This window comes from Actinomycetospora lemnae, from assembly GCF_028737315.1.
GTDB classification, from domain to species: Bacteria; Actinomycetota; Actinomycetes; order Mycobacteriales; family Pseudonocardiaceae; genus Actinomycetospora; species Actinomycetospora lemnae.
This window is the reverse complement of sequence record NZ_JAQZAO010000003.1, coordinates 114,285-171,366: the sequence shown is the minus strand read 5'-3', so window position 1 is coordinate 171,366 and position 57,082 is coordinate 114,285. Positions and strand designations below refer to the sequence as shown.

Sequence of the window (57,082 nt, the reverse complement as noted above, 5' to 3'; positions counted from 1 at the left end):
TCGCTCACCTCCGATCGTGGCGAGACGGTGTCGCTGGCGGACTTCCGGGGACGCCGCGTCCTCGTGTACTTCTACCCGGCCGCCATGACCCCGGGGTGCACCAAGGAGGCCTGCGACTTCCGGGACAACCTGGCGACGTTCGACGACGCCGACGTGGCGGTGCTGGGCATCTCGCCGGACAAGCCCGAGAAGCTCGCGAGGTTCCGCGACAAGGAGGGCCTGACCTTCCCGCTGCTCTCCGACCCCGACAAGGGCGTCATGCAGGCCTGGGGCGCCTGGGGCGAGAAGACCATGTACGGGAAGACCACCACCGGCGTCATCCGCTCGACCTTCCTCGTCGACGCCGACGGGAAGATCGAGGAGGCCCAGTACGCGGTCAAGGCCACCGGCCACGTGGGCCGGCTGCTGCGGGACCTGAAGCTCTAAGGGGGTGCCGGCGGCGGGAGTCGAACCCGCACTGCCACCCTCCTAAGGGGTGTGCCTCTGCCTTTGGGCTACGCCGGCTCTGCCAGTTGGTCTACCTCTTCCGACCGCGGGCGCACCACGTCTCGGTCTGCGAGTGACAGTTGGCGCAGAGGATACGGAGGTTCTCGAGGCGGTTGTCGGTGTGGTCGCCGTTGGTGTGGTCGAGTTGCAGCGAGAGGGGTCGGCCCAACCACTCCGAGAGCCCGCAGACCTCGCACCGCTCCTCCTTGAGCCCGGCCTTCACGAGCCGCACCCGCAGCTTCGCCGAGGAGATCACCGAACCCGACACGAGCAATTCCTCCAGCGGTCGCGCGCCGCGACCCGGGAACGTCCTGCCGCGCGTCGACGCCCGGCCGGTGAAGTGCGACGTGTCGAGGCCGAGGTGGGCGATCCGGGCGCTGATGTAGCGGTGCATTCCGCCACTCGGGCGATAGCCGAGCTCACGGAGGACGTCGGACGTCGTGGCGACGCGTCGGACCACGTCGGCGAGGTCGCCGTCGGTCCAGTCACCGCGGCGTCGCGTCCGTGGCGTCAGGTCGAGGTGCGAGGTGTCGAGACCGAGCCGGCGGATGTGAGCGAGGAGCACGCGATAGCCACCCGGCGCGACGCCGAGGGCGACGTGCACCTGACGGAGATTGGTGCTCGCGGCGACGGCGTCGCGGAGCTGCTCGTCGGTCCAGGATCGTGCGGGGGGCATGACCCCATCTTCGTCGAACACGCGTTCGAACGAGGCCGGTTCCGCTGAACTCCTACAGGAACGCCCGCACCGCCGCGGCCACCTCGTTCGCCGCCTCCAGCGGCACGAAGTGCCCGACGTCCTCGAGGTGCCAGACGCCGCGCAGGTCGCTGAACGCCTGCTCCAGCCCCTCGGCCAGGCGCGGCGGGAAGAGCGGGTCCTGGTCGCCCCAGAGCACCGCCGTCGGCACGGTCACCGGCGCCGGCGGGTCCTGGCCGCGCAACGCGAGCGCCGTGCGCAGCGTCGCCGAGCCCGAGCGGTACCAGTTCACCGACACCGTGAACGCGCCCGGGCGGGCGTAGGCCTCGACGAGGTCGTCGGTCGCCGCCGCGATCCCCCGGTGGCCCCAGTGCGACCAGAAGTGCTCCAGGTACGCCCGCACGGTCGCCGCGGACCCGTCGACCAGGCTCTCCACGAGCCCGAGCTGGTGGAAGTCCTGGTACCAGAACTCGGCGCGGTGGTCGTCGTCGAGCGCCGCCCGCGCCGCACCGGGATGGATGGCGTTGCCGAGCACGAGCGCGCGCACGCGGTCGGGCCGGGTCCGCGCGAGGTGGGTCGCCGTCGTCCCGCCGACGTCATAGCCGACGAGGACGGCGTCGTCGAACCCGAGGTGGTCCATCACCTCGAGCACCGCGGCGGCCTGCGCGTCGCGGCCGAAGTCCGACGCCGGCCGCTGCTCGTCGCCCGGCGTGAACGACGCCCCGAAGCCCAGCAGGTCCGGCACCACGACCTGCGCGTCGCGCTCGAGCAGCGGCAGCAGGGCGCGGTAGTCGGTCGCGGCCCCGGGCCAGCCGTGCAGGCAGACCACCGGGACGCCGTTGCCCTCGTGCGCATAGGCGATCACGACGCGGTCTCCGATCTCTCCACGGCAAGGACCCGGAACCCCGCATGGGACGACAACCGCGACGTCGGGTGCCCCTGCTCGCCCAGCCACCGCGCCAGGGAGTCCGAGCCCAGGTTCTTGCTGACGACCAGGTACGACGACCCGTCGACGCGCGGCAGCCACCGCAGCAGCAGCTCGTGCAGCGCGGCCTTGCCCGACCGGATCGGCGGGTTGGACCACATCTCCGCGAACCGCACCTCGTCGGGCACCTCCTCGGGACGGCGGGCGCGGACGTTGGTCAGGCGGGCCGTCGCGGCGTTGGACCGGACGAGGTCCAGCGCGCGGTCGTTGACGTCGACCGCCCACACCGTCGACCCCGGGCGCTGCGCGGCGAGCCAGAGCGCGATGGGGCCGTAGCCGCACCCGAGGTCGAGCAGGTCGCCGGTCTCCGCCGGGTCGGGGGCGTTCTCGAGCAGGATGCGCGTGCCCTTGTCGAGGCGGCCGCGCGCGAACACCCCGGCGTCGGTGGTGAGGTCGAGCGCGACCCCGCCGATCTCCAGCCGGTAGGAGACCGGGTCGGAGGCCGACGTGGGCTGCTCGGAGAAGTACTGGTCGGTCACGGCATGACCGGACACGGAGCGAAGCGGAGCTGGACCACGGGATCAGGCCAGCTCGGGGAGCCGAGGGATCAGCGCCCGCAGCGCCCGCGCCCGGTGCGACACCGCGTCCTTCTCCTCCGGGGCCATCTCCGCCGAGGTCCGCGACTCGCCCTCCGGCACGAACGCCGGGTCGTACCCGAAGCCGTTGGTGCCGCGCGGCAGGCGGATGAGGGTCCCCGGCCAGCGCTCGACGACGACGACCTCGCGCCCGTCGGGATGCGCGGCCGCCGCGGCGCAGACGAACGCGGCGCCGCGCCGTTCCTCCGGGACGTCGGCCATCTGGTCGAGGAGGAGGGCGAGGTTGCGGGCGTCGCGCTCGAGACGGTCGCCCGTGCGGCCCGACCAGCGCGCGGAGAGGATGCCGGGCATCCCGTTCAGCGCGTCGACGGCGAGGCCGGAGTCGTCGGCGACGGCCACGAGCCCCGTGGCCCGCGCCGCGTCCCGGGCCTTGGCCAGCGCGTTCTCCTCGAACGTGGCGCCGACCTCGGGCGCCTCGGGGAACTCCGGGACGTCGCCGAGCCCGACGACCTCGACGCCCTCCGCCGTGACCATCCGCCGCAGCTCCGCGAGCTTGGCGTCGTTCCTCGTCGCGAGCAGGATCCGGGACACGGAGCGGTGCGGAGCTCGACCCATCGGCTCTGTCACGGCAGCTCCCCGGGGTAGGGCTCGGCGAGCGCGGCGGCCTGGAGCTCGGTGAGGCGCGCGCAGCCGGCCAGCGCCGAGTCCAGCATGGCGTCGAGGGTCGCGCGCGTGTAGGTGGCGCCCTCGCCGGTGCCCTGGACCTCGACGAGCGTGCCGGTGTCGGTGGCGACGACGTTCATGTCGACCTCGGCCCGCGAGTCCTCCTCGTAGGGCAGGTCGAGGCGCACCCGCCCGTCGACGACCCCCACCGACACGGCGGCGATCGAGCACGACAGGGGCTGCGGGTCGGCGAGGCGCTTGTGGGCGCGCAGCCAGGTCACGGCGTCGGCGAGGGCCACGTAGGCGCCGGTGATCGCCGCGGTGCGCGTCCCGCCGTCGGCCTGCAGGACGTCGCAGTCGATCTGGATCGTGTTCTCGCCGAGCGCGCGCAGGTCGATCGCCGCGCGCAGCGCCCGCCCGACGAGCCGGCTGATCTCGTGGGTGCGCCCGCCGACGCGCCCCTTGACCGACTCACGGTCGCCGCGCGTGTGCGTCGCCGAGGGCAGCATCGCGTACTCCGCGGTGAGCCACCCCAGCCCGCTGCCCTGCCGCCACCGCGGGACGCCCTCGGTGACGCTGGCCGCGCACAGCACCGTGGTCTGCCCGAACGAGACGAGCACCGATCCCGCCGGGTGCTGCTGGAACCCCCGACTGATGCTGATCTCGCGGAGCTCGTCGTCCGCCCTGCCGTCGCTGCGTGCCACGGGCGACCACCCTAGGTCTCACCCGGCACCGCACCGGCCGTCGGGCCTAGCGTGGACCCTCGTGCGTACCGACGGCCGGACCGGCCTCGTGCTGTTCGCGAGCTGTCTCGCGCAGTTCATGGTCGTGCTCGACGTGTCGATCGTGAACGTCGCGCTGCCGGCGATGCGGGAGGCGCTGGGGTTCGACGCCGAGGGCCTGGCCTGGGTGGTCAACGCGTACACGCTCGCCTTCGCGGGCTTCCTGTTGCTCGGCGGCCGGGCGGCGGACCTCTTCGGACGCCGGCGCGTCTTCCTCGTCGGGCTCGCCCTCTTCGGCCTGGCGAGCCTCATCGGCGGCCTGGCGAACGACCCGGCCCTGCTGCTCGCCGCGCGGGCCGTGCAGGGCCTGGGCGGCGCGGTCCTCTCCCCCGCGTCGCTCGTGATCCTCCAGACCACCTACCCCGAGGGCGCGGACCGGTCGCGGGCGTTCGGGTGGTGGTCGGCGATGGGCGGGGTCGGCGGCGCCGCGGGCGGGCTGGCCGGCGGGGTGCTCGTCGCCCTGCTGAGCTGGCGCTGGATCTTCCTGGTCAACGTGCCGGTCGTGGTCCTCACCGCGCTGCTCGCCCTCGCCGTCGTCCACGAGACGCGCGCCGAGGAGCGGCCGGGCCTCGACGTGACGGGCGCGGTCCTCGTCACCGGCGGGCTCGTGGCGCTGGTCTACGGGGTGGTGTCGCTGGAGTCGGCACCGTGGACCTCGCCCCGCGTGCTGGGTGGGGTGGCCGCCGCGGTGGTGCTGCTGACCGCGTTCGTGTTCTCGCAGCGGCGCAGCCGCCACCCCCTCGTGCCGCTGTGGGTGTTCCGCATCCGCTCGGTGACCACGGCGAACGTCGTCATCCTGCTCATCACGTCGTCGATGTTCTCGATGTGGTTCTTCGTCTCGCTGCACATGCAGGGCGTGCTCGGGTTCGACGCACTGACCGCGGGGCTGGCGTTCCTGCCGCAATCGTTCTCGATCGTCATCGGCTCGCAGATCTCGTCGTGGCTGCTGCCGCGCATCGGGGCACGGGCGCTGATCGTGGGCGGGGGCACGCTGACCGCGGCGGGCTTCGCGTGGTTCGCGCTGCTCACCCCGACCACGAGCTGGGTGGCCGGTGTCCTCGGGCCCGGCATCGCCGTGTCGCTCGGCATGGGCATCGTCTTCCCCGCGGTGACGACGGCCGCGACGAGCGGGGTCGAGGCCGGGCTCGCGGGGCTGGTCAGCGGGCTCGTGACCACGTCGCGCCAGATCGGCGGCGCGGTCGGGCTGTCGGTGCTCTCGACGCTGGCGGCGGCGCACACGGCGTCGGTGACGGCGACGGGCGCGGCCGCCCCGGTGGCCGCGACCGCGGGCACGACGCGGGCGTTCGCCGTCGCGGCGGTGATCGTGCTGGGGTCGGTCGTCGCGGCCCTGTTCCTGCCGGCCCCGCGGAAGGCGGCCGCGCCGGAGCCGGCCCGGACCTGAGCTCAGATCGTGTAGTGCCCGTCCGGCACGACGAGCTCGGCCGGGCCCGAGAACTCCTCGCGCGCCTCGGCCAGCAGCGCCGGGCCGTCCGCCCAGGCCGGCACGTGCGTGAGCAGGAGCCGCTGCACGCCGGCCTCGCGGGCGATGCGGCCGGCCTGCCGGCCCGAGAGGTGGACGCCGGGCGGGCGCTCGGGACCGTCGGACCACGTCGCCTCGCACAGCAGCACGTCGGCGCCACGGGCGAGGTCGACGAGCTCGCGGCACGGCCCGGTGTCGCCGGAGTACACGAGGCTGCGGCCCTCGTGCTCGAGGCGGACGCCGTAGGCCTCGCACGGGTGGTCGACCGGCGCGCTGGTCAGCGCGACGGGACCGACCGCGGTGGGGCCGTGGACGAACGGCCGGTGGGAGAACACGTCGGTGAGGTCGGTGGCGACGCGCTCGTCCGACGACGGCGCGTAGGCCACGGCGAGGCGCACCTCGGACTCGGTGGGCCCGTGCAGCGGGATGACCTTGCCGGGGCCGTCGGGGTGGTAGCGCCGGTGGACGATCAGGCCGGAGACGTCGGCGCAGTGGTCGGGGTGGAGGTGGGAGAGCACCAGCGCGTCGAGCTCGAAGGGGTCCATGTGCCGCTGGAGCACACCGAACGACCCGTTGCCGAGGTCGAGCACCAGGGACGTGTCGTCCGCGCGCACGAGGTAGCCCGAGGCCGGGGAGTGCGGTCCGGCGCCGCTGCCGGAACACCCCAGGACGATCAGTTCCACGGGCGCACCCTACGGGCCCGACCTACCCGAACGCACAGGGCAGGGGACCGCTCCGGTCACGGAACGGGCACGATCTCGCCCGGCGCGCTCACGGCACCGCGGGCGTGCCGGGCGGGGTGCGCCGGCGGTCGGCCGTGACGGCGATGCGCGCGGCGAGGATGCCCCCGATCGCCCCGCACAGGTGGGCCTGCCACGAGATGCCCGGGTTGCTCGGCAGCACGCCCAGCAGGAGGCCGCCGTAGATCAGGAAGAGGACGACGGCGAGCACGATCTGCCCGGCCGACCGGGCGAAGAAGCCGCGGACCAGCAGGAACGCGAACCAGCCGAAGATGATCCCGGAGGCGCCGATCGTCGAGCCGGGGCTGCCGATGAGCCAGGTGCCGACGCCGCTGACGATCCAGATCACCGCCGTCACCGCGATGAACTGGCCCAGCCCGCCCGCGAGCACGAGGAACCCGAACACGAGCAGCGGCACGGTGTTGCTCGCGAGGTGGTCGAAGCCGCCGTGCAGCAGCGGCGCCCACAGGATGCCGCCGAGCCCGTCGAGCGTGCGCGGCACGATGCCGTCGTCGTCGAGGCCCTGCGGCGGGTCGAGGGAGACGAAGACCGTGCGGTCCGCCAGCTCGAGGAGCCAGAGGACGGCCACGATCCCGACCATGAGGACGGCCGCCCGCAGCGGGTGCGCGGGCAGGAGGCGGGGTGACGGACGCGCCGGGCTGGTCACGCCCTCGAGGTTACGGCCGCGCGCGCCGGATCCCTGTGGGTTCGACCCGGGGGTTTCCAGGGGAGACGACCCCTGGACGCTACGCCCAGAGCTGGCCCTCGAGGGCCTCGGCGGCCTCCTCGAGCGTGCCGGAGTAGGCACCGGTGGACAGGTACTTCCACCCGCCGTCGCACACGACCATGACGATGTCCGCCTCGTCGTCCGCGCCCGCCGCCTTCTCGGCCTGGGCCAGCGCGGCGTGGAGGATCCCGCCGGTCGAGATGCCGGCGAAGATCCCCTCCTGCTCGACCAGCTGGCGGGTGCGCCGCAGTGCGTCGTAGGCCCCGACCGAGTACCGGCCGGTGAGCACGTCGGGGTCGTAGAGCTCCGGGACGAAGCCCTCGGCGATGTTGCGCAGCCCGTAGACCAGCTCGCCGTAGCGGGGCTCGGCGGCGATGATCTGGCAGTCGGGCTTGTGCTCGCGCAGGTAGCGCCCGGTGCCGACGAGCGTGCCGGTGGTGCCCAGCCCCGCGACGAAGTGGGTGATCGTCGGCATGTCCCGCAGGATCTCCGGCCCGGTGCCCTCGTAGTGCGCGAAGGCGTTGGCCGGGTTGCCGTACTGGTAGAGCATCACCCAGTCCGCGTGCTGCGCGGCGATCTCCTTGGCCGTGGCCACGGCCTGGTTCGACCCCCCGGCGGCCGGCGAGAAGATGATCCGGGCGCCGTACATCTCGAGCAGCTGGCGCCGCTCGGCCGAGGTGTTCTCGGGCATGACGCAGACCAGCTCGTAGCCCTTGAGCTTGGCGGCCATGGCCAACGAGATGCCGGTGTTGCCCGAGGTCGGCTCGAGGATGGTGCAGCCGGGCGTGAGCCGGCCGTCGGCCTCGGCCGCCTCGATCATCCGCAGCGCCGGCCGGTCCTTGATCGACCCCGTCGGGTTGCGGTCCTCGAGCTTCGCCCACAGCCGCACGTGCGGCGCGGGCGAGAAGGACGGCAGGCCGACCATGGGCGTCTCGCCCAGGGCGTGGATCAGGGAGTCGTACCGGGCCATGGGCCTCTCCTGGAGCGCAGCGGTGCGCTGGTCAGCGGGCCCCGCCCGCGACCGCGGGCAGGATGGTGACGGTGCCGCCGTCGGGCACCTGCGCGTCGAGGCCGCCGCTGAAGCGGACGTCCTCGTCGTTCACGTAGACGTTGACGAACCGGTGCAGCGCGCCGTCGGTGACCAGCCGGTCCTTGATGCCGGGGTGGTTGGCCTCGAGGTCGGTGATGACCTCCTGCAGCGTCGAGCCCTCGGCCTTGACCTGCTTCTCGCCGCCGGTGTGCGTGCGCAGGATGGTCGGGATCGAGACGGTGGCGGACACGGATTCCCTCCGGTTCGTGGTGGTGCTCATCGATCGCGGCGTACCGCGGGGTCCTGGCACGGACAGCGTCCCACGGTCACGCGACATTCCGTGACCCGTCGAGACGGCGCCGACGGGACGGGCGCGGGCGGCGTGGGGCCGTCAGGGTGCGGCGGGGTCCGGGACGTCGGCCTTGTCGGGGACGTCGGGGGTGCCGGTGTGGGCGAACATGTAGTTCTCCACGACCTGCACCTCCTCCTCGGTGACCTCGCCGTCGACGATGCGGTACGAGCGCAGCTCGTGGTGCTCGGGATCGCGGGTGCCCACCAGCACGTAGTGCGCGAACGGCTCGCTCGCCAGCGAGATGTCGGTGCGCGACGGGTAGGGCTCGGTGGCGGTGTGGGAGTGGTAGACGACGACGGGGACCTCGTCGTTCGCGTCCATCTCCTGGTAGACCCGCAGCTGCTCCATCGAGTCGAAGCGGTAGAACGTCGGCGAGCGCTCGGCGTTCTCCATCGGCACGAACCGCTGCGGCCGGTCGGAGCCGTCGTCGGGGCCCGCGAGGATGCCGCAGGCCTCGTCCGGGTGGTCCCGGCGGGCGTGCGCGACCATCTGCTCGACGAGGTCGGCCCGGATCACCAGCACGCCTCCACGATACGGAACGCGGGGCCGGTCAGCTCGCCGCTACGCCGTCAGGGTCGTCACCAGCGAGTCCTGCAGCCAGGTCAGCCAGTGGTAGACGGGCAGGTGGTCGGCGCGGGGGTCGTCGGCCGGGAGCTGCTCGGGCATGTCCTCGGTCACCTCGAGCGCGACGCCGAGGGCGAGGCGCACGTCGTTGACCGCGGCGAGCCACTCCTCGGCCTGGGACGGGGCGAGCTCGACGCGCCCGCCACCGGGCGGGCAGGTGGCGAGCACCGTGGCGATGGCGGCCTGCTTGGCCTCGATGAGCTCGGGCTCGCGCACCGAGCGCAGGGCCGCCGACAGCTCGCCCGCGTCCTCCTCGGCCGACGAGGCGAAATCGGGCAGCAGGCGCGCGAGCACCGGGTCGTCCGGCGGGGTGGACGGACCGGTGCGGATGCCCGTCAGCGCCGCGAGCTCGTCGTCGGGCGACTCGGCCCCGCGGCCGGTGAGCATCTGCTCGACCTGGCCCATCAGGCCCCGCAGCACCGACGCCTCGGGCCGCTCGAGGACCGCGACGTAGCGCACGCGGTCACCCCGGCCCTGCCGTTTCCAGGCCTTCACCCTCGCTAGCTCGCCCGCTGCATGGTCGCCCAGAGGCCCGCGGCGTGCAGGCGGGCGACGTCGCCCTCGACCTTCTCGCGGCTGCCCGACGACACCGTCGCCCGGCCCTTGTGGTGCACGTCGAGCATCAGCGCGGTGGCCTTGGCCTTGTCGTAGCCGAAGAGCTTCTGGAACACGTACGTGACGTACGACATGAGGTTGACGGGGTCGTTCCACACGATCGTCTGCCACGGCGTGTCGGCGAGGGTGGCCTCGTCGACCTCCGCCTCGGTCCGTTCGTCGACCTCGGGTTCGGCCGGAGCGGACAGGACGACGGGAGGCGGCACGGAGCGCAGCCGAGCTGCCGCGCCGGAGGCCGAGTACATGCCTCCATCGTGACACCTCGGCGGCGCGACCCGCACGGGGGCGGGCGGACCCGCGCGACCCCTACTGTGGTCCGTGTGACCTCACCGGGGCCGAGCACCGCGCTCCTCACCGACCAGTACGAGCTCACGATGCTCGACGCCGCCCTCGCCGACGGCACGGCGCAGCGCCGGTGCACCTTCGAGGTGTTCGCGCGCAGCCTGCCGCACGGGCGGCGCTACGGCGTCGTGGCGGGCATCCCACGTCTGCTGGAGGCGCTGTCGCGGTTCACGTTCGACCAGGCCGAGATCGACGTCCTGTGCGACGCGGGCGTGCGCGACCGGGTGGCCGAGTACCTGTCGGGCCACCGCTTCTCCGGCGACATCATCGGCTACCCCGAGGGCGAGCTCTACTTCCCCGGCTCCCCCGTGCTCTCCGTGACCGGGACCTTCGCCGAGTGCGTGCTGCTCGAGACCCTCGTGCTCTCGGTGCTCAACCACGACTGCGCGGTCGCCTCGGCCGCCGCGCGCATGACCACCGCCGCCAACGGCCGCCCGCTGATCGAGATGGGCTCGCGGCGCACCCACGAGGAGGCCGCGGTCGCCTCGGCGCGCGCCGCGTACCTCGCCGGGTTCGCCGCGACCTCGAACCTCGAGGCCCACCGCCGCTTCGGCGTCCCGACCACCGGCACCAGCGCGCACGCGTTCACGCTGCTCCACGACAGCGAGGCGGAGGCGTTCCGGGCCCAGGTCGACGCGCTGGGCGTCGGCACCACGCTGCTCGTCGACACCTACGACATCACCCAGGGCATCGCGACCGCCGTCGAGGTCGCGGGCACCGGGCTCGGCGCGGTGCGCATCGACTCCGGCGACGTCGGCGTCCTCGCCCAGCGCGCCCGCGCCCAGCTCGACGCGCTCGGCGCGACGGGCACCCGCGTGGTCATCTCCGGCGACCTCGACGAGTACGCCATCGCCGCGCTGCGCGCCGAGCCGGTCGACGCGTACGGGGTCGGCACCTCGGTGGTCACGGGGTCGGGCGCCCCGGCCGCGGGCATGGTCTACAAGCTCGTCGAGGTCGACGGGCGGCCCGTCGCCAAGCGCAGCTCGTCGAAGGAGTCGCGCGGCGGGGCGAAGTCCGCGGTGCGCCGGCACAAGCCGACCGGCACCGCCGTCGAGGAGGTCGTGCACCGGCTCGACGCCGAGGTCGAGATCGGCGAGCACGACCGCGTCGTCCCCGTCCCGCTGCTGGTCAAGGGCGAGCCGGCGGGCGAGCTGCCGACCCTCGACGAGTCCCGCGAGCACCTGCGCCGCGGCCTCGTCGCCGTGCCCTGGGAGGGCCTCAAGCTCTCCCGCGGCGAGCCGGCGATCCCGACGACCCAGGTGCCCTGAGCCGTGTCAGCGAAGTGCCGTCGCAGACGTTGAGTGTCCGTATCGGTACTTCGATCACTGGGCACGGCGCTCGTAGGCTCGGGGCATGACGACCGCACTCATCGTCGTGGACGTGCAGCTCGACTTCTGCGAGGGCGGCTCGATGGGTGTCGACGGCGGCGCAGCGGTGGCCGCCGCCATCTCCCACCACCTCGGGCGCGAGCGGGCGCGCTACGCCCACGTCGTCGCGAGCCGTGACTACCACGAGGACCCGGGCGACCACTTCTCGTCGACGCCGGACTACGTCGACACCTGGCCCCCGCACTGCCGCGTCGGGCACCCCGGCGCCGCGTTCCACCCCGACCTCGACGTCCACCGCCTCGAGGAGGTGTTCTCGAAGGGCCGGTTCGAGGCGTCCTACTCGGCGTTCGAGGGCCGCGACACCGACGGGCAGCTCCTGGCCGACTGGCTGCGCGAGCGCGACGTCGACGCCGTCGAGATCGTCGGCATCGCCACCGACCACTGCGTGCGCGCCACCGCCCTCGACGCCGTGCGCGCCGGCTTCGCCACGCACGTGCGCCTCGACCTCACGGCCGGTGTCCTCCCCCGGACCACCGCACGCGCGCAGGAGGAGATGGCCGGTGCCGGGGTCACGCTCACGGGGTCGCCGCACTGACCGGCGCGCCCGAGGGAACCGATCGGGCCTCCTCGTAGTCTGAACCGTCGTGGGAGACGCGAGCACGGACACGATCGCCGGGCCGCGGCACGAAGCGCAGCGGAGCTCCAGCGCCGGCGGCGGCACACCGCCCCCGGTGGCCGAGCTGCTCGCGGCGGCGGTCTCGGCGCTGGGCGGCACGGAGCGCGAGGGCCAGCAGCAGATGGCCGCGGCGGTGGAGCGCGCGCTGCGCACGGGCGAGCACCTGGCGGTGCAGGCGGGCACGGGCACGGGCAAGTCCCTGGCCTACCTCGTGCCCGCGGTGCGCCACGCGCTGGAGGGCGAGCAGGCCGTCATCGTCGCGACGGCGACCATCGCGCTGCAGACCCAGCTCGTCGACCGCGACCTCCCCCGCCTCGCCAAGGCTCTCGAGCCCGAGCTCGGCCGGGCCCCGACGTTCGCGATCCTCAAGGGCCGCGCCAACTATCTGTGCCTCCACAAGATCCAGAGCAGCGCGCAGGCCGAGGACCCGGTCGACGAGCAGCTGTTCGACCCGTTCCAGGTCTCGGCGCTCGGGCGGCAGGTCACGCGCCTGCACGAGTGGGCCGAGAAGACCACGACCGGCGACCGCGACGAGCTCGTCCCCGGCGTCACCGACCGCGCCTGGCGCCAGGTGTCGGTCTCGGCCCGGGAGTGCCTGGGGGCGGCGCGGTGCCCGGTCGCCGAGGACTGCTTCTCCGAGCACGCCCGGCACGCCGCCGGCGCCGCGGACATCGTCGTCACCAACCACGCCATGCTCGCCATCGATGCGATCGACGGCCGCGCCGTGCTCCCCGACCACGACGTCGTGGTCGTCGACGAGGCCCACAACCTCGTCGACCGGGTCACCTCCGTCGCCACCGGCGAGCTGACCTCCGCCACCGTCACGGCCGCCGCCCGCCGCTGCGGCAAGCTCGTCGACCAGGCGATCTCCGACGCCCTGCTCGACGCGGGCGAGGGCCTCGGCACGGTGCTCGAGGACGTCGTCCCCGGCCGGTGGGAGCACCTGCCGGAGGGCGTCGCGCGGATGCTCTCGTCGATCCGCGACCGGGCGTGGGCGTGCCGCCAGGCGCTCGGCCCGGACCGCGACAAGGGCCGCGACGACGACGCCACCGCGCGGAAGTTCGCGCTGGCGCTGGTCGAGGAGGTCCACGACGTCGCCGGGCGCCTGCTCACCGCGTTCGACCGCGAGGACCCGGCGACGCGCCCCGACGTGGTGTGGTGCTCGGAGACCGAACGGAACTCGACCACCGTCCGCGCGCTGCACGTCGCGCCGCTGTCGGTGGCGGGCCTGCTGGCGTCGCGGCTGTTCGGCCGGTCGACGATCGTGCTGACGTCGGCGACGCTCGCGCTGGGCGGGTCGTTCGACGCCCTGGCCCGGCAGTGGGGCCTGCCCGTCGGGAGCTCGCGGGAGATCACCGAGCCGATCCCCGACGACGGCTCCGCTCACGGCAACGACCCGGCCACCAACCTCGTCTGGCACGGCCTCGACGTCGGCTCGCCGTTCGCGCACGCGAAGGCCGGCATCCTCTACGTCGCCCGTCACCTGCCGCCGCCCGGGCGCGACGGCCTGTCCCCGGCGATGCTCGACGAGATCGAGGGCCTCGTGCGGGCCGCCGGCGGGCGGGCGCTGGGGCTGTTCTCGTCGATGCGCGCGGCGAAGCAGGCCGCCGAGGACCTGCGGGGACGCTGGGACGGCACCGTGCTCTGCCAGGGCGACGACTCCACCGGCACGCTGGTCACGAAGTTCGCCGCCGACGTGGAGAGCGTGCTGTTCGGGACGCTGTCGCTGTGGCAGGGCGTGGACGTGCCGGGCGAGTCGCTGCAGCTCGTCATGATCGACCGCATCCCGTTCCCCCGCCCGGACGACCCCCTCGTGTCCGCCCGCCAGCGCGCCGTCGACGCGCGGGGTGGCAACGGCTTCCTGACGGTGTCGGCGACGCACGCGGCGCTGCTGCTCGCCCAGGGCGCTGGGCGGCTGCTGCGCGGCACCGGTGACCGGGGCGTCGTCGCCCTGCTCGACTCCCGCGTCGCGACCAAGCAGTACGGCGGCTTCCTGCGCGGGTCCCTGCCGCCGTTCTGGACGACGCAGGACCCGGCCGTCGTGCGCGGGGCGCTGGAGCGGTTGCGGGGCGCCTGAGGGCGGGCGGGCTCACCCGTCCGGAACACCTGGCGGCCGATCTCGGTGCGCCAGCGCGTCGGGTCGGCGGTGTCGCGGGGGCCGACGAGGTAGGTCTCCTGTACCGGGCCGTCGACGAGCAGCGCGTGTTCGACGAGGTGGGCGCCGAGCTCGCCGTAGGTGACGTCGATGTCGTGGTGCGCCCCCACCGGGGGCACGACGAGCTGCGCGCCTGGCGCCGCGACGTGCCCGACGTCGCGTACACCCTGCTGCGCGCCGAGCCGACGGGCGACGGCGCGGAGGCGGACGTCGTCATCGCCGGCGACTTCCCCGGCAGCCCGGTGGAGCTGCACTACACCGTCGACCTCGGCGATGAGGGACGGATCGCGCGCCTGGACATCAGCCCGCGCGCCTCGTGATCGTGGGGCCTTTCCTGACGTCCAGTGCCAGCGTGGACGCCAGGCTGACACACCCGTGTGTCAGGGCAGGGTCGCGAGGAGGGCGTCGGCGAGGCGGTCGGGGGCGGCGGGGGCGCGGCGGAGGAAGAGTTCGGGCTCGATCAGCTCGAGCTCCATGACCGCCGGCTCGCCGTCGAGGCGGACGAGGTCGACGCGGGCCACGGGCACGGTCACCGGCGCGGCGGCGAGGGCCGCGTCGGCCACCGCCACCTCGCGGTCGGTGGGCGTGTGGTCGTCGAGGCGCCCGCCGTGCTTCTCGTGCACGAGGAAGCGGCCGGCCGCGGGGACCTTGCGCACCGCGTGCGACCACGTCCCGCCGATCTGCACGAGCGACACCTCGCCGTCGCGGCCGATGCTGTCGACCGCGGGCTGGACGAGGACGTCGCCGTCGGCGAGGAGGTCGGCGACGGTGCCGTGCAGGTCGTCGGGCCGGCCGAGGTGCGTGCCGCGGCCGCCCGCCGACACCGCGGGCTTGACGACGAGGGGCCCGGACCCCAGGTCGTCGGGCACCGCCGCGCCGCGCTCCAGCAGGGTCGTCGGGACCGTCGGGACGCCCGCGCCGGCCAGCTCCACCAGGTAGCGCTTGTGACTGTTCCAGCGCAGCACGGGCAGGGGGTTCACCAGCCGCGTGACGGCCGCGACCCGCTCCGCCCAGGCGAGGAAGTCGTCGCGGCGCTCGGTGTAGTCCCACGTCGTGCGCACGGTCACGAGGTCGGCGTCCGCCCAGTCGACGGCGTCGTCGTCCCACGCGACGTCCACGGCGTCGACGGCCCGGGCCGCGAGCGCGGCGAGCAGCGGGCGGGTCTCGGCGTCGGAGCGCTCGCTGCGCACCCGGGAGCCGGCGACGAGGACCCGGGTCACGCGGTCTCCCACCGACCCGTCCGAGCTCCGCTGCGCTCGGTCTGCCCACGCTCGGCCAGGCAGGTCACCGTCCCCGGCGCGACCTCGGTGAACCCGGCGTCGCGCACCGGCACGACGCCGTGCTCCTCCCACGCCGCGCGGCCGCTCGGGTCGGCGTCGAGCGCGCGCACCCAGCCGGCCCAGGCCTCCCGGGACGCGGGGCGCACCGAGCACCGCAGGGCCGCGGCGGGGTCGCCGCCCTCGGCCGCGAGCACCGTCGCGAGGATCATGCTGGCGTGTCCGACCTGGGCCGCGGCCTTGCCGACGGTCTGCTCGACCTCCGGGCTCAGCCAGATCACCGGCCGGTCCGCGGCGGGCGGACCGGGCTCGTCGGCGGGCAGGTCGGTGCCCCCGATCTGCAGGCGCCGCACCTCGTGGGGAACCTCGTCGACGGGCCCCGGCACCAGCGCCCGCACCAGCTCGTCGACCGTCACGCCCTCGATCTCCTGCACCGCGCGCCAGTGCGCCGTCCGCGCCCGCCGCGAGAGCTTGCGGATGCGCCCGGCCCCGGCCCACGCGGCGACGGCGTCGTACCAGGGGCCGTCCGGGGCGGCGCGCTCGTCGAGGCACAGCGCGAGCGCCGCGGACGCCGCGGCCTCCAGCACGGACGTGCGCGTCGGGCCCTCGCGCTCCAGGCGCAGGACCAGCGTCATCGCCCGCACGACGCCGTCGGCCGGCTCCCCGTCGTCGGAGCCCGAGGGCACCGGCCCCTCGACCAGCCACGGCGCGACGCGCGCGGCGAGCGGGCCGAGGGCAGGACTCAACGCCTGTCCGTGCTCCGGCACGGTCAGGCGCCCGCGCGGGCGGAGCTCACAGAGGCACCCGGCGCAGGAGCCCCTCGGCCGCGTCGGCGTGCTCGATCTCGTCCCGCGTGACGCCGAGGATGAACAGCACCGCGTCCAGGTACGGGTAGGACAGCGCGGTGTCGGCGGCCGCCGCCACCACCGGCTTGGCGTTGAACGCCACACCGAGCCCCGCCGCGGCGAGCATGTCGAGGTCGTTGGCGCCGTCGCCCACGGCCACCGTCTGCTCCAGCGGCACCTCGGCCTCGTCGGCGAAGCGCCGCAGCGCCTCCGCCTTGCCCGCGCGGTCGATCACGGTGCCGAGCACGCGGCCGGTGAGCCGGCCGTCGACGATCTCGAGCTCGTTGGCCGCCGAGAAGTCGAGGCCCAGGTCGTCGACGAGGCGGTCGATGATCGTCGAGAACCCGCCGGAGACGACGCCGCAGCGGTAGCCCAGACGCTTGAGCGTGCGCACGGTGGTGCGCGCTCCGGGCGTCAGCTCGAGCTCCGCGGCCACCTCGTCGAGCGCGCTGACGGGCAGGCCGGCGAGGGTCCCGACGCGCTTGTGCAGCGACTCCGCGAACTCGATCTCGCCGCGCATCGCCGCCTCGGTGATCGCGCGGACCTCGTCCTCGCAGCCCGCGCGGGCGGCGAGCATCTCGATGACCTCGCCCTGGATGAGCGTCGAGTCGACGTCGAACACGATGAGCCGCTTGGCCCGCTGGGCGAGCCCGACCCGCTGCACCGCGATGTCGCAGCGCGCCCGACGCCCGGCGGCGGCCAGGGCCTGGCGCAGCGCGGTGTCGCTCGGCGGGTTGAGCGACGGCATCGAGACCCGCAGCTCGAGGCCGGTCACCGGGTAGTCGGCGATCCGCCGCACCCGGTCGATGTTGACGCGCAGCGCGGCGAGCCCGCGCGCGACCTCGGCGAAGTTCGCCGCGGTGATCGGGCGCCCGAGCACCAGCACGACGTGGGTCGAGAACGGGTGCACGGCCGAGGCGTCGCCGCCGGTCTCCACGCTCACCGACAGGCCGAGCGACGGCATGGTCAGCTCCAGCGCCGCCTGCAGCCGCGCCGGGTCGCCGGGCAGGGTGACCAGCGCCGACAGCGTGATCCGCCGGTGGATGGTCGCCTGCTGCACGTCGAGCATGGCCGCGTCGTGCTCGGCCAGCACGGCGAACAGCGCCGCGTTGACGCCCGGGAAGTCCGGCCCGGTGACGGTCACGAGGACCGGCACCGGGTCGGGCTCGACGTCGGGCGTCGCGGGCGAGCCGGGCTCGGTCAGCACGAGCGCCGGGATCTCGCCCTCGGACGGGTCGTCGGGGACCGCGCGGCTCACTTGTTCCGGGGGTCGGAGCCGGGGATGTGCTCCTGGCCTGTCTGCCCCGCCGCGGCCTCACCGATGCTGGAGTGCCCGGACCCGACGTGGGCCTCGAGGCGGATGCGCTCGGTGAGGTGCGGGTAGTGCAGCTCGAACGCGGGCCGCTCGGAGCGGATGCGCGGCAGCTCGGTGAAGTTGTGCCGCGGCGGCGGGCACGACGTCGCCCACTCCAGCGAGTTGCCGTGACCCCACGGGTCGTCGACCTCCACCGGGCGGCCGTAGCGCCAGCTGTGGAACGCGTTCCACAGGAAGGGCAGGGTCGAGGCGCCCAGGATGAACGCGCCGATCGTCGAGATCGTGTTCAGCGTGGTGAACCCGTCCGTCGCCGCGTAGTCCGCGTAGCGGCGCGGCATGCCCTCGTTGCCCAGCCAGTGCTGCACCAGGAACGTCATGTGGAACCCGATGAACGTCAGCCAGAAGTGGAACTTGCCGATCCGCTCGTCCATCATCCGGCCGGTCATCTTCGGGAACCAGAAGTAGATGCCGGCGTAGGTGGCGAACACGATCGTGCCGAACAGCACGTAGTGGAAGTGCGCCACCACGAAGTACGAGTCGGACACGTGGAAGTCCAGCGGCGGGCTGGCGAGCAGCACGCCGGTGAGGCCACCGAACAGGAACGTCACCAGGAAGCCGATCGAGAACAGCATCGGCGTCTCGAAGGTCAGCTGGCCGCGCCACATCGTGCCGATCCAGTTGAAGAACTTGATGCCGGTCGGCACGGCGATGAGGAAGGTCGTGAAGGCGAAGAACGGCAGCAGGATCGCGCCCGTGGCGTACATGTGGTGGGCCCAGACCGCCACCGACAGCGCCGCGATCGACAGCGTCGCGTAGATCAGCGTCTTGTAGCCGAAGATCGGCTTGCGGCTGAACACCGGGAAGATCTCGGTGACGATGCCGAAGAAGGGCAGCGCCACGATGTAGACCTCGGGGTGCCCGAAGAACCAGAACAGGTGCTGCCACAGGATCACGCCGCCGTGCTCGGGCGCGAAGAGCTGCGCGTCGAGGTGGCGGTCGGCGGCGAGGCCGAGCAGCGCCGCGGTGAGGATCGGGAAGGCGAGCAGCACGAGCACGACCGTCACGAGGATGTTCCACGTGAAGATCGGCATCCGGAACATCGTCATGCCCGGGGCGCGCATGCAGACGATGGTCGTCACGAAGTTGACGCCACCGAGGATGGTGCCGAGACCGGAGACGACGAGGCCGACGATCCAGACGTCGGCGCCGAGGCCCGGCGAGTGCACGACGTCCGAGAGCGGCGTGTAGGCGAACCAGCCGAAGGCGGCCGCGCCGTCCGGGGTGAAGAACCCGGAGATGACGATGATGCCGCCGAAGAGGAACAGCCAGTACGAGAAGGCGTTCAGCCGCGGGAACGCCACGTCCGGCGCCCCGATCTGCAGCGGCACGATGTAGTTGGCGAAACCGAACAGGATCGGCGTCGCGTAGAGCAGCAGCATGATCGTGCCGTGCATGGTGAACAGCTGGTTGTACTGGTCCACCGACAGGATCTGCAGCCCCGGCTGCGCCAGCTCGGCGCGCATCAGCAGCGCCATGAGCCCGCCGATCAGGAAGAACCCGAACGACGTGATCAGGTACAGGATCGCGATGTCCTTCGGGTCCGTCGTCTTGAGCATCCGCCCGACGACCGACCCGCGCTTCGACTCCCGCGCCGGGTACGGCGTGGTCGCGATCGGCTTGGGTGCGACGGCGGTCACGAGGGCCTCCTGCTCACGATGCGTCTCCTCCACCCCGGCGGCCCGATCGGCCGCGCGTGCGGACGCCAGGATCGTAACCGCCGCGCGGCACCCCGGCTCGCCGGGTGGACCCTCCCACGACGTCTCGTCGTAGACCAGCCGGGGGCCACGCGCGACGCCCCGGCGCTCAGCCCGGACGCACGGTGCGGGTCTCGTCCGGGTGGCTCACCGGCGCCACGTCGTCCGACCGCTCGCGGTCGGGGGCCGGGCCCCGCGAGGTCTCCGGGCGTTCCCCGGTGCGGATGATCGGCAGCCGCTCCACGGCCCCCGCCGCGCCGGCCAGGGCGTCGTCGACGACCCGCAGCGCGCCGGCGCCGCGCCCGCCGAGCAGCTCGCCGACCTGCTGGAACCGGTCGCGGGCGCGGTCGAGCACCGTCAGTGGCAGCGCCGAGAGGACCTGGCCCGGCGGCCGCCGGGACACCACGGGGTGCGGACGCGTCGGCGACGTCAGCCGCAGCAGGCCCCACTGGAGCCCGAGCAGGCGCAGCTGCCACGGCGAGAGCTCCTCCTGCAGGCGCGGCAGGAGCTCGTCCTCCTCGCTGCGCACGTCCTCGTCGAGAGCGGCGAAGGCGCGCTCCATGAGCTCGGCGTGCTCGGGGTCACGCGCGTCGGACCGGTCGAGCCGGGCCACCAGCTCGTCGACCTCCTGGTGCTCCTGCTCGATGTGCAGGCTCAGGGGGTCGCCCTCGGGCAGCACGCGGCGCGCCGCGGGGAAGAGCACGGCCTCCTCGGCGAAGGCGTGGGTGAACACCAGGCGGGCCAGCGCCCGCAGGGCCACCTCGTGCTCGCGACCGCCGGTGGCGAGCGTCGCGCGGGAGCGGTCCATGAGGTGGTCGAGCCGGACGTGGTCGCGGCGCTGGAGGGTCAGGATGCTCACCGGCCCGCCGAGGGCGGCGTCGTCCTGCTGGGCGATGGAGGTCGTCACGAGGGCCTCCCGGGCCATCGGGGCGCCGCGCAGCGCGAGACGGCGTGCCGCGGCGTGGTGGGCGCGAGGCGGCGACGGATTCGGCTCGGACCTGCGCGTGACGCCCGTCGCGATACCCGATCGCGGCGGCCGACGAACAGGTCGCCGGGCCTCGGCCCGGCCGGGACAGGACCTCGGCGTCCGTGACGAGCAACCGGGCCCGGAACGCCGACGAGGCCCGTACCTCGCCGACGATCGTCGGTGGAGGCGGGCCTCGTCTGTCGGGTGGAGCTGAGGGGACTCGAACCCCTGACCCTCACACTGCCAGTGTGATGCGCTACCAGCTGCGCCACAGCCCCAACGCGACGCAACGTTACACGCCGGTGGCCGGCGACCGACGCCGGGGGGTCCCCACCAGGGGGACCGTGCAGGACGCGCCGGAGATCGGTCGGTGGCGCGACGAAGGAGCGCTGACGGCCGCATCTCCTGGGCGCGACGGACTAGAAATCGCGGCGGCCGTGCTCCTGTTCGAGCACCGCGTCGAGGTCGGAGAGCCGGTCCATCGTGGCCACCGCGCGGGCCGTGCGCTGGTTGCCGCGCAGCAGGGCCTGGTGCCGGTGCACGAACTGCCAGTAGCCGGCCGTGAAGGGGCACGCCTTCTCCCCCACGCGCACCTTGGGGTCGAAGGCGCAGTCGCCGCAGTGGTCGGACATCTTGTTGATGTAGGCGCCGCCCGACGCGTACGGCTTGGTGGCGAGCTTCCCGCCGTCGGCGTGCTGGCTCATGCCGACGACGTTGGGCGGCATCACCCAGGCGAACCCGTCGACGAACGACGTCGTGAACCACTCGGACAGCGCGCTCGGGCGGTACTCGCGCTGCAGGGCGTGGTTGCCGAGCACCATGAGGCGCGGGATGTGGTGCACCCAGCCGCGGTCGCGCACGCCGCCCAGCGTCTCCGACAGGCACGCGGCGGTGACGGCGTCGCCGTCGAGCTCGGTCCACCAGGTCGGCAGGGCCGTGCGGTGGTCCATCTCGTTGCGCTGCGTGTAGCCCTTGCCGAAGTGCCAGTACAGGTGCCAGATGTACTCGCGCCAACCGAGGATCTGGCGCACGAAGCCCTCGACGGAGTTCAGGCGCGCGGTGCCGTCGTGGTAGGCCTGCTCGGCGGCGTGGACGGCCTCGAGCGGGTGCAGCACGCCGAGGTTCTGGGGCACCGAGAGCAGCGAGTGCGCCATCCACGGGTCGCCGGACAGGATCGCGTCCTCGTGCGGCCCGAACGGGTCGAGGCGGTGCTCGACGAACCGGGTCAGGGCCTGCCGGGCCTCGTCCGGGGTGACGGCGAACAGCCGGGGCCCGTCGACGCCGACGGTGAGCAGGTCCCCCTTCTCCGTGGCCGCGTCGAGGTCGCGGCGGACCTGCTCGTCGATCTCGTCCTCGGTGGGCCACCACGGGTCGGGCACCCCGAGGGTCGCGCGGTCACCCTTCTTCGCGGCTCTCGGTGGGGGCTCGCGGTTGTCGTGGTCGAGGTTCCACCGGCCGCCCACGGGGCTCTCGCCCTCCATGAGCACGTCGAAGCGCCGGCGCTGGTTGCGGTAGAAGTTCTCCATCGTGAACGAGTCCTCGTCGCCCGCCCAGGCGGTGAACTCGGCCCGCGGGCGGGCGAACGTCGTCGGCGGCAGCACCGCGGCGACGAGGCCGTCGGCCTGCAGGCGCTCGACGAACTCGACCGCGGTGTGCGAGGTCGGCTGGTGCACGACGACCGGGCGCCCGACCTTCTCCAACGCCTCGCGGTAGCCCTCGGTGCGGTGGTACGTGGCGCGGTCGCCGAGGTCCGCGTCGAGGTGGCGCATGCCCGAGAGCACGAGGTGCAGCTTCTGCCGGTGGTAGCGGCGCCGGCGCAGCACGCCCGCCGACTCGACGAGGACGACCTCGCGCTCGGCGTGCTGGGGCAGGCCGTGCACGGCGGGGCCCAGCTGGTCGCCGAACACCCACAGCGGCGCGTCGTGCTCGGCGCCCGCGTCCTCCAGGGCCTGGTCGACCGCTTCGGTGTAGGTGTCCTCGACACCCGCGGGGACGCTGGTGCCGCGTCGGCTCATGCGGCGCGGGTGCCCGCCTCCTCGGGGACCGAACCGCGGCCCAGTCGCGCCCACACGACCAGGGCCACGAGGGCGACCGCGGCGCTGAGCACGAAGGCGGCCGGGAACGACGCGCGCTCGGCGAGCGCGCCGGCCGCGATCGGGCCGACGATGGCGCCGACGTCGGCGGCCATCTGGAACCCCGACAGCGCGGGCCCGCCGCTGCGCCGCGACCCGACGAGGTCGGCGACCGCGGCGCCCTGGGCCGGCTGGAGCAGCCCGGCGCCCGCGCCCGCGATCGCGGAGGCGCCGAGGAGGATCGCGAGCCCCGGGGCGCCGGACACCTGGGCCAGCGCGATCGACCCGGTGCCGAGGGTGACCAGCGCCAGGCCGGCGACGACCACCGGGCGGCGCCCGCGCCGGTCCGACAGCCCGCTGGTGGCGAGCAGGACGAGGCCGTCCCCGACGGCGAAGACCGTCAGCGCGATCCCGGCCCACAGCGGCTCGCGCCCGAGCGCGACGGCGACGAACAGCGGCACGAGCGCGACCCGCACGCCCTGCACGGCCCACCCGGTCGCGAGGCTCGAGACGAGCGCCGCGCGGTACTTCGGCAGGCGCAGCGCGGCCCCGAGGGTCAGCGGCGCCTCCTGCGTGCCGTCGCGGCGCACCCCGACCTGGCGGGAGCGTGCGAGCAGCGCCCCGACCACGATGGTCGCCGCGACCAGGGCGAGGGCGTAGACGACGAACGGCGCGCGGAGGTCGACGGCCACCAGGGCGCCGCCGAACGCGGGCCCGGTGACGCCGCCGAGCAGGAACGCGCCGGTGAACAGGCCGCTGGCCTGCCCGCGACGGCCCTCGGGCGCGAGCCGGAACATCAGGGAGAACGCGGAGACGGTGAACATCGTCGAGCCGATGCCGCCGAGCCCGCGGAAGACGAGGAGCTGGACGTAGCTCGTCGCGAGCGCGCACGCCCCGGTGGAGGCCGCGACGACGAGCAGGCCGGTGAGGTACATCGTGCGCTCGCCGGTGCGGGCGACGAGCCGCCCCGACACCGGCGCGAAGAGCAGCCGCATGACGGGCAGGGCGCTGACCACGGCCGAGGCCGCGGTGACCCCGACGCCGAAGCTGCTGGCGAACACGGGCAGGGCCGGGGCGACGATCCCGTAGCCGGCGGCGACGAGGAAGCTGCCCGCCAGCAGCGCCCAGACCTCCCAGGGCAGGCGCGCACGCTCCGGGGGGTCGGGGGGCCCGTCGGGCGTGCGGTCCCGCTGCGGTGCGGCACCCATTCCTGCTCGGGGGCTCCCTCGCGCTCGGTGTGTCGGCGGCCGCCCGCCAGTCTGCCCCTCCCCCGGCGGTGCCGCCCGGGAGGGGCGCGTGATCAGTGCCCCGTCCTCGTGGGCGTCCCGGCGGGGCTGCCGCCGATCAGGGCGCGGCGAGCGTGGCGCCGCGGGGCGCGGTCGGCGCGGTCGTCGTGGTGGTCGGCCCGGTCGGGCCCGTCGTCGGCCCGGTGGTGGGGCCGGTGGTGGGCCCGGTGGTGGGGCCGGTGGGCACCGTGGTCGGCGGGACCGTGGTGGGCGGCACCGTTGGCGGCACCGTCGGCGGCACGGTCGGCGGCACGGTCGGCGCGACCGGCACCGACGGGCCCGTCGGTCCGGGCAGCGTCGTGACGTCGCTGGTGATCGGGCTCGGAGAGGTCGTGTCCCGGACGGTGGTCTCGTCCGCGCCGCTCGCGTCGTCCGAGCCGTCGGAGCCGTCCCGCGACACCGGCTGGTCGCGGCCGGTCGGGGCGCCGGCGGAGCCACCGCCACCGGCCCGGACGCGGGCGCGGCCGGGGTGCTGCGGTCGGACAGGCCCGCCTCGCGCGGGGTGCCGGGGTGCTCGCCGGACCAGAGGACGAACCCGGAAGCCGCCGCGACGGCCAGCACCGCGCCCCCGAGGGCGGCGACGCGCAGGCCCGCACCCCGCCGGCGCCGGCGGGCGCCGCGCGGGGCCGCGGTCGCGGCCGCGAGCACCGGCTCCGGGGACGCCGCGGGCGACGACGCCGCCGCGGGCTCCCCGACCGGCGTGGGCGCCGACGGGCGCGACGACGCGAGCAGGGCCGCGGGCAGGGCGACGACGCTGGTCTCGTCCTCGTCGACGTGGCGCAGCGCCTCGGCGACGCGGGCGAGGGACTCGGCGGCCGCGCGTGCCGTGACCTGCCCCGCGGTCATCGCCGCGAGCGCGTCGTGCAGCGCGGGCGCGGCGGGCGCCTCGGGGTCGAGGACGAGGGCCAGGGCGTGGCCGAGGTCGGCGACGTCGTCGTCCGGGCGCGGCAGGGCGGGGGTGACGATCGCGGTGGGCTCGCCCGGCTCGAGGGCCGGGGCCTCGCCGGTGTCCGGGCTCGCGACCGGCGCCGGGTGCAGGGCCGCGGTGAAGCCGGTGAGCCAGGCGTACGGCGCACCCGGGGTGCCGCCGACGACGACGCTCGCCGGCCCGATGTGGCCGTGCACCACCCCGCGGCCATGGGCGTGCGCGAGCGCGGAGGCGACCTGCGCGCCGATCTCGGCGACCGCGAGCGGCGACCAGCGGGCGAGATCCGCGGCGGGCTCCAGCCCGCGGCCGGTGACGCTCTGCAGGACGAGCGTGCTCTCGGTGTCCTCGGCCAGCCCGTCGACGTCGAAGACCTCGACGAGGTGGGCGTGGTGCAGCGCGGCCAGGCGGCGGACCTGCTCGGTGCGCACGACGAGGTCGTCGCCGCGCACCGGGGGCAGCGTGACCATCGCGACCTCGCGGCCGAGCACGGCGTCGAGGCCGCGGGTCGCGGCGTCCACCGCGCCGGGCGCTCCCGGCCACGCAGCGCCACCGGGCGTCTCGGGCGGGGGACCGTCGTCCGGGGCGGACGGGGGCGCGTCGTCGGGCTCCGTGGCCACGGCGCACCTCCCTCGTCCTCGTGCTCCTCCGGACGAGTGAGCACCGGACATCAACGGTAGCGCTCACCCTCACGCTGAGTCGACCGGCCTACCGGACAGAGCCGATCGGCCGAAAGGACGAGGCCGACCGCCCGGACGACGACGGGCCGGGGAGCGTGTGCTCCCCGGCCCGTCGGTCTCCCACCGGTGGAGGTGCCGGGAATCGAACCCGGGTCCTCCGATCAGCAATCAGGACTTCTCCGTGCGCAGTCCGCGTCGTCTCTGCTCGGATCCACCGGTCCTGCGGACGGGCCGGTGTGACGATCCCAGTCACTGTGCGGTGTCCCGACGGGCTCCGTGACCGAGCCCGCCGGTGGAGTCATCTAGCTGATGCCGGCGACCGGGCCGATGACGAACCCGGGCCGACAGACTTCCCTACTCGCTGTCAGGCAGCGAGCTGGAAGTCGCGCTGAGAACTCTCGGCGCTTAATTCATCGCGACGCATGGTTAACGAGATCATCGTCGCCTTCCTCGGCACGCTTCTCCTGATGAACCACTCGGAGTCGAAACCAGTCACCCCCTCGGCGCCCGCGCGGTGCGGACGGCCATCGATCATAACGCGGACCCCGGCCCGTTTCATCCCGTCCCCAGCAGCCGCGCCGGGGTGTCGTGCAGGACCCCGCGCAGGAACGCCGTGCCGAGGCGGTCGTCCGCGGCGGCCCACCCGGCGATCGCGGCGAGCTGCTGGTGGTAGGCGTACGGGATGTTCGGGAAGTCGGTGCCGAGCACGACGCGGTCGGCGACGTCGACCAGCCGCGCGGGCCAGTCGGCGGGCACCGGCGCGAACGACTCCGTGAACGGCGTGCCGACCATCGTCGTGTCGAGGTGCACGTTCGGGAACCGCTCGAGCAGCCGCAGCGTCGTGTCGTACTCCGGCAGGCCGGCGTGGGCGATCACGGCGGTGAGCCGGGGGTGGCGCTCGAGCACCTCGGCGAAGACGTCCATCCCCGTCCAGGTGCCCTGACGCGGCCCGTCCCCGCAGTGGGTGATCACCGGCACGCCGGCCTCCGCGATGAGGCCCCACGCGGCGTCGAGCAGCGGGTCGCGGGGGTCGTAGTCGCCGACCTGGACGTGGGCCTTCACCGCCCGCGCACCCGCGGCGAGCGCGTCGCCGAGGTAGGTCGTCACCGACTCCTCCGGGTAGAGGGTCGCGGTCGGCACCGCCTCGGGCACCTCCGCGGCCCACTCCAGCGACCACGACGTCAGCCACGCCGCCATGCCCGGCTTGTGCGGGTACACCAGCGGCGCGAACGTCCGCACCCCGAACCCGCGCAGCAGGTCCAGGCGCGTCTGCTCGGGCTCCCGGTAGTGGATGGGCCAGGCCATCCCGTAGTTCTGCTCGGCCTCGTCGAAGAACGCCCAGACCTTCTGCAGCATCCGGTCGGGCAGGAAGTGGACGTGGATGTCCACGAGGCCGGCGACCCCGGTCGCCGCCACCCAGGCGGGCACGTCGGCGTCGTCCACCGGCGGCGAGGCCAGCGGGTCGCGCAGCGGACCGGCCATCACCAGCCCTTGATCCGCCGCCCCACGACCCGCTCGGCCTCGCGCTTCGCGTCGCGCTCGGCCATGGCCTCGCGCTTGTCGTGCTTGGCCTTGCCGCGCGCGAGCGCGAGCTCGACCTTGCACAGGCCGCCACTGAAGTAGAGCGAGAGCGGCACCAGCGTGTGCCCGGTCTCGCGGGTCTTGCCGACGAGCCGCGCGATCTCGGAGCGGTGCAGCAGCAGCTTGCGCGCGCGCCGCGGCTCGTGGTTGGTCCAGGAGCCGAAGTCGTACTCCTGGATGTGCAGGCCGCGCAGCCACACCTCGCCGTCGGTGACGGTGGCGAACGCGTCGTTCAGCGACACGTGCCCGGCGCGCAGGCTCTTGACCTCGGTGCCCTGCAGCGCGATGCCGGCCTCGTAGACGTCGAGGATCTGGTAGTCGTACTTGGCCTTGCGGTTGGTCGCGACGACCTTGCGCCGCTCCTCGGGACGGTTACTGCTGGCCTTCGCCGGCGCCGACTTCGTCTTCGCCATCCCAGCACCTCCCTCGCGCCTACGACCTGACGTAGAGCCTCAACGTCACGTACCCCGTGGCGGTGGCGATCACCGCGCCGACCACCACCAGTACCGGTCCAACGTATCCGAGCACGTCGGTCATCCCGATCGGCGGGATCGTGTTGGCCAGGAGCCTCCCGGACAGCAGGTTGTCGAGGAAGAACACCTTGCCGGCAACCAGCCCGGCCGTCGCGAGCACCGCCCCGACCACGCCGGTGACCACCGCCTCGATGAGGAACGGCACCTGCGTGTACCAGCGGGTGGCGCCGACGAGGCGCATGATCCCGACCTCGGTGCGCCGGGTGAACGCCGAGAGCTGGATGGTGTTCGAGATCAGCAGCACCGCGGCGAGGGCCTGCACGATCGCCAGCCCGAACGTCGCGTTGCGCACGCTGCCGAGGAACGAGAAGAGGTCGGCGACCGTGGCCCGCTGGTCGACGACGTTGCGCACCCCCGGCCGGCCGGTGAACCGGTCGACGATCTCGCCGCCCCGCAGCGGGTCGGCCATCGTCACCCGCAGCGTCGCCGGCAGGCTCTGCGGGCGCACGAGCTGGAGGATCGACTGGCCGGCGTAGATCCGTTGGAAGCGCGCGAACGCGGCCTCCCGGCTCTCGTAGTCGACGGACGCGACCAGCGGGTCGGCCTCGAGCTCGGCGCGCAGGTCGCGGCACAGGGGGCTCGAGCAGTCCGGGTCCTCGGCGCTCGTCGGCTCGTCGAGGGCGACCTGGACGGCGATGAGCGAGTAGTAGAGGTCCTCGGTGCGGTCGATCGTGCGCACCGCGAGCAGGCCGGCGCCGAGCAGGCCCAGCGAGATCGCGGTGGTGATGACCATCGCGAGGGTCATCGTCAGGTTGCGCCGCAGCCCGACGAGGGCCTCGCGCCAGACGAAGAGCATCTACCTGGCCACCCCGTAGACCCCGTGGTGGTCGTCGCGAGCCAGCCGGCCGGACGACAGCTCCACCACCCGGCGACGCGCGCTGTCGACGATCTGGCGGTCGTGGGTCGCCATGAGCACCGTCGTGCCGGTCCGGTTGATCCGCTCGAGCAGCGTCATGATCCCGGTGGCCGTCTCCGGGTCGAGGTTGCCCGTGGGCTCGTCGGCCAGCAGCACCAGCGGCCGGTTGACGAACGCCCGTGCGATCGCCACCCGCTGGGCCTCGCCACCCGAGAGCTCCGAGGGCATCCGGTCGGCCTTGCCGCCGAGGTCGACCATGTCGAGCACCTCGGGGACCACCGTGCGGATGGTGTGCCGCGGCTTGCCGATCACCTCGAGGGCGAAGGCGACGTTCTCGGCGACGGTCTTGTTGGGCAGCAGACGGAAGTCCTGGAACACGCAGCCCATGCGCTGGCGCAGGCGCGGCACGCGGCGGCGGGCGAGCCGGCCGACGTTCCAGTTGGCCACCCAGACGGTGCCCCGGCTCGGGACGTCCTCGCGCAGCAGGAGCCGCAGCAGCGTCGACTTGCCCGACCCGGAGGGACCGATGAGGAAGACGAACTCGCCCCGCTCGACGTCCATGGTCACGTCGTCGAGGGCCGGCCGCGTCGACGTCGCGTAGACCTTCGAGACGTTCTCCAGCCGGATCACGGCCCGGGATGCTACTGAGCGGTGATGATCTCCCCGACGCGGCGGTGTCGACGTGCCGCTACGCGGCGGCTTCGTTCTGCTTGCGCCACCGGATGCCGGCGTCGAGGAAGTCGTCGATGAACCCGTCGAGCACCTGCGAGGTCTGCGACGTCTCGTGGTTGGTCCGCAGGTCCTTGACCATCTGGTACGGGTGCAGGACGTACGAGCGCATCTGGTTGCCCCAGCTCGAGCCGGAGTCCTTGAGCGAGTCGAGCATCGCCCGCTCCTCGGCGCGACGGCGCTCGAGCAGCTTCGCGGCGAGCACCGTCATGGCGGTGGCCTTGTTCTGCAGCTGGCTGCGCTCGTTCTGGCAGCTCACGACGATGCCGGTGGGCAGGTGGGTCAGGCGCACCGCCGAGTCGGTGGTGTTGACGCCCTGCCCGCCGGGACCCGACGAGCGGTAGACGTCGACGCGCAGGTCCTTCTCGTCGATCTCCACGTGGTCGGTGGACTCGACGACGGGGGCGACCTCGACGCCCGCGAAGCTCGTCTGCCGGCGGCCCTGGTTGTCGAACGGCGAGATCCGCACCAGGCGGTGGGTGCCCTGCTCCACCGAGAGCGTCCCGTAGGCGTAGGGCGCCGTGACCTTGAACGTGGCCGACTTGATGCCGGCCTCCTCGGCGTAGGAGGTGTCGTAGACCTCGGTGGGGTAGCCGTGGCGCTCGGCCCAGCGCAGGTACATGCGCATGAGCATCTCGGCGAAGTCGGCGGCGTCGACGCCGCCGGCCTCGGCCCGGACGGTGACCAGCGCGTCGCGCTCGTCGTACTCGCCGGAGAGCAGCGTGCGGACCTCGAAGGCGTCGACGTCGGTCTTGAGCGCCGCGCGCTCGCTGTCCGCCTCGGCCCGCAGGTCGGTCGAGTCCTGGCCCGACTCCTCGTCGGCCATCTCGTAGAGCGTGCCGAGGTCGTCGAGCCGCGAGCGCAGCGACTCGGCCCGCTTGAGGTCGGCCTGCTTGTGGGTGAACGCGCTGGTCAGCTTCTGCGCGGTCTCGACGTCGTCCCACAGGTCGGGGGCCGCGACCTGCTGCTCGAGCTCCGCCACCTCGCGCCGCAGACCCTCGAGGTCCATCGCCGCCTCGACGCTGTCGAGGGAAGCGGCGAGGTCCTTCAGCTCGGTCGCGGTCGCGTCGTCCACTCCCCCAGCGTAATCGCCCCGCGGCCCGGCCCTCCGACACGCCGCGGCGGGGGCGGCCCGGCCCCCTACGGGCTCCCGACGACGAACGCCTCGCGCTCCGCCGCCGCCCCCTCGCGCAGCGCGAGCACGGCGGCGAGCGTGATGAGGCAGACGACGACCATGTACACCGAGACCGACAGCGAGGTCCCCGTCGCGCCGATGAGCGCCTGGGCCACGAGCGGGGCGAACCCGCCGCCGAGCACCGCGCCGACGGCGTAGGCGAACGAGGCACCGCTGTAGCGCACGGGCGCGGGGAAGAGCTCGGCGTAGGCGGCGGCCTGCGGGCCGTAGGTCAGGCCCAGCCCGACGCCGAGCACGGCCACCGCGAGCACCATCCACGGCAGCGACGCCGTGTCCAGGAGCAGGAAGAACGGGAACGACCAGACGAGCAGCAGGATCGTCCCGACGAGGTAGACCCGGCGCCGGCCCACCCGGTCCGACCACGACCCGCTCCACACGATCGCCACGCCCCAGACGACCGCGCCGGCGATCCCGACCGCGAGCATCGTCGAGCTCGGCAGCCCGAGGACCCGGGTGCCGTACGAGGTGATGAAGGCGATGAGCAGGTAGCCGATCATGTTGTTCGCGATGAACAGGCCGATCGCGACGAGCAGCGCACGCGGCTGGTCGCGCAGCACCGCGAGCATCGGCGCGGAGCGGCGGGCGCGCTGCTCGCGCAGCTGGGTGAACACCGGGCTCTCGTCCACCCGGGCGCGCACGAACAGCCCGACGAACACCAGCACGATCGAGAGCAGGAACGGGATGCGCCAGCCCCACGCCAGGAACTGCTCGCGGCTGGTCGACGTCGACACCAGGAGGAACACGAGGTTGGCGAGGATCAGGCCGATCGGCACGCCCACCTGCGGGTAGGTGCCGAAGAAGCCGCGGCGCCCGGGTGGGGCGTGCTCGACGGCCATGAGCGCCGCGCCGCCCCACTCGCCGCCGGCCGACAGGCCCTGCAGCAGGCGCAGCACCAGCAGCAGGATCGGCGCGGCCACGCCGATCGCCGCGTAGGTCGGCAGGAGGCCGACACCCACCGTCGACAACCCCATGATCAGCAGGGTGGCGACGAGCATGCCCTTGCGCCCGAGCCTGTCGCCGAGGTGGCCCGCGACGATCCCGCCCAGCGGGCGCGCGATGAAGCTGACGCCGATGGTCGCGAAGGAGGCGAGCAGCGCCGTGCTGGGGTCGAGCGCGGTGAAGAACAGCTGGCTGAACACCAGCCCGGCCGCGCTGGCGTAGATGAAGAAGTCGTACCACTCGATGGTGGTGCCGACGAGGCTCGCCAGCGCCACCCGCCGCACGGCGGTCGGGCTCGGCTCGGTCGTGGACCGGCTCTGTGGGGTCTGCGTCATCGCGGGCTCCCTGGTGTCGGTGCGCCGGACCGTAGCCAGGCGCACCGGCACCGGGGAAGGGACGAGGCCGGTCAGACCTTGGCGACCGGCTCGTAGCGGCTGAAGCGGCGCGTGAAGCTCGCGGTCCCCGACGTCAGCGCCCGCAGGTCCACCGGGTAGCGCAGCAGCGCCTGCTCGGGCACCTCGGCGCGCACGACGGTGGTGCCGGGCGCGCCCGGCTCGGTGCCCACCACGCGCCCGTGCCGGGACGCGAGGTCGCCGAGCACGGCGCCGAGCTGGGCGTCGTCGACGGTGACCTCGACCTCGTAGAGCCGCTCCATGACCACCGTGCCCGCGGCGGCGACCGCCTCCTTGATCGCGAGCGACCCCGCGGTCTGGAACGCCTGGTCCGAGGAGTCGACGCTGTGGGCCTTGCCGTCCACGAGCGTGACGCGCACGTCCACCACCGGGCGCCCCGGCGTCACCCCGGCCTCGAGCTGGGCGCGCACACCCTTCTCGACGCCCGGGATGTAGGCGCGCGGGATCACGCCGCCGACGATCTTGTCGACGAACTCGACGCCCGACCCGCGCGGCAGCGGCTCGATCTCGATCCGGCACACGGCGAACTGCCCGTGCCCGCCGGACTGCTTGACGTGGCGGCCGAGCCCGGTGGCGGGCCCGGCGACCGTCTCGCGCTCGGGGACGGCGACGTCGGTGACCTCGACGCTCGCCCCCGACGCCCGCAGGCGCGCGAGGACGACGTCGGCGTGCGCCTCGCCGGTGCACCACAGCACGACCTGGTGGGTGTCCTCGTTGCGCTCGACGCGCAGCGTGGTCTCGGTGGCGGCCAGGCGCGCGAGCCCGCGGGCCATGGCGTCCTGGGCCGAGCGGTCGGCGGTGACCGCGACCGGCAGCAGCGCCTCGGGCAGCTCCCAGCCGTCGAGCCCGACGGGGTCCTCGGCACCGCACAGCGTGTCGCCGGTGCCCACCGGCCCGAGACGGGTCAGCGCGCAGAGGTCCCCGGCGACGCACCACGGCACCTCGCGCAGCGTCGCCCCCAGCGGGGCGTAGACCCGGTTGACGCGCACGGTCTCGGCCCCCGTGCGCACCTCGCCGGCGGTGCCGCCCGGGTCGGCGTCGTGGGCGCCGTCGCGCGGGGCGGGGATGCGCAGCGGGTCGGCGCACACGGTCAGGGCGGTGTCGGGGCGCAGCCGTCCGGAGAACACGCGCACGAGCGAGACGCGGCTGCCCTGCGCGTCGGTGCCGGTGTGCACGACCTCGGCGACCAGCGGGCCGTCGGGATCGGGGTCGACGGGGGCGTGCCCGGCGCCGTCGGGGGCGTGCGCGGGCAGCGGCGGGTGCGCGGTCGGCGGCGGCACGGCGTCGACGACGAGGTCGAGCAGGGCGTCCAGCCCGGCGCCGGTCGGGGCGCACACGCCGGCCACGGGCACGAGGGACCGCCGCGCGACGGCCGTGGCGAGGTCGGCGCGCAGGGCGTCGAGCGCGACCGGCTCGCCGCCGATCCACGCGTCGAGCAGCGCCTCGTCCTCGCTCTGCTCGATGAGGGCCTCGACGAGCTCGCGACGCAGGTCGTCCGTCTCCTCGGCCGTGGGGTCGTCGCCGGCCAGCAGCGGGTGGACGGTGACCGACCCGTCGGCGCCGCGCTCCGACCGCGTCACGGGGACGAGCACCTCGCCCGACCCGGCGGCCACCTCGCGGCACGTGGCGAGCGCGGCGTCCACGTCGGCGCGGGCGTGGTCGAGGCGGCTGAGCACCAGGACGGCGGGCAGGCCGGCGCGGCGGCACTCGGCGAGCAGCGCCGACGTCGGGGCGGCCACGCCGTCGGCGGCGTCCGCGGTCCCGACGACGAAGAGCACGGCGTCCGCCGCGCGCAGGCCCGCACGGACCTCGCCGAGGAAGTCCGGGCAGCCCGGGGTGTCGATCAGGTTGATCTTGACGTCGCGGTGGACCAGCGACGCGACGGACGGCGCCACCGACCGCTGCTGGCGGCGCGCGTCGGGGTCGTGGTCCGTCACGGTGGTGCCCGCGGCGACCGAGCCGGCCCGCGGGATCGCGCCCGTCGCGGCGAGGAGCTCCTCGACGAGGGTCGTCTTGCCCGCGGCCATGGGTCCGACCACGGCGACCGAGCGCACGGCGGCCGGATCGTCCGGCGCGAGCTCCTCCGCACGCCCGCCCCGACCTCTCCGCACGTTGTCGGCCTTCCCGCCCATGACGACCACCTCGCAAGTCCCGACCCGTCGTCGCGTCGACACCCTCAGTCCACCGGAGTGACCGAGATCACGACAAGGGGTCGGGCCGCACGAGCTGTCAGACCTGCGCGACGCCGCCGTCGACGGCGAGCACGGACCCGTTGACGTAGCTCGCGGCGTCCGAGGCCAGGAAGGTGGCCGCGGCGGCGATCTCCTCGGGGGTGCCGTGCCGACCCAGGGGGATCGTCTCCTCGGCCTGCGCGCGGACCTCCGCGGGGACGAGGTCGAGCAGGCCCGGTGTCGGGACCATGCCCGGCGCGAGCACGTTGACCCGGAAGCCGTACCGGCGCGAGCTGTGGGCCCAGCCGCGGACGAGGTGGTGCACCGCGGCCTTCGTCGCCGCGTAGACCTCGAGGCCGGGCTGCGGACGGGTCGCGGCGGTCGAGCCGGTGACGATGACCGACGCCCCGGACCGCAGCAGCGGCAGGGCCTCCTGGACGGTGAAGATCGTCCCCCTGACGTTGGTGGCGAACTGGGCGTCGACCTGGTCCTCGGTCACCGCGCCGAACGCGGCGTCGATGCCGATCCCGGCGTTGGCGACCACGACGTCGACGTGACCGGCCCGCTCGCGGACGGTCTCGTAGAGGGCCTCGAGATCGGCGCGCACGGCGACGTCGCAGACCACGGCCGTCACGTCCTCGCCGAGCTCGGCGACCGCGGTGTCGAGCGCCTCCTTCCGGCGGCCGGTGATGAACACCGTCGCGCCCTCGTCGCGGAAGGCGCGCGCGATCGCGAGCCCGATCCCGCTGCTGCCCCCGGTGACCACCGCGACCTTGTCCGCGAGGACGGGCATGCCGTCCACCTCCTAGTTGTTGACCGTTCCGTCCAGAACACCCTCGCCGATCTGGACCGAACGGTCAACATCTTCGGAGAAGTTCTGGCCCGACAGGTCCAGAACTCGTATCGTCGAGGCGTGCCGCGCCCCCGGGAGTTCGACGAGGACCGCGTCGTCCTCGCCGTCCGCGACGCGTTCTGGGACCGGGGCTACGCGGCGACCTCGATGGACGACCTGCTGCGCGTGAGCGGGCTGGGCAAGGGCAGCCTCTACGGGGCCTTCGGGGACAAGCACCGGCTCTTCCTGCGGGTCCTGCGCGAGTACGACGACGCGAACCTGCGCGGGTTGCGCGAGCGTCTGGAGGCCGCGCCCCGCGGGGTCGACATGGTGCGCGAGTTCGTGCTCGGCGTGGCCGGCGACCCGACCGGGGCCGCCGCCCGCCGGGGCTGCCTGCTCGCCAACAGCACCGCCGAGCTCGCCACCAGCACGCCGGACGTCGCGGCCGAGGCCCGCCGCAGCTACGACGCGATCACGGCGCTCCTCACCGAGGCGCTCGAGCGGGGACAGCGCGAGGGCGACGTCGACCCCGACGCCGACGCCGCCGAGACCGCCCGCGCGGTCCTCGCCGCCCAGCTCGGGGTCGTGGCGCTCGGCCGGACCGGGATGGACCTCGCGGAGCTCACCGCGGTGGCGCGGTCGGCCCTGGCGCGGTTGCTGCCCGCGCCGTCGCGGTAGCGCGCCCGGGCCCGACCGCCTCGGTCGGTGTCAGTCGATGGTGAGCGCCGCCAGCCGCTCGCGGTGCTCGTCGGCGGATCCGAACAACGGGGCCCGGCGGCGGGCGCGCTTGTAGAAGAAGTGCGCCTCGTGCTCCCAGGTGAAGCCGATGCCGCCGAAGAACTGGATCATCGCGCCGGTGGCCGCCCACGCCGCGTCCGACGCCTTCGCCTTGGCCACGGCGACCGCGATGTCCGCGCCGGGGTCGTCCGTGTCCAGCGCGTGCGCGGCGAAGAGCACCGCGTGCTCGGCCATCGTCACGCCGACGTGCAGGTCGGCCATCGTGTGCTTGATCGCCTGGAACGACCCGACCGGCGCGCCGAACTGCTTGCGGTCGCGGTCGTAGTCGACGGTGCGGGTGAGCGCCTCGCGGGCGACACCCACGAGGTCCGCCGCCGTGAGCACGGCGCCCCGGGCGGTCACCGCGCCGACGGCCTCGCCGCCGGAGAGCGTCCCGCCCGTGAGCAGTTCGCCCGGGGTGTCGGCGAGCTCGACCGCACCGACCCGGGCGGTGCCGTCGTAGGTGCGCTGGTCGCGCACCGACAGGCCCTCGGCCCCGGCCTCGACCAGGTAGAGCCCGGGCGCGCCGTCGGCGTCGGTGGCGGCGACGACGAACAGGCCCGCGACCGCCGGGTAGTCGACGGGCGAGGCCGTGCCGGAGAGCCGCTCGCCGGAGGCGTCGACGGTGATGCCGCGCCCGCTGCGCCCGTCCCACGATCCCGCCTCGCCGCGCAGCGCGACGGTGCCGACGGTCTCGCCGGCGGCGAGGGCCGGCAGCCAGGCGGCCTGCTGGGCGGGCGAGCCGGCGAGGCGCAGGGCCTCGGCGGCGAGCACGGTGGTGGTCCAGGGCCCGGGCGCGACGGCGGCGCCGAGCTCGCGGGCCACGACCTGCGCGTCGAGCAGCCCGAGGCCCAGGCCGTCGTGCTCCTCGGGCACGAGCACGGCGAGGGCGCCCTGGTCGGCGAGGCCCTTCCACAGCGTCATCGGGTGGCCGTCGCCGTCGGGGTCCTCGACGACGGCGCGCACGGCGTCGAGGTCGAAGCGGTCGGCGACGAACTCGCGGACGGTGGCGGCGAACGCCTGCTGGTCCTCGGTCAGCGCGAAGAACACGGGCGGGGGCTCCTCTACCGTTTCTCTACCGTGGCAGGCCGAGCACGCGCTCGGCGACGATGTTGCGCTGGACCTGGGACGAGCCGCCCCAGATGGTGACCGACCGCGACCACATGGCCTGGGCCTGGTACGGCGTGAGGTCGACGTCCGGGCGCGGGCGCTCGAGCGACGCCTCGGGGCCGAGGACGTCGTCGAAGGCCTCCCACAGGTCCTGGAACGTCTCCGACCACTGCAGCTTGGTCATCGAGGACTCGGCGCCCAGGTCCCGGCCCTGCTCGACCTGCGTGAGGATGTGCATCGCGTGGTAGCGCAGGCACTCGAGCTCGACCAGGCAGTTCGCCATCTTCTGGCGGGCCACCGGGTCGTCCGAGCGCCCGAAGCGGCGCATCTGCTCGACGATCTCGTCGTACTGCCGCCGGAACTCGGTGTACTGCCCGACGCCCGAGGCGCCGCGCTCGAACGACAGCAGCAGCATCGCCGTGCGCCAGCCCTGGCCGATCTCGCCCAGGCAGTCCTTCACGGGGACGCGCGCGTCGGTGAAGAACACCTCGCCGAACTCGCTGGCCCCGCTCATCTGCTTGAGCGGGCGGGCCTCCACGCCCGGCTGGTGCATGTCGATCAGCATCATCGACAGGCCCTTGTGCCGCTCCGAGCCGGGCTCGGTGCGCACGAGCGTGAAGATCTTGTCGCCGTGCATCGCGTTGGTGGTCCAGATCTTCTGGCCGTTGACCACGAAGTCGTCGCCGTCGCGCACGCCCCGCGTCGACACCGCCGCGAGGTCCGACCCGGCGCCGGGCTCGGAGAAGCCCTGGCACCAGATGACCTCGTTGCGCAGCATCGGCCCGATGATCTCGGACTTCTGCTCCGGCGTGCCGATGGCCATGACGGTGGGCGCGAGGAAGGTCAGACCCAGCACGTTGACGGTCTGCGGGGCGTGCGCCCGCACCGTCTCCTCGTCGTAGATGGCCTTCATGCCCGGCGTGCCGCCGCGGCCGCCGTACTCCGTCGGCCACTGGATGCCCGAGAAGCCGGCCGCGGTCTTCGCGGCCTCCCACTCGCGACGCAGCCGGAACGACTCGTCGTCGTCGAGCGAGCGCCAGAAGCCGGGCTCGGCCCACTCCGGCGGGATGCTCCCCGCGAGCCAGTCCCGCAGCTCGGCGCGGAACTGCTCCTCCTCGGCGGTGTAGGTCAGGTCCACGGGCGTCACTCTGGCACGGCCCACCGACGGCCGCAGAGCCGGCTACCCACCGGTAGGAGGGGGGCGGTCAGGGGGCGCAGCGCAGGACGCCGCGGTCGGCCTTGAGGGCCAGGACCCGCCGGGCGCTCTCGTCGATGCGCGCGGCGAAGGCCGGGTCGGCGGCCTCGTCGACCAGCGCGTCGACCATGGGCCCGACGTCGTCGGGCTCGATGGTGAGCACCTGGTCGCCGCCGGCGGCGACGAAACGCACGGCCCGCTGGCCCACGGGCACGTCGGCGACCGCCCGGGCGGCGCCGACGTCGTCGGTGGTCACGACGCCGTCGAAGCCGAGCCGCCCCCGCAGCAGGTCGGTGACGACCGTGCGGGAGAACAGGGCGCGCTCGTCGGGGTCGATGCGGGCGTAGACCGCCGAGGACATCATCACCACGGGCGCACCGGCCGCGATCCCGGCGCGGAACGAGGCGAGTCCCGGGTCGTCGACCGTGGTGCGCGTGTCCGCGGCGCCGGCGAAGTCGGTGTTCTCGCGCACGCGCCCCAGGCCCGGGAAGTGCTTGAGGGTGCTGTCGACGCCGCCCGCGTCCATCCCCTCGACGAACGCCGCGACCGCCCGCCCGACGCGCGCCGGGTCGGTGCCGAACCCGCGGTCGAGCGCGCCGACGGGCTCGTTGGCGTCACCGAGGGCGGGGTCGACGACGTCGGCGACGGGCGCGAGGTCGAGCGTCACCCCGGCCTCGGCCATCTCGCGGGCCCAGCTCTCGGCGTCGGACCGCAGGCCGGCGACGTCGCGGCCCTGCACCGACGCGGACGGGATGCGCGTGAACCCGGCCCCCGCCAGGTCCTGGACCTTGCCGCCCTCCTGGTCGGTCGCGATCGTCACCGGCACGCGCGCAGCGTCCTGCACCTCACGCGTGGTCGCCGCGACCTGGGCGGCCGAGGCCTCCCCGCCCGCCGCGTCGGTGAGGATCACCCCGCCCGCGCCGGCGGCCAGGGCCTCGCGCCCGTCCGCGGTCAGCCCGTCCGCCGGCACCCCGGCCATGATCAGCTGCGCGGCGCGCTGCCGCGTGTCGAGCCGGTCGAGGGTGCCCTGGACGCAGCTCGCGGCGGGGTCGGGCGCGGTCCCCGGCGCCGCCTCCGGTCCGGCGGCGGAGGGGGCGGCCGAGGGGGCGGCGGAGCGCCCGCCCGACGTCGGGGCGGGGCCGGGCGCCGGCTCGCCGCAGGCGGCCAGCGCCAGGGCGGTCACGAGCGTCGCGGCGGCGGCGAGGACGGGGAGGCGTCGGGCACCGGGCATCGTGACGGGATTGTGCCGTGTGGTCGGGTGGGCACCGGTAAGGCCTCCGAGGTCGTCGGGGATCCGAGGTCGACCGTGCCGTCGGCCCCCGAGCAGGACAGGATGGCGAACGATGACCGCCACGCGCCGGACCCGCACGCTGCACGGCCAGCAGATGTCCTACGTCGAGGCGTGCCCGGAGGTCACCGGCGACGGGGATCCGGAGGTCGTCGTCCTCGTCCACGGCATCGCGGGCAGCGCCGAGACCTGGGCCCCGGTGCTGCAGGCCTTCGAGCGCTCGGGCTGCGACCGGCTGCTGCTGGCCCCCGAGCTGCTCGGCCACGGCGAGTCGGCGGGCGTCGGCGGCGACTACTCCCTCGGCGCCTACGCCAACGGGCTGCGCGACCTGCTCGCGGTGCTCGGGCACCGGCGGGTCACGGTCGTCGGGCACTCGCTCGGCGGCGGGGTGGCGATGCAGTTCGCGTACCAGTTCCCCGAGATGTGCTCGCGGCTCGTCCTCGTGTCGTCGGGCGGGCTGGGGCGCGGGGTCAGCCCGCTGCTGCGCCTGGCCTCGCTGCCGGGCGCGGAGTACGTCCTGCCGGTGCTCGCGTCCACCGGCGTGCTCGCCCTCGGCGTGCGGGGCCTGCGCCTCGCCGCGGCCCTGCCGTCGTTCGGCGAGGACTCGGTGTCGCTGCGCGAGACCGCCCGCCACGCCGCGTCGCTCACCGAGCGCGCGCACCTCGACGCGTTCGTCGACACGGTCCGGGCCGTCATCGGGCCGTGGGGCCAGCGCGTCAGCGGCACCGACCGCCTCTACCTCACCGAGGGCCTGCCGACGATGATCGTCTGGGGTGCGCGGGACCCGGTCATCCCGGTCGGGCACGCCCGGCGCGCGGCGGGGCTCGTGCCGCACGGCCGTCTCGAGATCTTCGACCGGGCGGGGCACTTCCCGCACTGCGACGAGCCCGCTCGCTTCGCCGGCCTGCTCACCGAGTTCTGCGACGCCACCGAGCCCGGCGAGCTGTCGGTCGCGAGCCTCGGTCCGCGGGTGGCGGCGCGCCGGACGGGGTGAGCGTCAGGCCGACCGCGGGTGCCGGCACTGGTAGGCCAGCGCCGGGGGCAGGTTGCGCCACACGGTCGGGGTGACGGTCACCTCGGTGAACGCCTCCTCGAGCACCCCGCGGAACCGGCGCTGGGTGGGGAAGCGCCGCACGTGGCTGTAGGCGAACGTGGTGAACGTCGCGCCGGGGGCGAGCACGCGCGTGACCTGGTCGATGATCCCGCGCTGCGCCGACTCCGGGAACAGCGTCCACGGCAGCCCGCTGATGACGGCGTCGACGCGGTCGACCCCGGCGTCGGCGAGCAGCTTCTGCAGGTCGGCGGCGTCGCCCTGGATGACCTCGAGCCACGGCCGCGTGCGGCGCAGGTGCTCGACCATCCCCGGGTCGATCTCGACGGCGATGTGCCGCGCGCCCGTGGGCAGGCGGCGGCGCAGGGCGGCGCTCACGACGCCCGTCCCGGGCCCGAGCTCGACCACCGTCGGCTGTCCCTCGGCCGGGGCGACGGAGGCGAGCAGGTCGGACAGCGCCCGCCCGCTGGGCGCGACGGCGCCGATGACGGCCGGGGAACGGACGGCCGAGGTCACGAAGGTGAGGAGGTCGCGCACAGGACTCACGCGGGACACAGTGGCAGCTCCGGGGGTGGGTCGCCCACTCGAAGGGGCACCGTGTGGGCAACGGCGCGCGCGGGGCCGACGGAACAGGCGGGGGACGCCGCGGAACGGCTCAGGGGAACGGCTCAGGGGAACGGCTCAGCGCGGGTCGACCACGCGCATGAGGATGAAGGTCACCAGCAGCAGGATCATGATCGACAGATCCAGGCTGATGTTCCCGATCCGGACCGCGGGGATGAGCCGGCGCAGCAACTTGACCGGCGGGTCGGTCACCATGAAGAGCACCTCGAGCCCGGCTGCGGTGCCCCCGGCCGGACGCCAGTCGCGCGCGAAGCTGCGCACGATCTCGACCACGAGCCGGCCCACGATGAACAGCCACAGCACGAACAGCGCGTAGTACACGAGCAGGCGGGCGAGCTCCATGCCTCCAGAGTGCCTGATGTGTCGGGGTCGCCGGTCACGGCCCTCGTCGCGCGTTCCCGAGGGGTGGCTCCTGCGCGCTCGGACGATTGGCTACCGTCAGCCCCGCTGCCTCGATGGTGGTCGCTTCGACGGGTGGAGGTCCGGTGGTCGTCCTGGTGCCCGTCGACGAGCGGCTGACGGGCCCCGGCGCACCCGGTCTCGCGGAGCTGCGCACGGTGGGGGTCGAGCCGCTGGTCGACGCCGTGCTGCGCAGCGAGGGTCCCGACGAGGAGCCGTTCGGCGCCCCGGCGGCGTGCGACACCCCCGCCGGCGGCCTCCCCCACGCCTCCATCGAGCCCTGCACGTTCCTGGCCGTCGATCCCCGCGACCACCAGGTCGTCGGCACCTGCGGGTTCCGCGGGCCCCTGCGCGGCGGGCGCGTCGAGATCGCGTTCTGGACCTTCCCGCCGTTCGAGGGCCGCGGCTGGGCGACGGCGATGACCCGCGCCCTGGTCGCCCGCGCGTTCGCCGACCCGGCGGTGCAGACGGTCGTCGCCCACACCCTGCCCGAGCGGGCCCCGGCGGCCAGCGTGCTGACCGCGAACGGCCTGGTGCGCGTGCAGTCCCGGCGGCGCGACGAGCAGGGCCCCGGCGGGGCGCGGCGCGGCAAGGTGTGGCGCTGGGAGTCCCACCGGCCGATGCGCGCCCCCTCGCCCACGCGCTGACGTGATCCTGCACCTCTGCACGCGTGACGAGCTCGAGGCCCTGCGCCGCGACGGGGCGCGCCGGCCGCCGTCGCTCGACGAGGTGGGGTTCGTGCACTGCTCGGACCCGGGCACCGTGCACCTCCCGGCCGCCCGGCTCTTCGCGGGCCGCACCGACGTCGTGGTGCTCGTCGTCGACCCCGCGCGGCTGGACGTCCCGGTGCGCTGGGAGCCCGGCGTCGGTGCCGGCGGGACGGAGGACCCGCGGGGCCCGTGGTTCCCGCACGTCTACGGCCCGCTGCCCCTCGACGCCGTCGTGGCCGTGCACCCGCTCGTGGCCGAGACGGACGGGAGCTTCCGCCCGCCGGAGGGCATCGCGGCGCCCTGAGGAACGACCCCGGGAACGACGACGGCCCCCGACCGGATCGGTCGGGGGCCGTGTCGCGCGTAGCGGGGACAGGATTCGAACCTGTGACCTCTGGGTTATGAGCCCAGCGAGCTACCGAGCTGCTCCACCCCGCGCCGTGCCCGTGGCCCTGGGCTGGGGATCCCGTCGTCCGGAGAGCCTCCGGCGACGGTGTCGTAGCGGGGACAGGATTCGAACCTGTGACCTCTGGGTTATGAGCCCAGCGAGCTACCGAGCTGCTCCACCCCGCGCTGCGTTGTGTCTCCAACAGTACACCGGCGCCCACCCCGCTCCGCGGAGGGGGGTGGGCGCCGGCGTCCGGTCGGCGGGGCCGTCAGCCCCCGGCGGTCGCCCCTTGCGCGGGCGTGGCCGGCGAGGCTCCCGTGGCCGCCCGGAAGCGCTGGATCGCGGAGTCCAGGGCGGCCTCGGCGTCACCGATGCCCCGGAAGTCGCGAGCCGCCTGCGCCTGGGCCAGGCGGTCGAGGGCGTCGTTCATCGCCGTCACGGCCTCCGAGAGCTCGGGGCTCAGCGCCTGCCCCGGCGCGCCGCTCGGCAGCGGCCCACCTCCGGTGTTGGCGCCGGGGGTCGGCCCCGTCGGCGCCTGCTGGGTCGACCCGAGCCCCGGGACCGTGAGCCCCGGCGGCAGGGGGACGCCCTGGAACGCGGCCTGCAGCGCACCCTGCAGCGTCGGCGCGTAGCCGATGTCCCCGTTGTTGAACCGGGCGATGACGCCGAACAGCTGCGGGAACGACGTCTGCGCGTTGCGCTCGACGTAGATCGGCTCGACGTAGAGCAGCCCGCCCGCGACGGGCAGCGTCAGCAGGTTGCCGTACTGCACCTGCACCGGGGTCCCGGACTGGCGCAGCGGGAACAGCCCCTGGTTGACCGAGTTGCTGGTCAGCAGCTCGGCCTGGACCTGCTGGGGGCCCTGCGGGCCGCGCTGGTCGCCGGTGAGCTGGGCCGGTAGCTCGAGGACCGTCATCTGACCGTAGGTCTCGGGCTCCGAGCTCACCGACAGGTACGCCGAGAGGTTCGGCCGCGACAGCGCGAGCAGGGTGCTCGTGATCTGGAACTGCGTGTCCGGCGCCGCTCCGGGCCGCGGGTCACCCGCGAGCAGGTAGTACGGCGGGATCGCGGCGTTCGCCTCGCGGGTGGGGTCCTCCGGCACGGTCCAGAAGTTCTGGGTGGAGAAGAAGTCCCGGGGGTTCTCGACGTGGTACCGGGTGAGCAGGTCACGCTGGACCTTGAAGATCTCCTCCGGGTAGCGGAAGTGGGCCCGCAGGCTCGGCGAGATCTCGGCGGCCGGCCGCACCACGCCCGGGAAGGCCCCCATCCAGGTGCGCAGCACCGGGTCCTGCTCGTCGACCTGGTAGATCCGGACCTCGCCGCTGTAGGCGTCGACGGTGGCCTTCACCGAGTTGCGCATGTAGCCCACCGAGCCGGGCGAGCCGGCGGGGCGCAGCGAGTCGCTCGTGGCCTGTCCGAGGCCGACCTGCTGGGCGTACGGGTAGCGCGGCAGCGTCGTGTAGCCGTCGACGATCCACTGCAGGCGGCCGTCGACCACCGCGGGGTACGGGTCGACGTCGGTGCGCAGCCACGGCGCGACCTTCTCCACCCGCTCGACCGGCGTGCGGTTGTACATGATCCGCGAGTCGGAGCCGATCGAGCCGTTGAACAGGATGTTCCGCTCACCGTAGGCGGCGGCGAAGACCAGGCGCTGCGCCCAGTTGCCCAGCGGCACGCCGCCGGGCCCCGTGTAGGCGTTGGCCGGGCGTCCGGGGCCGTCGAACTCCCGGGGCGCCGAGCCGGGGTTGCCGCCGACGATCGCGTAGTCGTCGGTGCCGCCGACGAACTCGCCGTAGTAAATGCGCGCGCCGTCGGGGCTCAGGCCGAACGGCCCGGGGTTGCTCGAGTCGCTGACGGAGAACTCGGGCAGGCCGCCCTGGCTCGCCTCGGCGTTGCTGGGGACGTTCACCCGATCCGCCGGCGCCGAGACGATGCCCTGGCCGTGGGTGTAGACGAGGTGGCGGTTGATCCAGTCCTGCTGGTTGCCGATCAGCGCGTCGGGGTTGATCTCACGGGCCGCCAGCACGAAGTCCTGACGCTGCCCGTTGACCGTGTACCGGTCGATGTCGAGCTGGGGCGCGAACGCGTAGAAGTTCGTCAGCTGCTGCTGCACCGCGAAGGTGCGGTTCAGCCGGGACGGGTCCTGGATGCGGATGTTGTTCAGCGTCGCCTGGCTGTTGGCGACGTCCTGCGGGGGGACCGCGGCGTTGCCCGCCGCCGAGGCGACCTGGGGCGCGTAGGGCACGACGCCGACGTTGCCGAGCCCGAAGGCCTGGCGGGTGGCGGCGATGTTCCAGGAGATCGACTGCGCCTCGCGGTCGATCGCGTTCGGGCGCACCGAGACCTGCTCGAGCACCGCGGGCCAGGCCGCGCCGACCAGCACGCTGGAGAGCACCAGCAGCGCCAGCGCGATCGCCGGGATCTGCAGGTTGCGCAGCACGACCGCGGAGAAGAACGCCGCGGCGCAGATCACCGCGATGATCAGCAGGATGAGCTTGGCCGGCATCGCCGCGTTGAGGTCGGTGTAGGTGGCGCCGAAGAAGTTGGCGCCGCCCTCGGCCGCCTTGCGGTCGGAGAAGAGCAGCTCGTAGCGGTCGAAGAAGTAGGCGACGGCCTTGAGCAGCACGAACGTGCCGGCGAGCACGGCGAGGTGCGCGCGGGCGGGCGGCGCGACGGCGCCGTTGCGCCCGGCGAGGCGGATGCCGCCGAAGAGGTAGTGCGCGATGAGCGCGGCCACGAAGCTCACGGCGATCGCGACGAACAGCCAGCTCAGCAGCCAGCGGTAGAACGGCAGCTGGAAGACGTAGAACGCGATGTCGTGGCCGAAGACCGGGTCGGCGACGCCGAACGGCGTCGAGTTCAGGAAGAGCTGGACGGTCTGCCAGTCGGCCTGCGCCGAGAGCCCGGCGATGAGCGCGACGACGGCGGGGATGCCGATCGCGAACCAGCGCGGCCGCGAGAGCACCACGGTGCGGTAGCGCGCCACCGGGTCGTCGGCGGCGCCGGCGCCCGCGACCGGCACGAACACCGGCCGCACCCGGTAGGCGATGACGAGGTTCAGCGCGAGCAGCCCGCCCATGAGCACGGCGGCGACGACGAACTGCAGGACGCGGGTCCACAGGATCGTCGTGAAGACGCCCCGGAAGCCGACCTCCCCGAACCAGGCCCAGTCGACGTAGACGTCGACGAGCCGGGCACCGCCGAGCAGGACGACGAGCGCCACCGCGCCGACGATCAGCAGCGTCTTCGTCCGTCGCGACAGCTGGGGCGTCGCGGTCGGGGGCCGGTTGGCCACGGGGTCACACTCCTGCCAGACGTGGTTCTTCCGCGCGGGCGAACCCGGGCGTGCGCCCGCCACTCTACGAACACGGTGTGGGGTTGCCGTGGCCCGGCATGTCCGGATCCCTCGCGCCCTGCTCGGGGACGGAGGGAGCGGATCCCGCCCCTCGGGCGCGGCCCCACCGGGGACGTCACCTGGGACGTCGCCGCGTCAGCAGGGAGCGGGCGGGCGTCCCTCGCGCACGGCCTCCAGGGCGGCGATCCCCTCGGCGAGCGTCCCCACCCGCGCGAGCGTCAGCCCTTCGGGTGCCTCGGCGACCGCCTCGGCACAGTTGCCCGCCGGGACGAGGAAGACCTCGGCGCCGTCGTGGCGCGCGGCGTCCATCTTGAAGCGGATGCCGCCGATGTCCCCGACGCGGCCGGTGGCGTCGATCGTGCCGGTGCCGGCGACGACGTGGCCGCCGGTGAGGTCGCCGGGGGTCAGCTTGTCGACGATCGCCGACGCGAACACCAGCCCGGCCGACGGGCCGCCGATGTCGCCGAGGCTGATGCGGACGTCCACCGGGGAGTCGACGATGTTGGTCGGGGTGACGCCGAGGAAGCCGCGCGGGTCGCCGTCGGGGCGGGCGGCCGCGACGACGGTGACGTCGGTGGGCGGGCCCGGGTTGCCCAGCGGGCCGCGCTGCACCGTGACGGTGACCGGCTGGCCCGGACGGGTCGGCGCGAGCGCGTCGACGACCTCCTGCGGCGTCGTCACCGGGCGCCCGTCGACGGCGACGATCCGGTCGCCGGGCGAGAGCAGCCCCGCCGAGGGCGACCGGTCGAGCACCGAGCCGACCTGCACGGCCGTCGGGTAGCCGAGGTGGCGCAGCGCCGCGGCCTCGGCGTCGGTCTCGGACTGCGCGAACTGGCGGGTGTTCTCCTGGTCGACCTGCTCGCTGGAGCGCCCCGGCGGGTAGACCGACTCGCGCGGCAGGACCTGCTCCTCGCCCGACGCCCACATCGCCATGGCGCCGAACAGCGTGACCTGCGTCGTCACCGCCACGGTGGTCATCCGCAACTGCCCGGACGTGGGGTAGACGGGCACCGGACCGGTCACGTCGACGACCGTGCGGCCGTCCTGCCCGCTGCCGAGGACGTCGAACGTGGGACCGTCGCCCAGCGCCACGAACGGCACCCGGACCGTCGCGCCCAGCAGCCCCAGCACCCCGGCCAGGACGAGTCCGAGCGCGAGGGTCGCGCGCAACCGGGTCACGGCGACACAGGGTAGTGACCGGGGGCGGGGTGGGCCGGGCGGGGACGCTCCTCGCCGGTTCCTGGGAGTCTCCTGGGTGTTCGCCGTGGGCGTGCGCGCACACCCCCGCGGCACGTCGTACCCGCGTACCGTCGACACCATGAGTGACCTGCCCTTCGGCTTCGGGCCCTCCGATCCCGACGACGAGTCCCGCCGTTCCGGTCCCGGGGGCGGTGCGGGCGGCGCGGGCTTCGGATTCGGCCTGCCCGGCATGAACATGGGCGGTCTGCCGGGCGGCGCCGGCGGGCCCGGCGGGTTCGACATGGGCCAGCTCGGGCAGATGCTCACCCAGCTGGGACAGATGCTCAGCCAGTCGTCCGGCCCGGGCGCCGAGGGCCCGGTGAACTACAAGCTGGCGACGCAGATGGCGCACCAGCAGCTCGGTGCGGAGGGCGGGGTGGCCCCGACGGCCGAGCAGCAGCGCGCCGCGGAGGAGTCCGTGCGCCTCGCCGAGCTGTGGCTCGAGGACGCCACGACGCTGCCCTCGGGCGCCTCGCAGGTCGCCGTGTGGTCGCCGGCCCAGTGGATCGACACGACGATGCCGACCTGGCAGCGGCTGTGCGACCCGGTGGCGCAGCGCGTCGCGGGCGCCTGGGTCGAGGGCCTGCCCGAGGAGGCCCGCCAGATGGCCGGGCCGATGCTCGGCATGATCTCGCAGGTCGGCGGCATGGCCTTCGGCTCGCAGCTCGGCGCGGGCCTCGCGCAGCTCGCCAAGGAGGTGCTGACCTCCAGCGACGTCGGCCTGCCGCTCGGACCGGAGGGCACCGCGGCGCTGCTGCCCGCCGCCATCGCGACCTTCACCGAGGGGCTCGACCGCCCGGCCGGCGAGGTGCTCGTCTTCCTCGCCGCGCGCGAGGCAGCCCACCAGCGCCTGTTCGGGCACGTCCCGTGGCTGCGCCAGCGGCTGCTCGCCACCGTCGAGGAGTTCGCGCGCGGCATCCACATCGACACCTCGCGGATGGAGGAGCTCGCCCGCGAGGTCGACCCCACCAACCCGGCGTCGCTGCAGGAGCTCATGAGCTCGGGGATGTTCGAGCCGCAGACCACCGAGTCGCAGAAGGCGGCGCTGCGCCGCCTCGAGACGCTGCTCGCGCTGGTCGAGGGCTGGGTCGACGTCGTCGTCGCCGACGCGGTGGGCGACCGCCTGCCCGGCGCCGTCGCCCTCGGCGAGACGCTGCGCCGCCGGCGGGCCTCCGGCGGGCCGGCCGAGCAGACGTTCGCCACGCTCGTCGGGCTCGAGCTGCGTCCGCGCCGCCTGCGCGACGCCGCCGCCCTGTGGCGCCGCCTCACCGACGAGCGCGGCATCGAGGGCCGCGACGCCGTGTGGGCCCACCCCGACCTCATGCCGACCGCCGACGACCTCGACGACCCGTCCGCGTTCGTCGGGCGCCGCAAGGGCGTCGAGGGTGCCGAGGGCTCGGGTTCCGGAGGCTCGGGTTCCGGAGGCTCGGCGAGCGAGGCGGGGACGGGCGAGAGCTTCACCGACCTCGACGACCCGCTCGCCCGCCTCGAGGCCGAGATGAAGGCCGAGCAGGAGGCGCGCGACCGGTCCGGCGAGTCGGGCCGGTCCGGGGAGGAGCCGGACGACGAGGGCAAGAGCAGCTAGTCCTCGTCGGGCTCCTCGGGGTCGTCGGGGTCGCCGTCGGTGTCGGTGATCGGCAGCCCGGCGCCCGCGGCGAGGCCCTCGAGGTAGCCGATCGCCCGCTCGCTGCGCGGGTAGGCGGCCTCGGCGGCGCGGAAGGCCGGGCCGTGGTGCGGCTCGCGCAGGTGCACGAGCTCGTGCACGAGGACGTGGTCGAGCACCCAGCCCGGCACGTCGCGCAGCCGCTCGGACATCCGGATCGTGCCCTCGGTCGGCGTGCACGACGCCCAGCGCGTGCGCATGGGCCTCGTCCAGCGCACCGACGCCGGGCGGGGCCAGGCGCCGTCGGGGGCGATGGGGTCGAGGTGGGCGCGGGCGAGGCGGTCGGCGCGCGCGGCGAGGTCCGCGTCGCCCGCCCGGCGCCCGGGACGGCGGCGGGTGTCGGCCCGCTCGAGCCGGCGCAGCGCCTCGTCGACCCAGCGCCGTTCCTCGGCCCGCGACATCGACGCCGGGATCTGCACGACGACCTTCTCGCCCTCCCGCCGCCACGCCACCGTGCGCCGCCGTCGCGCGCTGCGGCGCACCTCCACCTCCGGCTGCGTGTCCGCCACGTCACCGAGGGTAGGAGTCGGATCCGGACGGGTCGCCGGTGCGTCGAAGCAGGTGTGCTCCCAGCTCCCGTCACGTCCCTCACCCCGATCCCGCCCCTCCCCGACCGGCCCCTCCCCGACCGGCCCCTCCCCGACCGGCCCCGCCTGCGCCGTCCCGCGCTGCACCGGTCGGCCGGCGTCCTGCAGTTCGGCGCCGGCGCGCCCGACGTCCTCGTCGTCGACGGCCTCACCCCGCCGCTCGCGCGCATGGTCGCGACCCTCGACGGCACCCGCCCGGTCGCGCGCGTGCTCGCCGAGGCCGTGGCCGCCGGCTCCTCCCCCGCGGCCGCGCAGGCCCTGCTCGACCGCCTGCACGCCGCGGGCCTGCTCGCCGCGCCCGCCGCGGCGCCGACCGACCGCCGCGTCGTCGTCCGCGGCGCCGGGCGGGTCGGGGTGGCGATCGCGTCGCTGCTCGCCGCGGCCGGCGTCGGGCGGGTGCTCGTCGAGGCCGGGGGCGTCGTCACACGGGACGACCTCGGCACCGGCCTGCTCGCCGCCGACGTCGGCCGCCCGGCGCAGGCGGCCGCGCAGGACGCGGTCGCCCGGTCCGCGCTCGCTCCCCCGCCGCCGGGCACGCCCCCCGCGCGGCGGTGGCTCGCGGCGCGGGCCGACCTCGTCGTGCTCGCCGAGGGCGCGCGGCCCGACGCGCTGGCCGCGCACCGGCTGGTCCTCGACGGGCGCGCGCACCTGCCCGTGGCCGCCGAGGACGGCACGGGGTGGGTGGGCCCGCTCGTGCTGCCCGGCGCGACACCGTGCCTGCGCTGCGACGACCTCGCCCGCACCGACGACGACGCCGCCTGGCCGCGGGTGGCCGCCGAGCTCGCGGCGCACCGGGCCGTGGTGCCCGTCGCGCTCGCGGCGGCCACGGCGGCGGTGGCCGTCACCGAGGTCCTCGCGGTCCTCGACGGCGGCCCCGCCGTCACGCGCGGCGTGGTCCTCGCGCTCGGGCCGGACGGCGCCCGCGACGCCCGTCCCGTGCGCCGGCACCCCGGGTGCGGCTGCGACGCGCTGCGTCCCCGGCGGGCCGGGACCGGTGGGCGCGACATCACGTCCGGGGCGACGGTCCTGGTCACGGAACCGGGCGGGCCCGTGACGACCGGGGCGGCGTGACCTGATCGCGCCGTCACTCCCGGCGAGGGGGAGAATCGTCCTCGTGACCGATGACATCCCCCGCCGGTCGGTCCAGCGGTCGGCGCGGCTGGCCTCGCTGCCGTTGGGCTTCGCCTCCCGCACCGCCGCCGGCTGGGGTCGGCGCCTCGCCGGGGGCGACCAGGGTCAGATCTCCGCCGACGTCGCGCGGCGCGGTGCCGAGCAGCTCTTCGCCGTGCTCGGCGAGCTCAAGGGCGGGGCCATGAAGTTCGGCCAGGCCCTGTCGGTGTTCGAGGCCGCGGTGCCCGACGAGCTCGCCGAGCCCTACCGCGAGGCGCTGACCCGGCTGCAGACCGCGGCGCCGCCGATGCCGACCGCCCGCACCCACCGCGTGCTCGCCGAGCAGTTCGGGCGCGGGTGGCGCGAGCGCTTCCGCGAGTTCGACGACACCCCGGCCGCCGCGGCGAGCATCGGCCAGGTGCACCGCGCGGTGTGGCACGACGGCCGCGACGTGGCGGTCAAGGTCCAGTACCCGGGCGCGCAGGAGGCCGTCATGGCCGACCTGCGCCAGCTGCAGCGCTTCAGCCGCATGGTGCAGCCGCTCGTGCCGGGCATGGAGATCAAGCCGCTGCTGGCGGAGCTCCGCGACCGGATGGCCGAGGAGCTCGACTACCGCGACGAGGCCGACGCGCAGCGCGCGTTCGCCGCGGCCTACGACGGCGACGAGCACGTCGTCGTGCCGCGGGTGGTGGCGTCGGCGCCGAAGGCGATGGTCTCGGAGTGGATCAGCGGGACGCCCCTGTCGGCGATCATCCGCACGGGCGAGCCCAAGGAGCGCGACCGCGTCGGCCTGCTGCTCTCGCGCTTCCACTTCTCCTCGCCCGCGCGCGTGGGGCTGCTGCACGCCGACCCGCACCCGGGCAACTTCCAGCTCCTGCCCGACGGCCGGCTCTGCGTGATCGACTTCGGGGCCGTCGCGCGCCTGCCCGACGGCCTGCCGCGCGAGCTCGGCGAGATGCTGCGCCTGGCGGTCGAGGACCGGGCCGACGAGCTGCTCGAGCTGCTGCGCGCGCTGAACTTCGTCCTGCCCGGCGTCGACATGAGCCCCGACGAGGCGATCGCGTACCTCGGGCCGCTCACCGACCCGCTGCGCACCGAGAAGTTCCACTTCACGCGTGCATGGCTGCGGGGGCAGGCCGACCGGCTCGGCGACCTGCGGCGGCCGGAGTTCACCACCGGGCGCGGGCTGAACCTGCCCCCGCAGTACCTGCTCGTGCACCGCGTGACGCTCGCGTCGGTGGCGGTGCTGTGCCAGCTCGACGCGGAGATCCCGCTGCGCGGCGTCTTCGAGGAGTGGCAGCCGGGCTTCGCGCGCTGAGCCCGCGGAGCCGGCCGGCCCTCCTCCGGGGCCCGGTGCGCACGCCGGTGTCGACCAGGGCGCACCGGGCCCCCCTCTCCCCCTCGTGGGGTCCGGGAGACCGGGTGGGTCTCGGGGGGTCAGGCGACGCCGGCGGCGGCCCGGGCCGCGGCGAGCTCCGCGTCGCGGGCGAGGTCGGCCTTGGACGGCCGGCCCCGCGGCTTCTTCCGGGCGATGACGGCACCCCGGTCGAAGATCTCGCCGCCCCACACGCCGCAGTACTCCCGCCGCTCGAGCGCGCCGGCGAGGCAGGCCCGCCGCACGGGGCAGTCGCCGCAGAGCAGCTTGGCCCGTTCGAGGTCGGCCGGGAGGTCGGAGAACCACAGGTCCTCGTCGGCGAGCCGGCAGGGGAGGTCGACGGTGGTCAGGGCGTCGAACAGGTCGACGTCGAGGGTCTCGGGTCCGGTCTCGGGGGCGGTCGGGACGGCGAGTCCGGCGGGGGACACGGTCTACCTCCGGTGGGCGGTCGGCGGGGGCCGGGAGCCGCGGAGGATCCGTCGTGGCGTGAGACGACGGAGGCCGCGGGTCCCTGGTGCGGGTCCGCGGCCTCGTGGTGTCCGGTGGTGTCCTAGATCAGGGACTCCACCGCGAGGGCGCGGACGATCGCTGCGGGGCGGTCGGGAAGCGGAGATCGTTCTGGCGGCGGGGGCGCAGCTCCTGCGGCATCCCCGGCTGCTCGCACACGGCGGCGATGCCGACCAACGGCCTCGCGTCCGTGCTCGAGCGCCAGCTCGCGACGTGGCGACCGGTGCCCGCGAGAGTCACGATGTCCATCGTCACGAGCCCCCTTCCTGGTCTCCACGTGGCGTGTGCCCGACCGGCAGCCTCGTGCGCCGGTGTGTGATCGACCGTAGGGGTGCCCCGCGAACCGGGGCAACGCATTTTCCGGAAGATTCTCCGGCGATCTCCCGTCCGGTCACCGGCGAGCGACGACCGGCCTACGACGCGTGCTCGCGCACCAGGGTCAGCACGTCCGCGCCGTAGCGCTCGAGCTTCGAGGACCCGATGCCGGGGATGGCGACGAGACCCGACGGGTCGTGCGGGCGCTGCTCGGCCAGCGCGATGAGCGTCGCGTCGGTGAACACGACGTAGGCCGGCACCGACCGCTGTTTCGCCTCCGCCGAGCGCCAGGCCTTGAGGGCCTCGAGCAGCGACTCGTCGACGTCGGAGGGGTGGGTGCTGCAGCGGCCGAGCTTGGCCGACCCCGGGTCGCCGAGCGGCTTGCCGCACAGCCGGCACGTCGGCTTGCCCCGCGACCCCCCGTTCTCGCCGCGCCCGGTGGGTACGCGGGCGGCCGGGTGCTCCTCGGGCACGAGGCCGTAGAGGAAGCGGCTGCGCCGCCGCGAGCGCCGCCCGCCGGCGTTGCGCGAGAGCGCCCACGACAGGCGCAGGTGCACGCGCGCCCGCGTCACGCCCACGTAGAACAGCCGGCGCTCCTCCTCGACCGCGTCGTCGTCCCCGTCGGCGTGCTGGATCGGCAGCGTGCCGTCGGTGAGCCCGACGAGGAACACCGCGTCCCACTCGAGGCCCTTGGCGGCGTGCAGGGACGAGAGCGTGACGCCCTGCACGGTCGGCGGGTGCTGGGCCTGCGCGCGGGTGGTGAGCTCGGCGAGGAACGCGGCGAGGTCGGCGTCGGGGACGGCCGCGACGAGCTCCTCGGCGAGCTCGGCGAGCGCGCGCAGCGACTCCCACCGCTGGCGCGCCGCCCCCTGCCCGGCCGCGCCGGCGGGGGGCTCCTCGGTGAGCCCCTGCTCGCCGAGCACCGCGCGCACGAGCGTGACCATGCCGGCACCCCGCGCGTCCTCGGGCGCGCGCGTCGCGGCGGTGCGCAGCGCGGCGACGGCCGTGCGGACCTCGGTGCGCTGGAAGAAGCGCTCGCCGCCGCGGACCTGGTAGGCGATGCCGGCGTCGCCCAGCGCCGTCTCGTAGACCTCCGACTGCGCGTTGACCCGGTAGAGCACCGCGATCTCCGCCGGCGCCACGCCCTCGTCGATCAGCTCGCGGATCGCGCTCGCGACGGCCGCGGCCTCGGCGGGTTCGTCGTCGTGCTCGGCGAAGTCCGGGGCGGGGCCGGGCGGGCGCTGGCCCTCGAGGCGCAGCCGCGACCCTGCCGCGCGCCCACGGGCGGCGCCGATCACCGTGTTCGCCGCCGACACGACCTGCGGGGTGGAGCGGTAGTCGCGCACGAGGCGCACGACCGTGGCCTCGGGGAAGACGCGCGGGAAGTCGAGCAGGTACGACGGGCTGGCGCCGGCGAACGAGTAGATCGTCTGGTTGGCGTCGCCGACGACGGTGAGGTCGTCGCGGCCGCCCAGCCAGGCCCGCAGCAGGCGGTGCTGGGCCGGCGTGACGTCCTGGAACTCGTCGACGACGAAGCAGCGGTAGCGCTCGTGGAACTCGTGGGCGACCTCGGGGTGCTCCTCGAGCGCGGCCGCGGTGTGCAGCAGGAGGTCGTCGAAGTCGAGGACCTCGGCGCGGTTCTTCAGCGCCTCGTAGGTCTCGTACACCGCCGTGACCTGCTCCACCGGCGCCGGGACGTCGCGGGCGGCCTTGCCCGCCGCGGCGGCGTAGTCGGACGCGGGGACCAGCGAGGCCTTGGCCCACTCGATCTCGCCGGCGAGGTCGCGCAGGGACTCGCGCGTGGTCGGCGCCCCGGCGCGCTGGGCGGCCTGGCCGACGAGGCGCAGCTTGCCCTCGAGCACCTCCCACGGCGCGCCCCCGACGACGCGCGGCCAGAAGTAGCGCAGCTGGCGCAGCGCCGCGGCGTGGAACGTGCGCGCCTGGACCGGCGGCTGACCGGACCCGCCGACGCCGAGGTCGCGCAGGCGCGTGCGCATCTCGCCCGCCGCCCGCGCGGTGAACGTGACGGCCAGGACCTGGCCCGACCGGACGTGCCCGGCGGAGACGAGGTGGGCGATGCGGCGGGTGATCGTGCGGGTCTTGCCCGTGCCCGCGCCCGCGAGCACGCAGACCGGGCCCCGGGGCGCGAGGACCGCCGCGCGCTGCTCGGGGTCGAGCCCCGTCGTCGCCCTGCTCCCGTCGCCGCCACCCACGACCCCATGGTCTCAACCCGGACCGACAGCGAGGGGCGGGACTCCTCCGAAATCTCCACGACGACTGTCGGACCCCTCTGCCACGGTGGAGGAGTGCCACCAGCCATCGAGGCCGAGGGTCTCGTCAAGCGCTTCGGCGCCACCACCGCGCTCGCGGGCGCGAGCCTGTCGGCCGCCGAGGGCACGGTCCTCGGTGTGCTCGGCCCCAACGGCGCGGGCAAGACCACGGCGACGCGCGTGCTCGCGACGCTGCTGGCGCCCGACGAGGGGCGGGCCCTGGTCGGCGGGTACGACGTCGTCGCCGAGCCCCACCGGGTGCGCTCGCTCATCGGGCTCACCGGGCAGTACGCCGGGGTCGACGAGGCGCTGACCGGCACGGAGAACCTCGTGCTCATCGCCCGCCTGCTCGGGCTCCCGCGGGCCGCGTCGCGGCGGCGGGCCGCCGAGCTGCTCGAGCAGTTCGGGCTCACCGAGGCCGGCGGGCGCGCGGCGCGCACCTACTCGGGCGGCATGCGCCGCCGGCTCGACCTCGCCGCGTCGCTGGTCGGGCGCCCGCGCATCCTCTTCCTCGACGAGCCGACCACGGGGCTCGACCCGGCGAGCCGCAACGAGCTCTGGGACATGGTCCGCTCGCTCGTCGGCGAGGGCGTGACGGTGCTGCTGACCACGCAGTACCTCGACGAGGCCGACCAGCTCGCCGACGACATCGTCGTCATCGACCGCGGCACGGTCGTGGCGACGGGCACGCCCGACGACCTCAAGGCGCGCGCCGGGGCCGCGGTGCTGCAGATGCGCCCGGCGCGCGCCGAGCAGCTCGCGGTGGTGGAGCGCGTCGCGGGCGAGCTGGCCGGGGCGACGCCGACCGTCGAGCACGGCACGGTCGCCGTCGCCGCGCCCGACGAGGCGCTCATGCCCGCGGTCGTGCGCCGCCTCGACGACGTCGGCGTGCGCCTCGCCGAGCTCACCCTGCGCCGGGCGACCCTCGACGAGGTGTTCCTGGCGCTCACGGGCCACCGCGCGGTCGAGCCCACCGACGAAGCCCTCGACACCCGGGAGACGGCGTGACCCTCGACCGCACGGCCGACCGCACGGACCCGGCCCGACCCGCCGACACCGACCTCGGCGCACCGGCGGCGCCGCGCCGGGTGACGCCCGCGCAGTGGGCGAGCCAGTCGCTGACCATGGCGTGGCGCAGCCTCGTGCAGATCAAGCACAACCCGTCCGAGCTGCTCGACCTGTCGATCCAGCCGATCATGTTCGTGCTGCTGTTCACGTTCGTGTTCGGCGGCGCGATCTACGGCTCCGCCGACGCCTACCTGCAGTTCGCGCTCGGCGGGCTCATCGCGCAGAACGCGCTGTTCCTGACGATCTACACGGCCACCGGGCTGGCGACCGACCTGCAGAAGGGCACGTTCGACCGCTTCCGCAGCCTGCCGATCGCCCGGTCCGCGCCGCTGTCGGGGCGCATCGTCGGCGACGTGGTGCGCCAGCTGTGGTCGCTGGTGGTGCTGCTCGTGGTCGGGGTGGTGCTCGGCTTCCGGATCACGACGAGCCCGGTCGCCGTGCTCGCCGCGTTCGGGCTGCTCGTGGCGTTCACGCTGGCGTTCTCGTGGACGTCGGTGCTGCTCGGGGTGCTGGCGCGCGACCCGGAGAAGGTGCAGATCTACGGCTTCACCGTGCTCTTCCCGCTCACCTTCGCGAGCAACGCCTTCGCGCCGACCCAGACGATGCCGGGCTGGTTGCAGGCGTGGGTGGCGATCAACCCCGTGACGCGGATGGCCGACGCGCTGCGCGGGCTGCTCGTCGGCGGTCCGGTGGCGGCCAACGCGATCGCGACGCTGCTGTGGGGCGTCGCGTTCGCCGCGGTGTTCGGGCCGCTGGCGGTGTGGGCCCTGCGCACGCGGGTCTGAGGTCGACGGTCGCCGCACGCGACGCCCGGGCTCCCGAGGGCCACGATGGAGGCATGACCGAGCAGCTCGTGCGCCCCACCCTCGAGGCCGGCGGGATTCCCGACGACCTCGTCGAGCGAGCCGTCGTCCGTGCCGACCAGTGGGCGCGGGCCGGGTCGGCGGCCGAGCAGTCGGGACCGTCGGCGCAGCTCGCCGCGCTCATGCACGACCCGGCGGGCGTCGACTTCACGCTGCGCTTCGTCGACCGCGTCGCCCGCCCCGAGGACGACGAGGTCGCCGCGCGGGAGCTCGCCCGGCTGGCGGGGCCGCGGGCGCCGCTGCCGGCGTTCATGGAGGGCCGCGACCGGGCGCTGCTGCGGGCCGGGGCGCTGGCGGCACCACGCGCGCCGCGGGTCGTGGTGCCGCTGGCGCGGCGGCGGCTGCGGGCGCTCGTCGGGCATCTCATCGTCTCCCTCGACGGCCGGGCCGGCGGGCGGGGGCTGACCCGGCGGCTGGCGCAGGCGCGCGAGGAGGGCTTCCGGCTCAACCTCAACCTGCTCGGCGAGGCCGTGCTCGGCGAGGACGAGGCCGACCGGCGCCTCGAGCGCACGATGGAGCTGCTGCGCCGCGACGACGTCGACTACGTGTCGGTCAAGGCGTCGTCGGTGGCGAGCCAGCTCGTGCCGTGGGACCTCGAGGGCA

At 74.7% G+C, this 57,082-nt stretch carries 54 protein-coding genes, 4 tRNA genes and 1 other RNA gene (2 of these 59 only partly in view); 16 read left to right on the top strand and 43 right to left on the bottom strand.

Translation table 11 applies throughout. The features are described 5' to 3' along the window. Positions 1 to 426 carry the 3' portion of a thioredoxin-dependent thiol peroxidase gene (gene bcp / locus PGB27_RS07710; protein WP_274199778.1) on the top strand. The gene continues 48 nt to the left of window position 1, outside the view, so the window shows 426 of its 474 coding nt (coding positions 49-474); its start codon lies off the left edge, out of view; it ends in the stop codon at positions 424 to 426. A 5-nt stretch (positions 427 to 431) separates the two neighbouring features. Here the strand turns inward: bcp and PGB27_RS07705 are convergent. The 6 genes from PGB27_RS07705 to rph all read right to left on the bottom strand — a co-directional run bounded on the left by PGB27_RS07705 (position 432) and on the right by rph (position 4,068). After that, positions 432 to 504: transfer RNA gene (locus tag PGB27_RS07705), tRNA-Leu, on the bottom strand. Between the two features lie 13 nt (positions 505 to 517). Further along, a complete protein-coding gene (locus tag PGB27_RS07700; RefSeq protein ID WP_274199777.1) occupies positions 518 to 1,162 on the bottom strand; it encodes an HNH endonuclease signature motif containing protein in 645 nt (214 codons plus the stop codon). A 52-nt stretch (positions 1,163 to 1,214) separates the two neighbouring features. After that, entirely contained in the window at positions 1,215 to 2,045 is an 831-nt protein-coding gene (locus PGB27_RS07695) for an alpha/beta fold hydrolase (RefSeq protein ID WP_274199776.1), read from the bottom strand. Beyond that, on the bottom strand, positions 2,042 to 2,644 hold the full coding sequence (locus PGB27_RS07690) for a class I SAM-dependent methyltransferase (protein ID WP_274199775.1): 603 nt from the start codon (positions 2,642 to 2,644) through the stop codon (positions 2,042 to 2,044). Before PGB27_RS07690 ends, PGB27_RS07695 begins: the two co-directional genes overlap by 4 nt. 42 nt (positions 2,645 to 2,686) lie before the next feature. Further along, positions 2,687 to 3,292: an RdgB/HAM1 family non-canonical purine NTP pyrophosphatase gene (gene rdgB / locus PGB27_RS07685; RefSeq protein ID WP_274200130.1), complete on the bottom strand. Its 606-nt coding sequence runs from the start codon at positions 3,290 to 3,292 to the stop codon at positions 2,687 to 2,689. A 32-nt stretch (positions 3,293 to 3,324) separates the two neighbouring features. Beyond that, positions 3,325 to 4,068 (bottom strand): ribonuclease PH, encoded by a 744-nt coding sequence (rph, locus tag PGB27_RS07680; protein ID WP_274199774.1) that lies wholly within the window; start codon positions 4,066 to 4,068, stop codon positions 3,325 to 3,327. 61 nt (positions 4,069 to 4,129) lie between these two features. On the opposite strand from rph, the gene PGB27_RS07675 reads away from it, so the two are divergent. Beyond that, on the top strand, positions 4,130 to 5,548 hold the full coding sequence (locus PGB27_RS07675) for a DHA2 family efflux MFS transporter permease subunit (RefSeq protein WP_274199773.1): 1,419 nt from the start codon (positions 4,130 to 4,132) through the stop codon (positions 5,546 to 5,548). Between the two features lie 2 nt (positions 5,549 to 5,550). Here PGB27_RS07675 and PGB27_RS07670 read toward each other — a convergent pair whose 3' ends face one another. The 7 genes from PGB27_RS07670 to clpS all read right to left on the bottom strand — a co-directional run bounded on the left by PGB27_RS07670 (position 5,551) and on the right by clpS (position 9,902). Continuing rightward, positions 5,551 to 6,309, bottom strand: a complete 759-nt coding sequence (locus PGB27_RS07670; protein WP_274199772.1) for an MBL fold metallo-hydrolase — start codon at positions 6,307 to 6,309, stop codon at positions 5,551 to 5,553. Between the two features lie 88 nt (positions 6,310 to 6,397). Then, a complete protein-coding gene (locus PGB27_RS07665; protein ID WP_274199771.1) occupies positions 6,398 to 7,033 on the bottom strand; it encodes a rhomboid family intramembrane serine protease in 636 nt (211 codons plus the stop codon). Positions 7,034 to 7,112: 79 nt separating this feature from the next. Continuing rightward, the gene (locus tag PGB27_RS07660; RefSeq protein ID WP_274199770.1) at positions 7,113 to 8,063 is read right to left on the bottom strand and encodes a PLP-dependent cysteine synthase family protein; all 951 of its coding nucleotides are present in this window, start codon (positions 8,061 to 8,063) and stop codon (positions 7,113 to 7,115) included. 31 nt (positions 8,064 to 8,094) lie between these two features. Beyond that, complete coding sequence (locus PGB27_RS07655) at positions 8,095 to 8,373, bottom strand: MoaD/ThiS family protein (protein WP_274200129.1); 279 nt, start codon at positions 8,371 to 8,373, stop codon at positions 8,095 to 8,097. A 141-nt stretch (positions 8,374 to 8,514) separates the two neighbouring features. Continuing rightward, a complete protein-coding gene (locus tag PGB27_RS07650; RefSeq protein ID WP_274199769.1) occupies positions 8,515 to 8,997 on the bottom strand; it encodes a M67 family metallopeptidase in 483 nt (160 codons plus the stop codon). A 39-nt stretch (positions 8,998 to 9,036) separates the two neighbouring features. After that, positions 9,037 to 9,594 (bottom strand): DUF2017 domain-containing protein, encoded by a 558-nt coding sequence (locus PGB27_RS07645; RefSeq protein ID WP_274199768.1) that lies wholly within the window; start codon positions 9,592 to 9,594, stop codon positions 9,037 to 9,039. 5 nt (positions 9,595 to 9,599) lie between these two features. Further along, positions 9,600 to 9,902, bottom strand: coding sequence for an ATP-dependent Clp protease adapter ClpS (clpS, locus tag PGB27_RS07640; RefSeq protein ID WP_408630037.1), 303 nt, complete (start codon positions 9,900 to 9,902; stop codon positions 9,600 to 9,602). 186 nt (positions 9,903 to 10,088) lie between these two features. Between clpS and PGB27_RS07635 the strand changes: the two genes are divergently transcribed. The 4 genes from PGB27_RS07635 (at position 10,089) to PGB27_RS07620 (ending at position 14,535) form a co-directional block, all read left to right on the top strand. Further along, entirely contained in the window at positions 10,089 to 11,324 is a 1,236-nt protein-coding gene (locus PGB27_RS07635; RefSeq protein WP_408630036.1) for a nicotinate phosphoribosyltransferase, read from the top strand. An 85-nt stretch (positions 11,325 to 11,409) separates the two neighbouring features. Further along, entirely contained in the window at positions 11,410 to 11,979 is a 570-nt protein-coding gene (locus PGB27_RS07630) for an isochorismatase family protein (protein ID WP_274199765.1), read from the top strand. A gap of 73 nt (positions 11,980 to 12,052) precedes the next feature. Beyond that, positions 12,053 to 14,137 carry an ATP-dependent DNA helicase gene (locus PGB27_RS07625; protein ID WP_408630035.1) on the top strand — a complete coding sequence of 695 codons (2,085 nt, stop codon included), beginning with the start codon at positions 12,053 to 12,055 and terminating at the stop codon, positions 14,135 to 14,137. 125 nt (positions 14,138 to 14,262) lie between these two features. Then, positions 14,263 to 14,535, top strand: a complete 273-nt coding sequence (locus tag PGB27_RS07620) for a hypothetical protein (protein WP_274199764.1) — start codon at positions 14,263 to 14,265, stop codon at positions 14,533 to 14,535. Between the two features lie 60 nt (positions 14,536 to 14,595). On the opposite strand, the gene PGB27_RS07615 is transcribed toward PGB27_RS07620, so the two are convergent. From PGB27_RS07615 to PGB27_RS07535, 17 genes are all read right to left on the bottom strand, one after another. Further along, the gene (locus tag PGB27_RS07615) at positions 14,596 to 15,435 is read right to left on the bottom strand and encodes an ATP-grasp domain-containing protein (protein WP_274199763.1); all 840 of its coding nucleotides are present in this window, start codon (positions 15,433 to 15,435) and stop codon (positions 14,596 to 14,598) included. After that, complete coding sequence (locus tag PGB27_RS07610; protein WP_274199762.1) at positions 15,432 to 16,238, bottom strand: aminoacyl-tRNA hydrolase; 807 nt, start codon at positions 16,236 to 16,238, stop codon at positions 15,432 to 15,434. The genes PGB27_RS07615 and PGB27_RS07610 overlap by 4 nt, the downstream gene beginning before the upstream one ends. A 46-nt stretch (positions 16,239 to 16,284) precedes the next feature. Beyond that, positions 16,285 to 17,541, bottom strand: a complete 1,257-nt coding sequence (serB, locus tag PGB27_RS07605; protein WP_408630034.1) for a phosphoserine phosphatase SerB — start codon at positions 17,539 to 17,541, stop codon at positions 16,285 to 16,287. A 50-nt stretch (positions 17,542 to 17,591) separates the two neighbouring features. After that, complete coding sequence (gene ctaD, locus PGB27_RS07600; protein WP_274199761.1) at positions 17,592 to 19,349, bottom strand: aa3-type cytochrome oxidase subunit I; 1,758 nt, start codon at positions 19,347 to 19,349, stop codon at positions 17,592 to 17,594. A 166-nt stretch (positions 19,350 to 19,515) separates the two neighbouring features. Further along, entirely contained in the window at positions 19,516 to 20,313 is a 798-nt protein-coding gene (locus tag PGB27_RS07595; RefSeq protein ID WP_274199760.1) for a hemerythrin domain-containing protein, read from the bottom strand. A gap of 265 nt (positions 20,314 to 20,578) precedes the next feature. Then, a tRNA-Ala gene (locus PGB27_RS07590) sits at positions 20,579 to 20,651 on the bottom strand. A 141-nt stretch (positions 20,652 to 20,792) separates the two neighbouring features. Further along, positions 20,793 to 22,388: a cryptochrome/photolyase family protein gene (locus PGB27_RS07585; protein WP_274199759.1), complete on the bottom strand. Its 1,596-nt coding sequence runs from the start codon at positions 22,386 to 22,388 to the stop codon at positions 20,793 to 20,795. Continuing rightward, positions 22,385 to 25,276, bottom strand: coding sequence for an MFS transporter (locus PGB27_RS07580; protein ID WP_274199758.1), 2,892 nt, complete (start codon positions 25,274 to 25,276; stop codon positions 22,385 to 22,387). The genes PGB27_RS07585 and PGB27_RS07580 overlap by 4 nt, the downstream gene beginning before the upstream one ends. 184 nt (positions 25,277 to 25,460) lie before the next feature. Then, positions 25,461 to 25,836, bottom strand: a transfer-messenger RNA (tmRNA) gene (ssrA, locus tag PGB27_RS07575). Positions 25,837 to 25,891: 55 nt separating this feature from the next. Further along, positions 25,892 to 26,818: an amidohydrolase family protein gene (locus PGB27_RS07570; RefSeq protein ID WP_274199757.1), complete on the bottom strand. Its 927-nt coding sequence runs from the start codon at positions 26,816 to 26,818 to the stop codon at positions 25,892 to 25,894. Further along, positions 26,818 to 27,330: an SsrA-binding protein SmpB gene (gene smpB / locus PGB27_RS07565; RefSeq protein ID WP_274199756.1), complete on the bottom strand. Its 513-nt coding sequence runs from the start codon at positions 27,328 to 27,330 to the stop codon at positions 26,818 to 26,820. Before smpB ends, PGB27_RS07570 begins: the two co-directional genes overlap by 1 nt. Before the next feature lie 19 nt (positions 27,331 to 27,349). Beyond that, entirely contained in the window at positions 27,350 to 28,246 is an 897-nt protein-coding gene (ftsX, locus tag PGB27_RS07560; RefSeq protein WP_274199755.1) for a permease-like cell division protein FtsX, read from the bottom strand. Further along, complete coding sequence (gene ftsE / locus PGB27_RS07555; RefSeq protein ID WP_274199754.1) at positions 28,247 to 28,936, bottom strand: cell division ATP-binding protein FtsE; 690 nt, start codon at positions 28,934 to 28,936, stop codon at positions 28,247 to 28,249. 58 nt (positions 28,937 to 28,994) lie between these two features. After that, positions 28,995 to 30,110 carry a peptide chain release factor 2 gene (gene prfB / locus PGB27_RS07550; protein ID WP_274199753.1) on the bottom strand — a complete coding sequence of 372 codons (1,116 nt, stop codon included), beginning with the start codon at positions 30,108 to 30,110 and terminating at the stop codon, positions 28,995 to 28,997. 65 nt (positions 30,111 to 30,175) lie between these two features. Then, entirely contained in the window at positions 30,176 to 31,504 is a 1,329-nt protein-coding gene (locus PGB27_RS07545) for an MFS transporter (RefSeq protein ID WP_274199752.1), read from the bottom strand. 71 nt (positions 31,505 to 31,575) lie between these two features. Continuing rightward, positions 31,576 to 33,714, bottom strand: coding sequence for an elongation factor G (locus tag PGB27_RS07540; protein ID WP_274199751.1), 2,139 nt, complete (start codon positions 33,712 to 33,714; stop codon positions 31,576 to 31,578). 97 nt (positions 33,715 to 33,811) lie between these two features. Further along, the gene (locus PGB27_RS07535) at positions 33,812 to 34,546 is read right to left on the bottom strand and encodes an SDR family NAD(P)-dependent oxidoreductase (protein ID WP_274199750.1); all 735 of its coding nucleotides are present in this window, start codon (positions 34,544 to 34,546) and stop codon (positions 33,812 to 33,814) included. 120 nt (positions 34,547 to 34,666) lie between these two features. On the opposite strand from PGB27_RS07535, the gene PGB27_RS07530 reads away from it, so the two are divergent. Next, positions 34,667 to 35,263, top strand: coding sequence for a TetR/AcrR family transcriptional regulator (locus PGB27_RS07530; protein WP_274199749.1), 597 nt, complete (start codon positions 34,667 to 34,669; stop codon positions 35,261 to 35,263). A 30-nt stretch (positions 35,264 to 35,293) separates the two neighbouring features. Here PGB27_RS07530 and PGB27_RS07525 read toward each other — a convergent pair whose 3' ends face one another. The 3 genes from PGB27_RS07525 to PGB27_RS07515 all read right to left on the bottom strand — a co-directional run bounded on the left by PGB27_RS07525 (position 35,294) and on the right by PGB27_RS07515 (position 38,898). Next, positions 35,294 to 36,412, bottom strand: coding sequence for an acyl-CoA dehydrogenase family protein (locus tag PGB27_RS07525; RefSeq protein ID WP_274199748.1), 1,119 nt, complete (start codon positions 36,410 to 36,412; stop codon positions 35,294 to 35,296). A 25-nt stretch (positions 36,413 to 36,437) separates the two neighbouring features. Beyond that, complete coding sequence (locus PGB27_RS07520) at positions 36,438 to 37,610, bottom strand: acyl-CoA dehydrogenase family protein (RefSeq protein WP_274199747.1); 1,173 nt, start codon at positions 37,608 to 37,610, stop codon at positions 36,438 to 36,440. A gap of 67 nt (positions 37,611 to 37,677) precedes the next feature. Beyond that, entirely contained in the window at positions 37,678 to 38,898 is a 1,221-nt protein-coding gene (locus tag PGB27_RS07515; RefSeq protein ID WP_274199746.1) for a glycoside hydrolase family 3 N-terminal domain-containing protein, read from the bottom strand. Between the two features lie 112 nt (positions 38,899 to 39,010). Between PGB27_RS07515 and PGB27_RS07510 the strand changes: the two genes are divergently transcribed. Beyond that, complete coding sequence (locus tag PGB27_RS07510) at positions 39,011 to 39,949, top strand: alpha/beta fold hydrolase (RefSeq protein WP_274199745.1); 939 nt, start codon at positions 39,011 to 39,013, stop codon at positions 39,947 to 39,949. Positions 39,950 to 39,952: 3 nt separating this feature from the next. Here PGB27_RS07510 and PGB27_RS07505 read toward each other — a convergent pair whose 3' ends face one another. Further along, entirely contained in the window at positions 39,953 to 40,552 is a 600-nt protein-coding gene (locus PGB27_RS07505; protein ID WP_274199744.1) for a class I SAM-dependent methyltransferase, read from the bottom strand. A gap of 135 nt (positions 40,553 to 40,687) precedes the next feature. Next, entirely contained in the window at positions 40,688 to 40,972 is a 285-nt protein-coding gene (locus PGB27_RS07500; RefSeq protein WP_274199743.1) for a YggT family protein, read from the bottom strand. 143 nt (positions 40,973 to 41,115) lie between these two features. Between PGB27_RS07500 and PGB27_RS07495 the strand changes: the two genes are divergently transcribed. Then, complete coding sequence (locus tag PGB27_RS07495) at positions 41,116 to 41,676, top strand: GNAT family N-acetyltransferase (RefSeq protein ID WP_274199742.1); 561 nt, start codon at positions 41,116 to 41,118, stop codon at positions 41,674 to 41,676. Position 41,677: 1 nt separating this feature from the next. Continuing rightward, a complete protein-coding gene (locus tag PGB27_RS07490; RefSeq protein ID WP_274199741.1) occupies positions 41,678 to 42,043 on the top strand; it encodes a DUF952 domain-containing protein in 366 nt (121 codons plus the stop codon). A gap of 60 nt (positions 42,044 to 42,103) precedes the next feature. Here PGB27_RS07490 and PGB27_RS07485 read toward each other — a convergent pair. The 4 genes from PGB27_RS07485 to PGB27_RS07470 all read right to left on the bottom strand — a co-directional run bounded on the left by PGB27_RS07485 (position 42,104) and on the right by PGB27_RS07470 (position 46,661). Then, positions 42,104 to 42,177, bottom strand: a tRNA-Met gene (locus tag PGB27_RS07485). A 61-nt stretch (positions 42,178 to 42,238) separates the two neighbouring features. Then, a tRNA-Met gene (locus PGB27_RS07480) sits at positions 42,239 to 42,312 on the bottom strand. Positions 42,313 to 42,395: 83 nt separating this feature from the next. Continuing rightward, the gene (locus PGB27_RS07475) at positions 42,396 to 45,422 is read right to left on the bottom strand and encodes a UPF0182 family membrane protein (RefSeq protein ID WP_274199740.1); all 3,027 of its coding nucleotides are present in this window, start codon (positions 45,420 to 45,422) and stop codon (positions 42,396 to 42,398) included. Positions 45,423 to 45,617: 195 nt separating this feature from the next. After that, positions 45,618 to 46,661, bottom strand: coding sequence for a YlbL family protein (locus tag PGB27_RS07470; RefSeq protein WP_274199739.1), 1,044 nt, complete (start codon positions 46,659 to 46,661; stop codon positions 45,618 to 45,620). Positions 46,662 to 46,800: 139 nt separating this feature from the next. Between PGB27_RS07470 and PGB27_RS07465 the strand changes: the two genes are divergently transcribed. After that, positions 46,801 to 48,306 (top strand): zinc-dependent metalloprotease, encoded by a 1,506-nt coding sequence (locus PGB27_RS07465; RefSeq protein WP_274199738.1) that lies wholly within the window; start codon positions 46,801 to 46,803, stop codon positions 48,304 to 48,306. Here the strand turns inward: PGB27_RS07465 and PGB27_RS07460 are convergent. Further along, positions 48,303 to 48,893 carry a M48 metallopeptidase family protein gene (locus PGB27_RS07460; protein ID WP_274199737.1) on the bottom strand — a complete coding sequence of 197 codons (591 nt, stop codon included), beginning with the start codon at positions 48,891 to 48,893 and terminating at the stop codon, positions 48,303 to 48,305. The two genes, PGB27_RS07465 and PGB27_RS07460, sit on opposite strands and share 4 nt — an antisense overlap. A gap of 54 nt (positions 48,894 to 48,947) precedes the next feature. Here PGB27_RS07460 and PGB27_RS07455 point away from each other — a divergent pair, with 54 nt between their 5' ends. Together PGB27_RS07455 and PGB27_RS07450 are read left to right on the top strand one after the other, a co-directional pair. Next, a complete protein-coding gene (locus PGB27_RS07455; RefSeq protein ID WP_274199736.1) occupies positions 48,948 to 50,042 on the top strand; it encodes a hypothetical protein in 1,095 nt (364 codons plus the stop codon). Between the two features lie 43 nt (positions 50,043 to 50,085). Then, a complete protein-coding gene (locus PGB27_RS07450; protein ID WP_274199735.1) occupies positions 50,086 to 51,399 on the top strand; it encodes an ABC1 kinase family protein in 1,314 nt (437 codons plus the stop codon). 119 nt (positions 51,400 to 51,518) lie between these two features. On the opposite strand, the gene PGB27_RS07445 is transcribed toward PGB27_RS07450, so the two are convergent. The 3 genes from PGB27_RS07445 to PGB27_RS07435 all read right to left on the bottom strand — a co-directional run bounded on the left by PGB27_RS07445 (position 51,519) and on the right by PGB27_RS07435 (position 54,491). After that, positions 51,519 to 51,818, bottom strand: a complete 300-nt coding sequence (locus PGB27_RS07445) for a WhiB family transcriptional regulator (protein WP_274200126.1) — start codon at positions 51,816 to 51,818, stop codon at positions 51,519 to 51,521. Between the two features lie 193 nt (positions 51,819 to 52,011). Next, entirely contained in the window at positions 52,012 to 52,212 is a 201-nt protein-coding gene (locus PGB27_RS07440) for a hypothetical protein (protein WP_274199734.1), read from the bottom strand. A gap of 164 nt (positions 52,213 to 52,376) precedes the next feature. Continuing rightward, positions 52,377 to 54,491 (bottom strand): ATP-dependent DNA helicase UvrD2, encoded by a 2,115-nt coding sequence (locus PGB27_RS07435; RefSeq protein WP_274199733.1) that lies wholly within the window; start codon positions 54,489 to 54,491, stop codon positions 52,377 to 52,379. Positions 54,492 to 54,584: 93 nt separating this feature from the next. On the opposite strand from PGB27_RS07435, the gene PGB27_RS07430 reads away from it, so the two are divergent. The 3 genes in view from PGB27_RS07430 to PGB27_RS07420 are tightly spaced (at most 53 nt apart) and all read left to right on the top strand, a layout consistent with a single transcriptional unit that may run on beyond the window. Continuing rightward, positions 54,585 to 55,556, top strand: coding sequence for an ATP-binding cassette domain-containing protein (locus PGB27_RS07430; RefSeq protein WP_274199732.1), 972 nt, complete (start codon positions 54,585 to 54,587; stop codon positions 55,554 to 55,556). Further along, positions 55,553 to 56,401 (top strand): ABC transporter permease, encoded by an 849-nt coding sequence (locus PGB27_RS07425; protein ID WP_274199731.1) that lies wholly within the window; start codon positions 55,553 to 55,555, stop codon positions 56,399 to 56,401. The genes PGB27_RS07430 and PGB27_RS07425 overlap by 4 nt, the downstream gene beginning before the upstream one ends. A gap of 53 nt (positions 56,402 to 56,454) precedes the next feature. Next, positions 56,455 to 57,082, top strand: partial view of a proline dehydrogenase family protein gene (locus PGB27_RS07420; RefSeq protein ID WP_274199730.1) — the start only. The gene runs 2,795 nt beyond the window's last position; only the first 628 of its 3,423 coding nucleotides appear in the window; its start codon is at positions 56,455 to 56,457; its stop codon lies beyond the right edge, outside the window.

Bases quoted from the DNA above. Each gene is read 5' to 3' on its own strand.
- PGB27_RS07700 (WP_274199777.1), bottom strand. From the start codon at position 1,162: ATGCCCCCCGCACGATCCTGGACCGACGAGCAGCTCCGCGACGCCGTC.
- PGB27_RS07660 (WP_274199770.1), bottom strand. From the start codon at position 8,063: ATGGCCCGGTACGACTCCCTGATCCACGCCCTGGGCGAGACGCCCATG.
- PGB27_RS07635 (WP_408630036.1), top strand. From the start codon at position 10,089: ATGCTCGACGCCGCCCTCGCCGACGGCACGGCGCAGCGCCGGTGCACC.
- PGB27_RS07630 (WP_274199765.1), top strand. From the start codon at position 11,410: ATGACGACCGCACTCATCGTCGTGGACGTGCAGCTCGACTTCTGCGAG.
- PGB27_RS07585 (WP_274199759.1), bottom strand. From the start codon at position 22,388: ATGAGCCGACGCGGCACCAGCGTCCCCGCGGGTGTCGAGGACACCTAC.
- PGB27_RS07570 (WP_274199757.1), bottom strand. From the start codon at position 26,818: ATGGCCGGTCCGCTGCGCGACCCGCTGGCCTCGCCGCCGGTGGACGAC.
- smpB (WP_274199756.1), bottom strand. From the start codon at position 27,330: ATGGCGAAGACGAAGTCGGCGCCGGCGAAGGCCAGCAGTAACCGTCCC.
- ftsX (WP_274199755.1), bottom strand. From the start codon at position 28,246: ATGCTCTTCGTCTGGCGCGAGGCCCTCGTCGGGCTGCGGCGCAACCTG.
- PGB27_RS07545 (WP_274199752.1), bottom strand. From the start codon at position 31,504: ATGACGCAGACCCCACAGAGCCGGTCCACGACCGAGCCGAGCCCGACC.
- PGB27_RS07540 (WP_274199751.1), bottom strand. From the start codon at position 33,714: ATGGGCGGGAAGGCCGACAACGTGCGGAGAGGTCGGGGCGGGCGTGCG.
- PGB27_RS07535 (WP_274199750.1), bottom strand. From the start codon at position 34,546: ATGCCCGTCCTCGCGGACAAGGTCGCGGTGGTCACCGGGGGCAGCAGC.
- PGB27_RS07515 (WP_274199746.1), bottom strand. From the start codon at position 38,898: ATGCCCGGTGCCCGACGCCTCCCCGTCCTCGCCGCCGCCGCGACGCTC.
- PGB27_RS07510 (WP_274199745.1), top strand. From the start codon at position 39,011: ATGACCGCCACGCGCCGGACCCGCACGCTGCACGGCCAGCAGATGTCC.
- PGB27_RS07500 (WP_274199743.1), bottom strand. From the start codon at position 40,972: ATGGAGCTCGCCCGCCTGCTCGTGTACTACGCGCTGTTCGTGCTGTGG.
- PGB27_RS07465 (WP_274199738.1), top strand. From the start codon at position 46,801: ATGAGTGACCTGCCCTTCGGCTTCGGGCCCTCCGATCCCGACGACGAG.
- PGB27_RS07440 (WP_274199734.1), bottom strand. From the start codon at position 52,212: ATGGACATCGTGACTCTCGCGGGCACCGGTCGCCACGTCGCGAGCTGG.